Origin of the sequence: uncultured Butyricimonas sp., from assembly GCF_959596855.1 — a bacterium.
GTDB classification, from domain to species: Bacteria; Bacteroidota; Bacteroidia; order Bacteroidales; family Marinifilaceae; genus Butyricimonas; species Butyricimonas muris.
Genome location: NZ_CAUFYA010000005.1, coordinates 57,672 through 115,342 on the forward strand (window position 1 = coordinate 57,672; position 57,671 = coordinate 115,342).

The following is a 57,671-nucleotide window of genomic DNA, read 5'->3' on the forward strand; positions in this document are numbered from 1 at the left end:
TCTTGAAATAGTTCAAATAAGTAACCGACTTCTCCGACTCCACGTTCAACCAATCATTACATGAGAACAACGGCAAGAGCAATATCATGACAAATATCTTTTTCATATCCATACTCTTTAAAAATTAATGGTTAACCCAACGGTAAACTTTCTCGGCAACGGGTAAGCTTGTAAAGCATCCACACCCGAAGTAATATCCACGGTTTCCGGATCCAAACCGGAATAATTCGTCAACAAAAACAAATTCTCCATCGTCAGGAACAACCGCACACCCGAAAGACCGACCTTCTTGGCTATCCGCTCGTGCAAGTTATATCCCAAGGTGAGTTGTTTCAATCGAATGAAATGCACATTCTCAATCGCTTCATCATACGTACCAACGTATTGGTTATTCAGAGTCGAGTACAACTGCACGCGAGGAAAATCATGATGCTTGCCATCCGGTCCCGTCCAGACATTATAGTTACGCACGTCCCCAAGTAAAGGACTTCCATCCGTCATTGCCACGTCCGCATTCAAATATTTATACGAATTGATCGTGTGCCGTCCCAAAGAATAAGTGAACAACACGTTCAAATCAAATTGCTTCCACGTGATTTCATTGATAAACCCGCCATGTGCCAAAGGAAGAGGGCTATCCGCGTAATACATATCATCACTACTAATTTTGCCGTCGCCATTCAAATCAAGGATTTTCCGGGTTCCCGGGAAAAAGATAGCGTAAGCCCCTTCAGCCGTCAAAGGCTTGGGTATGCCGTTCGATTCCGTGAAATAACGCGGCACCTCGTCCATGCTATTGTAGAATCCGTCCGTTTTATACACGGATATCCGGTACAATGGTTTTCCCAGCACATTTCCCTGTAAATCGCGGTTATTGGCACTTTTAACAAAGCGATTCCAGTTCCGGGAAATATTGAATTTCATCCTCCATTTCACAGCCGTTTCCCGGAAGAAATCGGCAGTCAATTCCACTTCAAACCCTTGGTTCTCCACGCCTAAATCATTTCTCCACTGGAAATTATGGAAGGAAACATCGGTAGGAAGTTTCATTTGATTCAATTGTCCGGTAGTCTTGCGGTAGTAATAATCGGCAGTCAATTTAACCCGGTAATTGAACAAACTGACATCCAAACCCAAGTCGTACTGATCTGTCTCCTCCCAAGTCAACTTCCTGTTAATAACACCCCCGGAAGCATCCGGCTCAATCCCGAAACTCCCGTTAAAAGAATTCTCACTATCCTTCATCAACCCGTGAGCCAGATAACGCTGTCTGAATTTTTGTCCCGATTTCCCCCAGCTGACACGTACTTTACCGAAACTCAACCAGTACAAATTCTTCAAGAAAGGCTCGTCCGAAAAAGCCCACCCCACGGCTACCGACGGGAAAGTCGCCCAACGCACTTTTTCACCGAAAACAGAAGAACCGTCCCGGCGAATTGTCGCCTCAAGCATATATTTCTCCTTGTAATTGTACATGAAGCGACCGAAATAACTGTTCATCCGTTCTTCCTCGAAATCCGAAGAGTAAGTATACGCGGAACCATACATCGGCTCCTGTTTATCCTTAAGTGCAGGATCAACCAGATTCACTAAGCCGTTCTTGTCCCCCCATTGCCCTTGCACGTATTGCACGAAATCATTCGGCCCATTACGACCGGAACCGGCGTTTGAATAAGCTTGATCTTTCTGGAACGATAACCCCAGTAATATGCCAAAATTATGATTCTGTCTAAGCGTAAAACTATAATTTAACAAGTTTTCATTCAAAATCGACAAATTACGACCGATATTCCCGTCCGATACAGACCAATGATAATACTTATCCAAGGCACTCGGCTGGAACTGGTTCAAATTTTCCTGGCTATAGTCCACGCTACCCGAAATCTTCAAATTCAAATTACGAATAATTTCATAGCTCAACACCATCCCGTAACGAGCACCATACCCGTGATTTTTCTGGGAAACGGAATTCAATCTCTCCAGCATATATTCCTTAATATAAGAACTCCCGGGATACAAAGTCGTCGTTTGCATGGGATTCACGACAATTCCTTCCACCTTTTTGGCAGAAGACGTGTTCCCTCCCCGGCTCCGGTCCGTGTAAGACAGAGAAATCTGGTTATCCAAAGTAAGACGTTCCGTGGGATGAACCGAAACATTCGTCAACACGTTCACCCGCTGGTAATCGCTACCATTCATGATACCTTCTTCCTTGTAATAACCTGCTCCCAGCATATACCGCACCTTTTCCGTTCCCCCGCTTGCCTGAATATTCGCGTTGTACACGTTCGCCGTGCGATAAGTGTACCTCCACCAATCCGTGGAATTGTTATAAAACTCGTTCAAACTATCCTGCAAGAAAAGTGCGGTATTACAATTCCCGTTTGTCCCCCAAAACCAATCATACTCGGGTTGATTGGTTGAAGTTCCCTTAAAATTATAAATCTCCTCGTAAGAAGTGGGTATTTTCCAGTTTCCATCCTTGTCTTGATAGGGGGTAACCGTATTCCGTAACCCGTAAATATTAAACTTACGTTCCAAGTTTCCTCCCGTCTGCGTGGGAGTCTCCGGCAACCATGATGCAGAATAAGAAACATTTACCGAAAACTTAGCCTGTCCTGAACGTCCTTTTTTCGTGGTAATCAAAATTACCCCGTTACCGGCACGCGACCCGTAAATAGCGGCGGAAGCCGCATCTTTCAACACTTCGATTGACTCGATCATCGACGGGTCTAAGTTCGACAAGGTATTCGTTCCCGTGATCGGGGAAGTAAACGCCTGAATAGGCACCCCGTCTACCACGTAAAGTGGCGTCCCGTATTTCCGATCATCTCCCTCTGCACTACGCTCTCCCTCTTTATCGACAAAAAGAGAATTATACCCCCGAATCGCCACGATTGAACCACCTCCTCCCGGAGCCCCGGACATATTATTCACTTCTACACCTGCCATATGTCCCTGCAACAAACTCTCCAAACTATGCGTCGGCAACTCCTTTATATCGTCCGCCCTCACGGACGATATCGCACTAATCACCGTCCGTTTCTTCTGTTGCCCGTAAGCGATTACCTGTACTTCATCCAACCCGGCTACATCCTCTTTCAAGATCACCCGGATAGAATCCCGCGTACTTTCCGAGAATGCGATTTGCTGTGTTTTGAAGCCCACGAACGAGAACTCCAGCGTTCCCTCCGTGATCGGCAAATGCAACGCGAACTTACCGTTCTGGGCAGTTGCAGTACCGACAGTAGTACCCATGAGCTTTACCGTCACACCCGGCAGAGGCTGCTGCTTCTCGTCCAGCACCACACCCGAAACCAGTAACCCCTTTTGCCCGGAAGCCGTCGTCTGCACGAACGGGCGCACGACAACCACGTTTTCCTCGATCTCGAAACGATAATTTTTCCCGAAAACCAGGGGAAGCACATCCTTCAACGGTTTAGCCGTCACGTCCACGGTCACCTTTTGATTTACGTCGACCTCCCGGTTGCTAAAAAGAAAATCTTTACCGGTTTGTTTTCTCAATTCTTTGACGACATCCCCTAACGGCATATCTTTCACGTGAAGAGTGATCTTGCTATCCTGGGCGTTTGCCGGCATCGCCGTCATGCACAAGCCACAAAACAACAAAACCAAAAACGCTCTCGTCACCCGAAAAGACCGCAAGCAGAAACTCCGGGGAGCCTTCTGTTGCATGGTTTGATTTTTTTCCATAACTTTGTATTAATAGTTTAACATCACTAATCCCGAATCCTACTTCGGATTAGTTTCTTGAACAAGACGGTATCTGCGCTAACAGATGCCGTTTTTCCTTATAATGAAGCTGTCACCGTCACCGTGCGACCGGAAATCGTGAAGCAAACATCCGTCGTTTTCTCTATCATATCCAATGTCTGCCGGATAGAATTATCTCTCCAAACCGCTCCCGTGAACTCGTAAGACTTCAACTCCTCGCTCGCCCAGAACACCTGCAAGTCGTACCACCGTTCCAGTTGCAACAATATCTCTTCCAACGGCATTCTTTCAAAATAGAATCGTCCATTAATCCACGTGATATAATCCTCCGGATTTACCTCTCGCACACGGATATTTCCCCCCAACAAAGCCGCCTGTTGACGAGGTTGTAATACAACAGCCGTATCGGACATCATTCCCGCAACCTTCACGCTCCCTTCCACCAATGTCGTGAAAATTTGCCCGTTCTCCGGATAAGCATTGATATTAAATTCCGTTCCCAATACCTCTATCATAGCATCCCCGTGCACATCCACCCGGAACGGGCGTGTCGTATCCCGTTGCACCTCAAAATATCCCTCGCCTTTCAAGAATACCTTTCTTTCCCCCGAAGCAAATTCTATCGGAAAACGCAACTCGGAATCAGCATTCAATCGTACCCGACTGCCGTCATTTAACACCAGCGTGTATTCTCCTCCCCTCGGAACGATAATCGTGTGATAAGACAACTTGGGATTCTCAGCCTTCACCGTGTTGTACATCAACGTTCCCAACGTATCTACCGCTAAAGCGATCCCATCCTCCCGCCAGATCGTGTCCACGTGAGGTTTTGACAACTCCACCTTTGTCCCCCCGTCCAGCACCAAGTAAGCCCCGTGCAGACCGGTAGTGTCCGCGATAGTATTCTCCGCGACAAGTTTCGGCATCTGCCCATCCTCCCGGTACAACAAAAACAATATTCCCAATGCTAACGGAAGCATCAACACGGCGGCATACCTCGCGAAACGAAGTATTTTCCGCTTCCTCGTCTTCTGCCTCAAATCATCCTGTATCTTTTCCCATATCCGCTCGTGATTCGCCTCCAGTCGGGTTTCTCTCAAACGAAGCAATTCCTTTTTCACGTGGGCATATTCATCCTTTCCCAACTCCTTTCGCAGTTCATCCCACCTTACCGCTTCCCCTTTCGTAAGGAAACGGCGTAGTATATTTTCAATATGAACAGTATTCTCTTCTTTCATTTCTTCATCTTATATCCCATTAACAAGATGAGAAGAAAAAAGGGTGAAAGAAAAAGATATTTTTTTCAGAATAAAATCAAATTATATTTACCTCATCACGATGAACACCTCTATTTCAATAGAATAGTCAAAAGTACAATCAATACTTTTCCCGGAATATTCAAATCGGAACGTAATTTTTTATACCCGAAACGCACTTGTGTCTTTACCGTGTTGATCGAAACACTCAACTGGTCAGCTACCTCCTGATACTTCAACCCTTCCACGCAACTAAGAATAAATATTTCCCGACATTTCTCCGGCAATCGGTCAATCGCTTCCAACAACTGCCGCCGCAATTCTTCCAGTTCATCGTCGTCTTCCCAACAAAATTCATCCTCGTCGGAATGTAAAACCGCCTGCCGATATTTTTCCTCCACTCGCTCCCGCACTTTCTGGTTAATGCATATATTTCTTACCGTTCGTTGAAGATAACCGCAAATCGACTCCGAGTAAGACAACTTCTCCCGCATCGTCCAAAAACGCACGAAAGCCTCCTGCACCAAATCTTCCGCCACGTCTTGATCCCGGCAAAAACCCATGGCATAAGCATACAACATATCCACGTACGTTTTAAAAAAATACTCAAACGCACATTTATCACCTTGCTGCATTCGTGAAAAATAATCCCGTTCCTTCTCTACTGTACTCATTTACGCCAAGTTTGGAAGGCAAATGTAACAATAATAAGCAAATCACGAAACACATTTTCAAATATAAATACCAATCAACATGTCAAAGAACTTCTCCAATACCAAGATACTACCCGCCTTACCCTTTCTCCAACCATTTTTCATAAAGAGCCCACGTGTTTTCATAAACACCCCCGTTCAAGACATGAACACACCTTCAAGTAATCTATATCCCGTACCGAATCCGGCCTAATCAGTACACACGCCTACACCACACTCTGAACATTCCCGCATCAAAAACACTCCCAAGCGCCTTTGATGCGGGAGTGATTCGAAAGTGATGCGTGTTTGACACGGGAATTCCACGGGTTCTCTTCGGATTCTGCCCGAATCCTAATATACCACATAACTCCGCAACCACCTATCAATTAACCGAAAAGAAAAATCCCGGACATAAAGGTAATCTTTCCCCTAAAGTAGGCTCCTTCATTCGATGTTCTACCGTTATTGATTCGCCATAGATATACCCCGAAGCATCTCTACACTGTGTATACAACAAACGCACAACCGCATTACAACTCAAGTATTACCCATTTGCATCACGACATTAGGCGGAATAAACCAAATGTAAATCAATAGTTTACTTCACCACCCGGAAAATTCATAGCCAAGAATTTTCTATTTTCAATAATTTATCTATATTTGCATCCGCAAACGGGGAATTAGCTCAGTTGGCTAGAGCGTTTGAATGGCATTCAAAAGGTCGTCGGTTCGATTCCGATATTCTCCACAAAAAAGCAATTAACAGACTCATCATCAGTTAATTGCTTTTTTATTTATTTCTTGTTTCCGTCGTTTCACGAACAGCTAAAAAGTCTTTGCTTCTTACAAAACAATTCCCGCTATACTTTGACTAATCTCCCTTAACGCATGTCTCAATTTCTCTAACTCCTGTGTCGTAAATTTAGCAGGTTTACCATGTACTTTATTCCCGTTTATTCGTTGATATAACCATGAACTTGACTTCCCGAAATAAGTCCGGGACAAATCAGCCCATGAAATTGCCACCAACAGATCAGCCAGTTGTTTCTTCATACTCTGGGACTCTTTTGCCGTGTTCATTACCATTTCCATACTGTTGTTTTTTTTTATTCCCGACACCTCATAACTAAAGCTATGACAACGATTACCAGTGTTTGCAATCCTTTTTTCGTCTCGGTTTTCATGGTTGATTTATTCTTTAGGTATTTCCACTCCCTGCAACTCGTAAGCACGAAAGAAATAGTAAAACAATGCCTTGTGAATCTTTGTCAACCCTCGTTGATTAAAGATCCTATGTAGATTCGCATTATCGATGTTCACGCTTTTAGCAAGATCCGAATCCGTTAATCCAAACTTTGCTTGTTGCTCCTTTATCCATTCCACGGTAACACCCGGCATATTATCCGGGGTGTAAGGAACCGCTCCAATATACAATTTCATCCCATCAGGCAACACCCCATCGAAAACGCCCTTTACCCGTTCTCGCAATTCCTTAACCGATAAATATTTTGGAATATCATTCTCTTTTTGGGCAACTTTCACCATTACCGTGTTGTTTTCAAACCCCACGATACTTATAAAGATACGACCGTATCTCTTGTATTGCATATTAGACGTTTTCAACAATTCTTTTTGTTCTTCCGTCAACCATGGTAATAATTCAATTCCTTTCATGTCATTTTATTCTAGGGGTCGCCCAGTGGTTAATGATACAAATATAACTACATTTGTTCATTGAACAAATGTTTCATCAAATTATTAATACGGTTTCCACGTTTTATGGTTATTTGTCCAGCTTCCAGGCAATGCTCGTCGTCGAGCATAATTTCGAGCGTTACGTTGAGATTGAGTTACGGCATACTTGAAACCTCGTGTCGTTTTAGAGTTACCCATCAAGTTAGAAATCTCGTCCGTTATCGTGATTGCTGTTAAAGATGAATATTTATCTCTAACAATTTCTTTCAGTCGTTGAACTTGCGCCCACCAATACCCGGATAGCCATTGTTTAGATTGCCTTACGGTCTGCAAACTACCAGTTCTTTGATTTATTTCCAAACTGACGTCTGATCGTGAAACATCTTTCCCGACTCCCATATCAACAAAACGCCCGTACAAGTTAAACATCATAGCAAGCCAAAACTTATCATCACCGGAAGCGTGCAAAGAAAGTTTTCCTTTTTCTAAACTATCTCGCAGATGTTTTGCCTCCTTTCCCCACCCAAACGTGTCCATCCGCTGCAATAGTACCTTCATGGTTATTTCTGCCCATGCTTCAATCGTCGGGGATATATCAATTCCAGTCTGATTCATCGTACTCCAAGTTTACAGGGATGTCAATCGTGAACGTGAAGAAAATTCCTGCCGTTCCTCCGCTATATTCTCCCGGGACCTCGTCAAAAGAAACATGTTCCGTGTTCAAGTAAGTCAAGCATTCTTCAAATGGTAGACTTTCGAAATCTTCAAAACGGATGTTATCCGGATCCCACGGTTTCAACGGGTACATTACCGCACACAATTTATGCATAAACATTTTATTCTCATGGATATCACGACATTGATTATAATAAACCATTGCCGCAATAAACTCTCCAAAACATGCGTCGTACATCATCTGAATCCAAAAAATAGAACGAGGATTCAAAGCGTGTAAAACCAAAGAAAAAAAATACATTCTTGCCGAAAGATCAATCAAAGAGATTACAACTAAATTAAAAATTCCCGCTTCTTATATATTACTTAGGTTGTAAATTCCATTCTCCCGTTTTCGTGTCAAACACCCATTTCAAGCACTTCATATCCTTATTCCATTCCCGATATCGCCATCTCTCCACCTCCATAATCTCCCTCGCTCTCTCCATTCCAAAACGTTTTTCAAGACACTTCCACGCCTCCAATTCCGACATACCAGAATCATTCTCTCTCGATTGCTTTAAAGGCCTCCTTATCGCTGATCCGAAACCGACCGTCAGCATAACAACCCCGAATAATATCAATAAAAAAGCAATCATCTTAAAATCATTTTTGTATAATGCCGAACTTTATCTTATCTGCTTTAGATATAGTTGGAGCATCAACCATTCGCAATTTTATTTCTTCCACATCTTCCACACGTAATTTTCCTAAAACACAACTCGGACTTGCACAAAAATGTTTTTTTACTCCATTTAAATTAGACGGAATTAAATTATTACAATCAATTACCGAATCGTAATCCAAAAAACTATAAACCTCCTTTTTCAACTTTAAACAGCGATATTGTTTTTCCTGTTCCCGGTATACGTTCACATTCATAGTAGAATTTATTCTGACCGTTCCCACGAGTATTTCATCCTCGCAAACACCTACAATTACATGCCGTTTCCACTTGGGAGGCGTTGTCTTCCTATCAAATATCTTGAACACTACCCCTGGCTCGACAAACATCTTTGGAGCCCGAATATCACTAAATTCCGATAAAAGATCCCCTAATGTAGGCATTACAAAGAAGTCATTAACTGATAATCCGACATCACGTCTTCAATATAAGCAATTACTTCATCACTAGCTCCTTCCTCCTTTGCCATATCAAGAACTGAAATAACTCTCCCGTCCGCATTTTTATAAGCAAATTGATGCGATTTTTCTACCAATTCCTGAAAAGACAACTTACCGTTCTCCGCCACTGAAGCCTGCAAACACTCAATATCAGACTGAGACAATACATCCATATCAGCTTGCTCCGTCGCAAACACGATATTATTTTTCACGTTCAATGCCTCGTGAAAAGAAACAACATCACCTTCTCCTTTTACCCCATCGTATACCCTAGAAGGTACCGGACCATATGGCATGACGATATAATCATCCCCAAAAATTGGTCTCATATACTTCACTAGATGTTTTCTATCCGCAAAATACAAAATTTTAGCAAGTTTATGCTTGCCTACACTTCCCCCCAACTGTTGAATAACAAACAGCACCGCCGCTAAAGCTTTACGTTCATTAAATGGGAAATTTGTCATATTACAAAATGCATTATATTAATTTATTATACAAAGGTACGCGAAAAAAACTCGCAAAACAATAGCAAAACTTTTGCACGACAATAATTTAACATTCAAAACTAAACACCACTGACCAATCATTATACGCCCCTGCGATATTCCATTCCGGCTCTATCTCTATCGACGCACAATCCAAACATCTCAACAACACGTTTCCTCTACCCGCATTCCCGATCAACCTCTTCCTAATCTTCTTCGCCATAACCTGCAATTGTTCGTAACTCTCGAACTCATCTTCCGGCGAAATCGACACCTTCCCCAAATACTCCAACACGAACAAAAGCACCGTGTTATTATCACCCATGCTATCCTCGGTACACCTAACGGGTACACTGCCGCCAAGATCACACATAATACGATAACTGAATACCAAAAGCGATAAATAAAAAATGGGGCAGGTCACCATCACGGCCCTACCCCTATAAACTGAAATTTTCAAAAAATTGTCACGGAAATTGTAACAATATCTTTATATGTAACGTATGCTCTTACTTGTAAAGAGCCTCCGGTCTCTTTTCTTAAATCGTTTGCTCGATGAAATAAAAAAAGAACGCTAATAGCATACCGGAGGCTAACCCTTCTTATGCAACTAGCGTTCTTTATTTCATTCGAGCACTACAAATATAAGTATTAATTCTTTCGGTTGTAACAAATTGTTGTTATTTTTTTCTACTTTATCGTAAACCACTGTAATAAAATGACATCCTAAAATCAAGAATCAGAGTTCATCCATTATCTTCCAATCAAAGTCACCATAGCCTAACTCTACACAAAATTCCATATCATAATAAAAGCATCCGTTTCCAACAATGGAATCATGAAAATTAACAATCGTAACAGGAACAAATGATACAAACATCTTTTCTCGGAATTATTGTATCCCCGGGTATCGCGGTAATGACGCGAGATAGCACTATCTTGTCGCAAATCAAGCCGCACAGCATATAATTGAGAATATTCTTATCTTGTTTTCAAATTTAATTCTTATATTTGTGACTTCATAAGCCATGATTTTTTGGTTTAGTTAAACGCCGATCCTCGCACGGGAGAAACCCCACACACAATACTTTTCAGTTTCTCCCGTGCATTCTTATAATACATAACTCCTCGCGCATCTGCTTCCCAATCACCCGTATAGACATATCGACCTGTCTGAATCTAAAATTGGCACAGAATATGCTGCAATTATTTCCCGTAAAACCTAAAACAACAACAAAATGGAAGTTATTGCAGCACGTTCGATGAACGCTCTCTACATGTATCTGGACTTCGCTTTCCTGCTTTTCTTGGGTGCAATCCTTGTTTACACCAAAAGATACCTTGCCATTATCGTGGGGTTACTTGCCGGAGTGCTCTATTTTATAGTCGATTATGGCTATTTCTATCTTTATTTGGGTACCCGTTCGGTAGAAGGGGCTGATCCCTTTTGGTTTTTGCTCTGGTTAAGCATGAGTTACGGTTTCACGAACTTCGTGTGGATCTGGCTTTGGCTCGACCGGGATAAAAGGGCTCTCGAATGGTCGATACTCATCATCGCCTCATGGTTCACCTGCTCGCTTCTCAGCCAGAACTTCGGGGGCGGGTTCGCCCCGATATCCATATCGCGGGGAACCGGAGCGTATCACGGTATTATGGCATTAATCCTATTTGTCGGCTACGCCATACTCTGCATACATAACATAAAGACCAAAGACGAAAGCCAAAAAATCAACATCGTCTGGATACTCGCCATTGGCATTCTAGTGCAATTCGCATGGGAGTTCGTGCTTCTGGTAACGGGTATACGCAATCCCAGCTTCATGACCATTGTAGTAAATTCACTTCTGGAAACCAATCTCGGTTTACCCTACATGTACTTTATCCATCGGGCTGTAAACAAACGTTACCATGAAGATCTGACGAAAAGAACAAATACGCTTGCCGCGTAAAATACAATTTCGTAATTTAGCCAAAAATAAACGAACGAAGTTATGGCACAGGAGAGCACGGAGGAGAACCGGAAACTAACAAAGAAAATCAGGCCTTACAAGATCATATACCCCATCGTCATCGGCTTGGCGGTGGTATCCTACATGCTATACCGGGAATTCGACCCGAAAGCATTCGACATGATCACCTTCACGTGGAACACCGTGTTCTGGCTGTTCGTGGCTGTGCTCTGCATGGCAATCCGGGATTTCGGGTACGTGGTACGAATCAAAGTACTTTCGGGCGATAAACTCACGTGGATACAATCACTCCGCATCATCTTCCTGTGGGAATTTACCTCGGCGGTCACCCCCTCTGCCATCGGGGGAACCAGCCTCGCCATCCTCTTCGTGCACAAGGAAGGTATCGGCGTCGGGAAAAGCTCGGCAATGGTCATGGCAACCTCCTTTCTCGACGAACTGTACTTTATCATCATGTTCCCGATCATCCTTTTATGCGTGAACCACCAAGCCTTGTGGTATATGCCCGACACGACCAAGGCGGTCGCGGACAGCTTGATCGCTTTCGCGGCCATCGGTTACGGGGTGAAATTAGCCTACCTCCTCATATTGAGTTACGGGTTATTCAAAAATCCCCGGGGCCTCAAATGGTTGATCATGAAATTATTCAAATGGCGGATTCTTCGCAAATGGCGTCACGATGCCAACGAGGCGGGAACCGACATTATTCGTAATTCCCGTGAATTGCGGAAGATGCCCTTCTCCTTCTGGTTAAAAACCTTCGGGGCTACATTCTTCTCGTGGACTGCCCGTTACTGGGTTGTGAACGCCATTCTTGTAGCTTTTTGGTTCGGACGCTATGATTGGGCGCAACATTTTCTTATCTTTGCACGACAACTTGTCATGTGGATCATGATGTTGGTCAGCCCTACACCGGGAGGTAGTGGTTTCGCGGAATTTGTTTTCTCCAAGTATCTCGGGGAATTTCTACCGAGTGCGGGAGTTGCCATCGCGATGGCCATTCTCTGGAGACTCATCAGCTACTACCCTTACCTGTTTATAGGAGCGTTTATCGTACCCAAGTGGGTTGCCCGCAGTTTCGGGAAATCCGCCAAGCAAACGAAAAAATAAACAATTAAAGAGGAGAATGAACCATGGGACTATTTAAACAACCGGAATACAGACGCTTCAATCTGAAACCCCGTTACTGGGACCCCGAAGCGGAAGCCCGTAAAGAACGGGAGAAACGTATCCGTGCCGAACTGGAGCTCGCTGAAAACGGAACGGAATACGTCCCCGACGTGCGTGCCGGATTACAACGGGAATTTAATAAAAAGAGAGCTACACGTCCAAAGGCTGGATTAGGATACTCCACACGTTTGTTTCTCATATTAATTATCCTGCTCATGGTTGCTTTTTATCTGGTGACCTACAAGTTGGATGTAATCATGAAATTCTTCTAGGAGCGCAGGTATGGCAGATGTTATTCAATTATTACCCGATTCAGTGGCAAACCAGATTGCCGCGGGAGAAGTCGTGCAACGTCCGGCTTCCGTCGTGAAAGAATTGATGGAAAATTCCATTGACGCGGGAGCGACAAAGGTTCAGGTAATATTAAAGAACGCGGGAAAAGGATTCATTCAAATCATCGACGACGGGAAAGGAATGTCGCCGAGAGATTCCCGTATGGCATTCGAACGACACGCCACCTCCAAAATCTCTTGCGCCCAAGACTTATTTAACATACGCACCATGGGGTTCCGCGGAGAAGCCCTTGCCTCTATCGCTTCGGTGGCAGAAGTGGAATTACGTACCCGTCGGGAAGAAGACGAGCTGGGAACTTATCTTTTTGTCGCCGATTCCGAGTTAAAGAATCAGGAAAGCATCAGTTGTCCCCGCGGAACGAATATGCTCGTGAAAAACTTGTTTTACACGATCCCCGCCCGCCGGAAATTTCTGAAATCGGACAACACCGAATTGCGTAACATCACGACCGAATTTCTGCGGGTAGCCCTTGCCACACCCGAAGTGGCATTTACCTTGACAAACAACGGGAATGAAATATATAATCTTCCCGCATCCGGACTACGGCAACGTATCGTGAACGCCTTCGGCAAGGCGATCAATTCCAAACTACTCTCCGTGAATTGCGAAACCGGTATTGTCACCATCAACGGTTTTATCTGCGTGCCGCAGCATGCCCGTAAAACTTACGGGGAACAATATTTTTTCGTGAACGACCGCTTCATGAAGCACAACTTCTTCCACAAGGCACTCACGGAGGCCTACGCAGGACTGATCAGCGCAGACATGATCCCCTCGTATTTCTTGTATTTCACGGTAGACCCGTCTATTATAGACGTCAATATACACCCGACCAAAACCGAAATTAAATTTCAGGACGAGAGTGCTATTTTCCAGATTATCCTTGCCAGTGTCAAGGAAGCATTGGGAAAATTCAACGTGATCCCGACCATCGATTTTGACACGGCGGACAAAGTGGACTTCGTGCTACCCGACACCCCAATCGTGCCGAAAGTACCGAAAGTAAGCTATAACCCGAACTATAACCCGTTTAACTACTCCACCTCCATTTCAAAAGAGGATTCGGATTTCGAACAAAAAGCGAGAACGAGCGGAAGCAGCGGGGGCGGTAGCCAACGGGAGTACGAGCACCACCGCAAAGAACAGGTGCCCGCTAATTGGGACGCCCTCTTTGCCGGACTGGAGGATAAACAGGAAGAAATCCAAACCGAAATCCCGGAAATGGCGGAAAAACAGGAAGAGCACGAGGGCGTCATCTCATTCGTGCAAATGAAAGGTCGTTACATCGTGACCCCCGTTCATTCCGGCCTCATGTTTATCGATCAGAAACGGGCACACGAACGCATCCTGTTCGAGCGTTACAAGGAAACATTGTCCCACCAAGCCGCAGGAGGACAGAAAAGCCTGTTTCCCGAAACACTGGAATTATCGGCAGAAGATTTCATGCTCGTGAAAGACATTCTCGACGATCTCATGCTTTTAGGATTCGAGCTGGGAGAATTCGGGAAAAATTGTTATGCCATATATTCTACACCTCCCGACTTATCGACCTCACGAGGGAAAGAAGTTCTGATGAGCCTGATCGAGCATTACAAGAACACGGAAGGTTCCATCCGGGACAAGATGCGGGAACGAATCGCCCTCTCTTTGGCAAAAGCCGCCGCACTGGACTATAACACCCCGCTGGACAGACAAGAAATGAGTGATCTTTTTGACAACCTCTTCTCTTGCCGACACCCGAATTACACGGCCGACGGCAAAACTATCATCCACATCCTGAAAAACGAGGATGTGACCCAGTGGTTCAAATAAAAATCACTTGCTACTTTTCAGATAAGCGCGCAATACCTTCGCCGTTTCGGGATTCGATGGACGGGACATATCCGAATCGATAATCCGCCCGTCGGGACTGATCAGTATAAACCGCGGGATCCCCCGTATCATGTAAAAGTCCATAAAGGAACGATCGCTTCCCATGTACAATTGCACCTCGCCCTTCGGATTCTCCCGTACCCGTTTCTCCCACATGGCACGGTCTTTATCACAGGCAACGGCAATAAACACGATATTCTCGTTCTCGAACTCTTTTTCCAACTTCTCCCAATAAACATTTTCCGCCCGACAGGGTACTCCCCATGTCGCCCACACGTTGATAAAGAGATATTTCCCCCGGAAATCATCCAGTCTGAAAGCCTGCCCCGCCATATCCGTGAACACGAAATTCATAGCCGGCCTACCGGACACGATCTTCATACATCGCTCGTACCCGTCATAGAAACGCTTCCGCATCTTCACGTCTTTCACGTACGTGTCATACGTTCTCAAGATCGTTCCCATGTGTTCGTCCACTCCCGCACCCAACAAATAATTATAAGCGTAATGATCGATCAGAAATTCTATCAACGTACTGTTTGTCAGATTGTGAATCACGTAATCGAATTGTGCCGTCACCCGTTTGTAAGCGTCATACTCCTTCAACCGGGAGGTGCTGATTACCGAAACCAAAGAAGCCATACCCTCTTGGTATTCTTTCAATACCAACAATTTCTCGTCTTCCTTTATAAACCCTTTGACACTGTCAAGATAGGACGTATCGAGTTGATAATCCTTATTCCCCGTGCTCCACGCGTGATACAACGGATAATTTTCCAACACCGTGTAAGCCGAAAATTTTATCCGGTTACGCTCCATTTCCTTGAAAGCCTCGTCAAACTCCATCGTATCCAGATAATAAATCTGTTCTGCCACATGCTCCTTCAGTTGTTGCAAAAACTCTTCCCCATCCAACTCGTACTCGAAGGACTTATTCCTCGATTCCAGACTGTTCAAATAAATTGTTTTGGAAGCCCCGGTGCCCTCGAAACGCGTATTTCCTTTCGCGTGGTCACCGTACACATAAACGACCAATGATTTCCCATCCTCTATAAATAAAGGAATCCGGTCTTTCCCGTACCTCAAAGTGGCATACCCGTTTTCGCCCTCTTGCATGACCAATTTGGCATACCCCATCTCGTTCACGTCTATCACACGCTCGCTTCCGTTCATCACTAACTCCGGTTTCATCCCGGAAGTACCGACCAAATTCAACTCCATGACAGTTTTGCGGGTATTACAACACCACATCAAACAAATCATCACCAACAATATACCACCAATTTTACCCATCATCTAGCCTGCCTAGTTTACAATTTGCTAAATTAATAATAACTTCTTTTAACCTCGATTAATATTTAAACTTTAACTTTTTATTAACACTCAGCACCTTGTTATTTGTATTAAGTCTAAATAGTTTTACAGTTTATTAAAACAAGCAACAACATGAACAAAATGGACAAAAAACAAGCCTTGCATTACCATGCCATGGGACGACCGGGAAAGATAGAAGTCATTCCCACTAAGCCACATAGCACTCAATATGACCTTTCATTAGCCTATTCTCCGGGGGTAGCCGAACCCTGTCTGGAAATCCAGAAGAACCAGACCGACGCTTACAAATATACCGCCAAAAGTAATCTCGTGGCAGTCATTTCCAACGGAACCGCCGTACTCGGCTTGGGGGATATCGGAGCCCTCTCCGGTAAACCCGTTATGGAAGGAAAAGGCCTGCTATTTAAAATATTCGCCGACATCGATGTATTCGATATCGAGGTAGACACGAAAGACGTTGACAAATTCATCGAAACGGTCAAAATGATTGCCCCGACCTTCGGTGGAATCAACTTGGAAGACATCAAAGCTCCCGAGTGTTTCGAGATCGAACGCCGCCTGAAAGAGGAACTGGATATCCCCGTGATGCACGACGACCAACACGGCACGGCAATCATCTCGGCTGCCGGCCTACTCAACGCGCTTGAACTGAACGGCAAAAAGATAGACACCGTCCGCGTGGTTGTCAATGGCGCCGGAGCTGCGGCAATCTCGTGTGCCCGCCTGTACAAAGCTCTCGGGGTAAAGAAAGAGAACATGCTCATGTGCGACAGCAAAGGAGTCATCTACTCCGGCAGGGCGGGACTCAATGCAGAGAAAGAAGAATTCGCCGTGGAAACTTCCGCACGCACATTGCAAGAGGCTCTCGTCGGGGCTGACATGTTCCTTGGACTTTCCGTGGCAGATATTCTGTCAGAGGAAATGATCCAAAGCATGGCAAAAGACCCGATCGTCTTCGCCTTGGCAAACCCGAATCCGGAAATCAGCTACGAGAAAGCCATTCACAGCCGCCCCGATATCATTTTCGCCACCGGACGTTCGGACTACCCGAACCAGATCAACAACGTACTCGGCTTCCCGTATATCTTCCGGGGTGCACTCGACGTGCAAGCCCGGGGAATCAACGAGGAGATGAAATTAGCTGCCACTTACGCACTGGCAAAACTGACCAAAGAACCCGTGCCCGAGAACGTGAAAATGGCGTACAACGATCCTTCACTGGCATTCGACAGGAATTACATCATCCCGAAGCCTTTGGACGGCCGTCTTATCAGCCGGATTGCACCCGCCGTGGCAAAAGCCGCCATCGAATCGGGTGTTGCACGCAAGGAAATCACCGACTGGGAAACCTATCAGGATCAACTGGAAAAGAGAATGGGACAGGACGAACGTTTGATGCGGAGAATGACACGCAAGGCAAAAACAAATCCCAAACGCATTGTTTTCGCGGAAGGTGCCGACATCAAAACCCTCATGGCGGTACAGGAAATCCTCTCCGAACAGATAGCACACCCGATACTCATCGGCTCCCGCGAAGAGATCAAAGCCCTGCAAAAGCAATACAAACTGGAACTGCCGGAATTCACGATATTCGATCCCGCCCGGGAAACCGAAAGAATAACCCGTTACACCCAGCTTTACTACGAGAAAAGACAACGCAAAGGAGTGACTCTGGAACAAGCCAGAACAGGCATGAAAAACCCGAACTTCATCGGACTCATGATGGTGGAATCCGGTGATGCCGACGGCTTTATTTCCGGTGTTCATTCCGACTATCATGACGTGCTTCGCGCAGCAAAGGATATCATCGGGTTACGGGCTTGCTGCAAATATGCCGTGGGTATGCATATCGTCACGAACAAAAAAGGAACCTATTTTCTGGCTGATACCACGGTAAACAGTCACCCATCAGCCGACACGCTGGAATGTGTAACCGTCCTGACTTACGAGGCGGTGAAACAATTCAACGTGGAACCCGTGGTGGCACTCACCTCCTATTCTAACTTCGGCGAGTACAAACTGGGAAGCCCGGCACAGATACAAGAAGCCGTGGAAGTCCTGCAACGCAAATACCCGGAGATACTCGTGGACGGGGAGATGTCCGCTTCCGTTGCCTTCAACAAAGAGCTGCGACAAGCCCGCTACCCCTTCTCCCCGTTAGCAGACAAGGATGTAAACACCATTATTTTCCCGAACCTCAGTTCCGGTAGCATCGCCTTGGGCGTACTGCAAGAACTCGGCAACAACGAGATCATCGGTCCCGTGCTATTGGGCTTGAACAAACCCGTGCATATCTTACAAATGGGATGCAGCGTAAGGGACATCGTTTATATGACTACCCTCGCCGTCACCGATGCCCAAAAGGAAACACCGGTGGATATGTGCAGAATTTAATGATTTATGATTTTAGATTTACGATTTATGATTGAAGGAAATACTTGAATCATAAATCGTAAATCTAAAATCACAAATTACTTCACCGGAATCTTCTCTATCCTCCTCTGGTGGCGACCGCCTTCAAAACCGGTAGCAAGAAATGTATCTATTATCGCCTGTGCTTCCTCGTAAGCGATAAAGCGGGCGGGGATACTCACCACGTTAGCGTTATTATGCTGGCGTGCCAAAGCGGCAAGTTCCGTGTTCCAGCATAAAGCGCAACGGATTCCCTGATGCTTGTTCACGGTCATGGAAATACCGTTACCACTTCCGCACAACACGATTCCTTTCTCGTGTTCTCCCGCTTCCACGGCAAAAGCCAACGGGTGTGCCGTATCCGGGTAATCCATACTCTCGGTGGAGTGTGTCCCGTAATCTTTTACTTCATATCCTTTCTCCCGAAGATACTTCACTAATCTCTCTTTGTACTCGTAACCCGCGTGGTCACATGCTATCCCTATTTTCATCTTATTTAAAATTAACGCTACCCCGGTAGCCATATTATACATTCCCTACAAAGGTAAAAAATAGTCACAAATTAACAGGTTGCAAACCACAAGTTTTTTCTCGAACTTGTAACCTGCAACCTGTCAACCTGTAACTTAAAAAGGGTTCCTCAAGAACCCTTCTTAATATCATCAAAGAATCAATTTATATCCTTTTCCGTGAACATTGATAATCTCCACTGACGGATCTTTCTTCAAATGCTTACGCAATTTCGTGATATAAACATCCATACTTCTGGCATTAAAGTAATTGTCATCAGCCCAGATATTTTTCAAAGCATAGTTTCTCTCCAGCACTTTATTTACATTCAAGCACAATAAACGGAGCAACTCTGATTCTTTTGTAGTCAGCTTTTGTTCTTCTTCGCCGTCAAACAAAGTTTGTTTCTTGGAATTGAAGGTCAATTTACCAATTTTAAAGATTTCCTGCTCGTCTTCAGGTTTCAACCCGGTTGATCTTCTCAACACGGCCTCGATACGAAGCAACAACTCTTCCATACTGAAAGGTTTGCTCATATAATCGTCGGCACCCAGTTTGAATCCTTCCAACACGTCCTCTTTCATTGATTTAGCTGTCAAGAAAATAATTGGAATTTCGCTATTAATCTGCCTTACTTCTTTCGCTAATGTAAATCCATCTTTTTTAGGCATCATCACGTCGAAAATGCAAATATCAAACGGTTCGTTCAAGAACGTTTCATACGCAATTTCTCCATCCTCACATAAAATAGTTTCAAAACCTTTAGCTCTTAAATACTCTTTAAGAAGCATACCCAGATTGGTGTCATCCTCTGCCAATAAAATTTTAATTTTCTCATCCATAGCTATGTTGTTTTTAATAATTCGTGTTGATTTTCATTATTCTCTTTTCTAATTTGTCTGAAAAAATATACGAAATTAGAAAAATAAAGTTCTCTTTATCTTTTGCTTTTTTACAGTTAATGGTAAAATAATATCAAAACAGCTACCCTTTTCCGGGGAACTTTCCACATCAATCCTTCCACCGTGAGCCTCAACAATTTTCTTCACGTATGACAGTCCCAAGCCGAAACCTTTCACGTCATGCAAATTTCCTGTTGACACCCGGTAGAATCGTTCGAAGATTAGCTTCTGATCTTTCTTAGCAATTCCTATGCCATTATCGATCACACTTATTACAATTTCTTTATCTTTATTACGTGTATAGATGGTAATTTCCGGTGGTTTTACACAATATTTAATAGCGTTATCCACCAAATTGGAAATCACGTTTGTTACATGTACCTCATCCGCCAGCACCTCATCCTGCTCCGCCTCCAAATAAGCCGAAAACTTTCCGCCTTTATCTTCCACGCGCAAACTGAATTTAGGCAACAAATCCTCTATCAGTTGATTCATATTAATATTCTTCAACTTCAGCTTCATCCGGGTTTCCGTGAATAAAGCGGTCTGTAACACACGCTCGACTTGGAAGGTCAGACGCTTGCTCTCGTCGCGGATAATCGTCGCTATCCTATCGACCGAATCCGGAGTATTCGTCACCGCACCGTCTTTCAACATCTGGGATGCTAAAGAGATCGTGGCAATCGGCGTTTTGAACTCGTGTGTCATATTATTAATAAAATCATTCTTGATCACTGACAACTTTTTCTGCCGTACAATGACAATTAGGCAGAACACCCCACAAAAGACAATCACGATCGTGATAATCAATCCCGGCAATATCATCCAGAGCGAACCCGCCGTGTCGGAAGAAGCATCCGGGAATTTCAAGTACAACACGGCAGAATTTACCTCACCCGGGAATATCTTCCGGTTAAAAGTGACATCGGACGCCTGACTCAAAAAATTGGCGGAACTCAATATAAACTTACCATTCTCTTTTATACCGAACTCGAAACGGGAGCGCACACCCGCATCTTTCAACGTATTACCGATAAAACCGTACAGGTTGTCCAAATCCACCCGACCTTCAATCTGATGTTTATCCTCTTTCCCCTCGGGCACTAATTTGTAATCTTCTCCCGTGCGTTCCTTAAGCGCTTGCCGCAATTTCAAAATAGAAGTTTCCAGATTATCCTCTTTAAACTTACTTCCCACGAAATCGCTTATATCCTGCACGTCAGAATCGTCGTCCACCGAAACTAAAGTTGACCCCAACATCAACGCGACATCATTCTTTGACGCCACCAAACGCTTGGGATCGATATACATGGGTGCATTCAGCACGAGTCCCGACTTTTTTGCCTGCAACAAATTCTGATCCTGCACAAATCTCCCCGACTCTTCTTTCTGGCGGATATAATCGACGACTTCATCCATGGCACGGTTCACCGTGAAAAAGAATTGCTCTCTTTTCACATCGTAAGCCGTCTGGAAGTAACTCGCTTGGAGAATAACCAACCCCAGCAAAGAAATGCCAAACACAATCCCTAATATGATTATCTGTTGCTTTCTCATACATGCAAATTTAACAATTCGATTTTAACAATTAGCACGCTTAATAAAATTTAACTAAACTATAACTATTTGACATTCTATCAATTTTTATCAAATTCATAAAACAACGCCATTTTCAGCACTCGTACTTAACATTTAACATTTGTGAAACTTCTAAAAACACTCAACGGTTCAACAACTTACACTTAAAAAAGTGTTGCTTGCCAATCATCTTTCCTTCTATCTTTTCTTAAATGCTTATAAGCCAAATCCGTGACCTCTCTACCTCTGGGTGTCCGCTTCAAAAATCCTTCCTTGATCAAAAATGGCTCGTACACCTCTTCCAATGTACCCGGATCTTCACTCACCGCCGTGGCAATCGTGGTCAATCCCACGGGACCTCCCTTGAATTTATCGATAATCGTCAACAATATCTTATTATCCATATCGTCCAACCCGAACTTATCGATATTCAACGCTTCCAAAGCATACGTGGTAATCTCGTGATCCACCACCCCGTTCCCTTTCACCATCGCGAAGTCACGCACCCGACGTAACAAAGCGTTCGCTATACGAGGCGTACCCCGGCTACGGGTTGCGATTTCTTTGGATGCCTGACTCGTGATCTTTGTCCTCAATATGGCGGCAGAGCGCTCCACGATTCCGGTCAACACGTCCAGATCATAATACTCCAGATGACTGTTAATCCCGAAACGAGCCCTTAACGGGGCTGTCAGCAACCCGCTACGAGTTGTCGCCCCAATCAGGGTAAACGGACTCAATTGAATTTGCACCGAACGAGCCGCAGGCCCCTTATCAATCATGATATCGATCTTGAAATCCTCCATGGCCGAGTACAAATATTCCTCCACGATCGGACTCAACCGATGAATTTCATCAATAAACAACACGTCATTCGGTTCCAGATTGGTCAGCAACCCGGCCAAATCTCCCGGCTTATCCAACACCGGACCGGAAGTAATCTTTATCCCCACACCCAACTCGTTGGCAATAATTGCCGACAGAGTTGTTTTTCCCAACCCGGGAGGTCCATGCAACAGGACATGATCAAGCGATTCACCCCGCATCTTGGCAGCCTGCACGAAAATCTCCAAGTTCTCAACAATTTTCTTCTGTCCCCGAAAATCACCGAAACTCAGAGGCCGTAACGCTTTCTCCAGCTCCTTCTCACCATCAGGTACGCTCCCGTTTCTTATATCAAAACTTCCCATGAAACTAATCCATTTAAGATTTACGATTGTCTTTGCAAATTCAATTGGTAAATGTACAACAAAACAATTGAAAATGGAAAATTGAAAATGGAAAATGAAATTACCCGATCGGAAATCACAGAATCAGTAAATCTTAAATCTTAAATCATAAATAGCGTTAGCATGCGCACAGGCTACCGTTCTCTTTTTCTTGCAAAAAACTCCTTCACCAAATCCCCGCACTCTTCCGCCAGCACGCCTCCGCTGACTTTCGTCTTCGGGTGCAACACCGAAGGAGTGAGCCGGGCATATCCCCGGTGCGGATCGGCAGCCCCGTAAACCAATTCGCCTAATTGCGCCCACGCCAACGCCCCACCGCACATCACACAAGGCTCCATAGTCACGTAAAGCGTACAGTCATTCAAATATTTTCCGCCTAACATGGATGTTGCCGACGTTATTGCCAACATTTCGGCGTGCGCCGTCACGTCATTCAGCCGTTCGGTTTGATTATGTGCCCGTGCTATCACCCGATCCTTGCATACCACCACGGCACCCACGGGAATTTCCCCTTCTTCTTCCGCCAGTTTGGCCTCTTCCAAAGCTTTCCGCATAAACATCTCGTGCTTATCCATCATACCTATATATTATATCATTTTTTATTCCGAATTTTTACCCACACAATCCACGTGTAAACCATGAGCACGCCAAGCACCCCTATCGTCGCGACCAACGCGAATATCAACCACCAATTCGTTTCCTCCTGCTTTTGACTCATGGCCTCGATCTCTTGAAGCAACTTCCGATTCTTGTAATTCTGCAACACGTTCCTGTAACGCCCCTCCTCGTTCAACACTTGATACAGATCCATTATCGAATCATGCCGACGGAATGCCTCGTGCAATTCCGCCTTTCCTTCCAGATGTGCATAATACTCGCACAACTGCTCCAACACGTCCATCTGCGCCCGCAGACTTTCCGGCGTCTCCGCCTCTCTTCGACTTACTTGTTCAAGATGCTCCAAAGCCTCCGCCTGTTCCCCGTTATCCCATAAACAACGGGCATAATTCAAATGGTTTTTGAAACTCACTTTGGGTGTCCTTAAGCCTTTCTCCCGGGCATATTGATCATATAAATCTATCGCGGACTTAAAATAAACCAAGGCGGAATCACGCGTTTCCTCCTTCAAAAAAGAGTCGGCAATTCGCCCCAACAACGTATTACGCAGCCCCGGTCGTTTTTCCTCTCTCAATGCCTCTTTCAATATTACCCTAGCCTCCGCGTGCCTTCCCAATCCGGTATAAGCCTCAGCCACCTGTATCCCGTAACGCCCGAGACCGGCCGTATCCGGCAAATTTTTCAAAACCGCCCCGTACAAACGCAACGCCTCATCGTAACGTCCCAATCTCTTCAAGCTCGCCGCCATTTGTTCGAAAAAGGGACGCACATCTTTTTTATACCTCACTTTTCCCAACAACCGATAAGCCTCTTCATAACAAGCATATTGCTCTTCAAACTCCTCCAACACCCCGTAAAGCGTTGCCTTAAAACACCACATCTCAATCTCCTCCTTCGTGTCCCCCATCCCCCGGTACATAGTTATCGCTTTCTCGATAGCGCCAAATGCCCGTTCAATATCTATCGCCTTGTAAAACCGTGCTTTTAAAAAATAGAACTCCGCCTCTTCCTCCTGTACAAACACCACCTTTGAATTTGCCCTGCCGATAAAATGAATCGCCTCTTCCACGCAATCATCTCGCAACACAAGAGTCCCGTACAGTCGCACCAGTTCCAAAGTTGCTCTGTTCTTCACCTCCCGTGACCCGATCCGGTTTGCCTCCTGCAAATACTCCTTCGCTTTTTTAAGTTGTTCCGTCTTCATGGAATAATTCGTTCCCGCCACCAATAACACTTTTGCCCGCAGAAACTTAGGCAACTTCGCGGAAGACTCAACCAATGAATCAAACACAGGCGTCATCATGACAGAGTTCTTCAACTCGTCACACAACTCCTCCATTTTAGCTTTCTCGCTTCTCCGGCACCCTTGCAAGATCAAGAAAACAAACAGACCTATAAGCAACAAAATGCCATTTCGTCTCATACTGCATTATTTTCGTAACGGCTACAGACTACTGTCTTCGCGCATCAATACACACGACCGGTATTCATCAGGCTAACCTTTTTACCTGCAAATCCGTAACATCTTATACGGGTGGTAAAAATCTGCATTTTCCTTGACTGATGCAAATTTTCGTCCCTGTTTTTTCATTTTGATATAATTTTATACGTATCTTTATCTGTCAATTAAGTAATCTATTCATTAAAATAACAATTGCTATGCAGACAATTGATAATTACAACTTTAAAAACAAGCGGGCACTTATCCGCGTGGACTTCAACGTGCCGTTAAATGACAAATTCGAGATCACCGACGATACCCGCATGCGGGCAGCCGTTCCCACGATCAAAAAAGTGTTGGCAGGCGGTGGTTCCGTCATCTTGATGTCCCACCTCGGACGCCCGAAAAACGGACCCGAAGACAAATTTTCACTAAAACATATCTTGAAACATCTGGAAGAATTACTGGGTGTTCCCGTGAAATTCGCGGATGACTGCATCGGCGAAAGCGCGAAAGAGCAGGCTGCCGCGCTAAAACCCGGCGAAGTACTCTTGTTGGAAAACCTCCGTTTCTACAAAGAAGAGGAGAAAGGCGACGAAGGCTTTGCTCAAAAACTGGCTTCCCTTGGCGACGTGTGGATCAACGATGCATTCGGAACCGCCCACCGCGCTCATGCTTCTACTGCCGTTATCGCCAAGTTCTTCCCGAATGACAAACTATTCGGTTACGTGATGAAGGGAGAATTGGAAAGCGTTGACAGAGTGATGCACAACCCCGTTCGCCCGTTCACCGCTATCATGGGTGGTTCAAAAGTATCTTCCAAGATCGACATCATCATGAACTTAATGGATAAGGTCGACAACCTCATCCTCGGTGGCGGAATGACCTACACGTTCAAGAAAGCCTTGGGCGGTCATATCGGAACCTCTATCTGCGAAGATGACAAACTCGACTTGGCTCTTGAAATCATGAAAATTGCCAAAGAAAAAGGTGTAAACCTCGTGTTAGCTACCGACACTGTCGCCGGCGATGCTTTCAGCAACGACGCCAACACACAATTGGTATCTTCCATGGAAATACCCGACGGCTGGGAAGGTTTGGACATCGGTCCGGAAACCATCGCCACGTTCTCGAAAATCATCGAGAAATCCAAAACCATCCTTTGGAACGGTCCCGTGGGAGTTTTCGAAATGCCTAAATTCGCCGTGGGAACGAAAGCAATCGCTGACGCCATCGTGAAAGCTACCGCCAAAGGCGCCTTCACACTCATCGGAGGCGGTGACTCCGTGGCTGCCATCAACCAATTCGGGCTTGCAGACAAAGTGAGTTACGTATCCACCGGAGGCGGTGCATTGCTCGAATACATCGAAGGAAAAGAATTACCGGGTATTACCGCAATCCGCGGGAAATAATCCCAAGTAAAATACTCAAAGAAATAAAACAGGGGCTGTCAATTCATTTTTGAACAGCCCCTGCTTTTCACTCTAACAAAGAATACGACTACCCGATTAAAAATAATCTAATATCACCTATTATTTCAACTCCTTCAGCAACAATTCCCCCAGCACCGGATCAGAGGGGCGGCGGGAAGAAGCATCCCAAACCCTTCCGTCAGGATCCAAGATAACGAAGCGGGGAATACCATTGACAGCCATACGTTGCATGAAAGGATGCTTACGGGAGCGGGTGCACAATAATTGTACCCCGGTCATGCCTTTTTGTTTCATGAAAGCCCGCCATGTATCTGCATTGGAATCCAAAGAAATAGACACCCAAGCCAAGGGAAGAGAAGCTAAACGCTGCTCCAAACGTTTGACATAGGCGATTTCCGCCACGCAGGGATTACAACCGGTAGACCAAAGATCAATAAAGACGTACCTGCCTTTGAAGTCGGACAGATAGACGGTATCCCCCTTTTCGTTGGGGAATCCATAGTCACTCAAATCCACACCTTCCATGGCGGGATAAGTACTTTCGGCCAACCGCTCGGCGTAAGCCTTCAATCGCTCCTTCCCGCCTTTAGACTTCACAATTTCGGTTGCTTTTTTCAGCCGTTCCCCAAAGTCTTTGACGTTTCCCCGCAGCACTTCTCTCCAAAGTGCTCCCAGCAAATAAGCTTCCCGCAACTCCTCGTTTTTTATAGCGGCAGCCATATCGTTCAAATAGCTCTCGCGGGAACCTATTTTGATCTTTCCGGTTTGCACTTGGGCAAACAACCATTCTTGAAAAACGGGAAACCAATCCCCGGCAAACACCAATTCGGGTAGCCAATCGATATTCAAAAGAGGATCGCTGTAATCGGTATCAACCTCCGGGGCGGCAAAAGCCTTCCCGAAAGCCTTCGAGAGATCAATCATCATATACATATCTCGCAACAACTGGTATTGGGCAACCCCTTGCACGACTTTTTGTTCTTCCGGCAAAAGTCCGGAGGCTTCGACTTGTTCCACGCGCCCTTGATAAGCACGAACCAATGCTTCCGCGTACCCCCGGGAGTACTCCTTCAAACCGGAGGTTTTCGGTTGATACTCGTCGGTAAACAAGCGTGACAACAAATTATTGATTCCGGCGTGTGTACCTCCGAACTTATCCTCACGAGAGAAATCCACCTCGAGCTTTGCACCCGGTGTCAAGAAAACGGTATTGGAAACAGTTTGCCTGCCCAAGGAAAGAGAAACAATCATCGGCTCCTTGACGGTCAGGGATTCACGATAATCCCCCTGCACCTTAGCTTCCAGTAATCGTTGGGACATCCCCATTTGCCGTTGGATAACCAACATCACCGGATTTTCCCCTTCCACTCGTCCCGAAACGACAGCCAAGGTATCTTGTGCCCGCGTAACACCCCAGCAGGTGAAGGACAACAATAACATCATCAATATTTTTCTCATACCTATCATATATAAATCAATTATCGATTCGACCAGAACGATATTTAGCGAATGTTTCCTTTACAGCCTTTTTCAAAGGTTCATTATCCATCGCCTCAACCATTTCATTCTCCATGCCTATATAGCGGTCTACCTGTTTCCGGCTCCCTTCCTTAACAATAAAATCCAAGAAAGGAGCCTGCCACAGGAAAGCACGAGGCAAATCCCGCAAACTCTTTTCCATGATATCGAGCAAAACATCGATATCCTGATTATTACGGGCTTCCACGTAGCGAAGAGATAAACCAATCTCCTCCTTTTTCTCGAAATCAACGGAAGCAATCTGTCTTTTTATCAAGGCAACCGACTCTGAAACCGGAACGTTAGCTTTAAGAGCCGCCAATCTTTGAAAATAACTATCATATATTCTCTTATCCACGATCTCTTTCCCCACCTGTTTGTCAAATTCAGTCTTGTGGGCTATCAAATAAGCAAATCTCTCATCCTCAAAGGTGATCTCATCTTGGTCGTAAAGATACCAGTATTGGGACAAACACCTCTCCGCGTCAGAGAGTTGTTTAAACTCTTCTTCGGTGATATGTTTCAGTTCGGCATTTCTTTTCGCGTCCTTCAAGGCTACACGATAAGAGGGAAGTTGTTCCTTGCTCAAATACCCTTGCCGATAGAGTTCGTCCAAATAAAATTGGGAAGTTTCCTCTTTCGCACCCCGCTTCACGCATTCCAGAAAATCCGTCCCTTTTCGCGCACCCACGATACGATGTTGCAAAGTGCCGTCGGGACGGAGAATCAAAAAGGTGGGGTAAGCGGTGATACGAAATTTTCCCCGTAACCGAGGCCCTTCCCCCTTCTCCATATCATACTTGACATTAATAAACTGATCATTGAAAAATTCGCCCATCTCGGGCAAGACGAACACCGTGTTCAACATATGTTTACAGGGCCCACACCAACTGGTATAACAATCCATGAAAACCAATTTGTTTTCCGCCTTCGCTTTATCCAAAGCCTCCTGAAAAGTTAGGTTTTGAAACTGTACTCCTTTCTCTTGCGCGTTCAGTTGAATGAAACACAAAACGATACCACACAATATAACTATCCTCTTCATGATATTTTCTTGTTAAGTTATTTTCCTATTTATCCAATTCCCTCTCCAGCAACGCTTTCAACGCCGGTTCGGAAGGACGGGGAGCGTCTATCATAATCACATTGCCTTCCCGGTCGAAGACCATAAAACGGGGAATGCCTTTAATCTTGTAATCCTTCACAATCTGGCTCCACCCGTCGGCAAAAAGTTGTACGCCTTCCAGACCTTCCTTGTCGAGAGCTTCCAGCCATTTTTGGTGGTCTTTCTTCTCGTCCACGGAAACCCCGATGAAAACGACATCTTTCCCGTGCATCTCTTTTTCCAATTTTATCAAAGCGGGAATCTCTTTCCGGCAAGGTCCGCACCACGTCGCCCAAACATCAACCACCACGATTTTTCCCTTGAAATCAGACAAGGAAACCATTTTACCATTCCGGTCGGGATAAGTGAAATTTGCCGCCTTGTCGCCCTTGTTCCCCACGTAAAGTTTTGCACTGAGTTCATCCATACGCCGGTGATGACTCTCGGTGGTCAGATAACGAGCAAAGTAAGTGACAATCTCATCGTATTTCTCGTACGTCTTTGCCCGCCCGGCATGCCGCAACACAATTTCTGCCTTCAACAAATCACAAGGCACCCACCTCAATTGATCGGCAATCGTACTCTTTCGATTTTCCAGCTGTAACGCAAGGGTTGTATATTTTTCTAGATAATCGGTCCCATAAGGTTGTTTCAGCAAATCCGCATTTTTCAATTTATCTTTCGTTACCAAAGTTTTATAATAAACCGGATACTCATCCAAAGTCGGCCGACACCCTTTCCTCACCACCCGATCAATCTTGATTGCGGTCAAGGCGCGCAAGGCAAAATATTCAACATCATAATCCACAGTCTGCTTTAACAATTCTGCAAACGAACGATTCCGACAATGAATCTTTGACTTAAAAGCCTCGGCCTGAGGCAAAAATTCCATATAATACGGGAATAATTCCTTATAAGTAAAGAAAATATAATCCATGTGATCCACCCTACGACGGACAGGCTCAAACAAGCCTTCCCATTCGGCAAGCAACAGGTTTTCAGGAGAATTACGAGAGGTAATAACGAGAGAATCCTCCAGAATATTGACCTCCGCATTCATCCCTGCCTCCAAGTAAACACGAATACGCTCACTCGTTTTCTCCCCTCCCACGGTATAAAAACCGGGAGTGGCAACCTCCACGGCAAAACCATACCAACCGTTCGCACCGACACGAGTTTTGCTAATCAAAGTCTCGCCCCCGTCTACCGCTTCATACAAACCGACTTCCTGCATTTTGTCGCGACTGACCAATCCCTTCACTTCCGCGAAAACACTCTGCTCCCGTGATTGAATACGCCGTTTCCCCTTCTCTCCCGCCCAAAGTCCCGGACAGAGAAAAGCACAACACGACAAAAGTGCCAATAATACACCAATCCTTCTCATGATAATCAAACTTTTATGAGTCCGTAAAGTCTATAAAGTCCGTAAAGTCACAGATGTCCTTCGGACTATATTTATCGGCAGCTTCACCGCCGTAAGCAAAGTGTCCCGCAGGAATCCATCGACCTTACGGACCTTATAGACTTTATGGACCTTATAGACTCATTTTTTCAATTCCATTTCCAACATCTTTTTCAAAGCCGGGTTCGAGGGACGAGGGGCATCGAACGACGCCACGTTTCCTTTACGGTCAATCACGATAAAACGAGGAATCCCGTTAATACGGTAATCCTTGGTTATCTTACTCCAACCGTTGGCAAACACCTGAATACCACCTAATTTCTCGCTTTCAATAAAATCGAGCCATTTCTGTTTATTTTTGGCTTCATCCACCGATACGCCCAAGAAAACGACATCGGTTCCTTTCATCTCCTCCTCGAGTTTTTTCAAATGAGGAATCTCTTGCTTACAAGGCCCGCACCACGTCGCCCATACATCGATCAACACAACCTTCCCCTTAAAATCGGACAAGGACACATTCTTGCCCCGCACATCCGGATAGGTGAAATCAGCAGCTATCCCCCCGGAACGGGTTTGGTATAGTTTAGTTCCGACAGCCTCGGCACGGGTCTTTAAAGAAGGTGATAGCCAATATTTCCCGAATTTATTCATCCCATCGAGATACTCCTCGTAAGTACGATATTGTGAGAAAAAACGGTCAACAACAAACTCCCCTTTCAACCGATCATTAGGCAAAGCCTCCAAACAGGCTTGCTCGTAAGCCGCCTTGTCGGAAGGAGCGACATTTTTTTGATTCGCGGCAAAAATCGCGTACAACCGCAACATAGTAGTCCCGTTCGGAAAGGCCAGCACGCTCTCGTCAGCAAACTTCTCGGGATTCACAATCTGGTTATAATATGCCGGGTAATCGGATACTTTCGGATGTTTCGTGCGAGGCGTGTAGAGAAACACTATACCGTAATAATCCGCCGAATAATCTATCCACTCTTTAAGGAGCGCATCGAAAACTTTATTACCGCTCTTCACGTTTGCTTTGAATGCCGGCAACCCATCGACAAATTTCTCGTACTCGGGGAAAAAATCTTCATAGGTAGAAATAATCTTCTGAAAGAACACACTTTTCAACCAAATATTATAAGCATATTCTTGCCACTTATACAATTGCACGTTCTCTTTTGTATTCTTACCCGTCAAAGTAGCTTTATTCTCCCGCAACTCGATGTTAATCTCTTCTCCTCCTTTCACGTAAACAGGGAAATTCATCTTCTCGTCTTCTCCCAACACGTAGAAACCGGGCTTTTTCGGTTTCACCAGAAAACCGAAACTGCCATCGGGTTCCACTTTAGCCACGGCGCACACCACGGGTGCACCATCAACGGTTTCGTATAATTTGACTTGCGGCAACCACCGATCCGCGACCTTTCCTTTAATTGCCGTAAACTCTTGGGCAACAAGCATCCGGGTGCAACAAAGCACCAACATCAAAACGAATATCTTTTTCATCTTTTTAAAACATTTATTTCTCTAAAAACAGACAACTATTTTTAATCAATCTCCGACCGAATTCGTTGAATATCAAATCCGGCATTCTTCAGCACGTGTTGTACAAGAATATAGCGTGCTTGCACCAAAGGATACTTCTCGTATTTTGCCTTGAACTCCTCCTCGCTATAATCCAACATGGCATCCAAGTAAGCGGCAAAATCCTCTACGGCAGTCGGAACAAAATAGGCCAATTTATCATCGACTTTACCTTTTGTCAAACCCAACAAACCAAAATTCTCGGGACAATACAACTCCAGATTTGCTTTGTACTCATCGTAATTACCCAATTTCCCCTCCACGAAAGTAAGCATCATTTCAGCGGAACGAAGTTTAGTTTCCCATTGTTGCCGCTCCTTCTCAGTTAAATTCTCATTTTTCAACTGCTCCAGCGCCTCCTCCTTTTGTTGTTCATACTGCAATTTCATGTTTGCATACACTTGCAGATTATTCACACTGGTAAGCCAAGAAACATAGGAAGGTACAAACGTTTCGTAATTCACCCCCCAACACTCTTTCGCTACCGCGGGAGATGCTGAAGTGTTGTTTTCAAAAGCATTAATAACAATATCTTGATAAGTAGACAAATTTTCTTGTAAAGCCACATAACACACCTCATGCAAAAAAGTCCGTTGGATAAGAGAATCCGCATTCTTTTGCTCAAAACTATTCAAGGCAAAACCAAGTACCCCGAATCCCCGGTACACGTACAAAGGCTTCTTCGATCTCTCCATATCTTGCACGATCAGGACAGCAGGCACGTGCACATCCGCTCCCTCAATCCATGCAAACAATTTCTCATCCATCAATTCCAACAAAGGAAGCATAGCCTTCTTGCTCTCGGGAGTCGACACATCCGCGGGAGTGTAAGTGATTTTCGTTTGAATATTATTTGATTCCGTCATGTCATAACTTAACCGAAGCACCTCGTAATAGAGTTTCGGGTTTCCGTTCTCGTCTTTCCAACCCCGGTCTTCAGAACCAATCGTATCCTTGTAAAACACAGCCTTATTATACTTTTCATACAAGTGATAAATCGCCTCATCCACCTCGTCCATATTCTCCGTCGGGGTAATCACGTACCAATCTTTCACCTCCGTGGGGGGCAACGCATCCTCCTCTGAACACGCCAAAAACATCCCCAGCAACAAAATACAAATAAACCTTTTCATAATGTTTCCTCCTCTTTTTCTTCTTCAAGTACAAAATTTGCAGACACCCCTCTCCGCTCCGGATTTTCCATGTTCCCGTCGCAAAAAGTGATTACACTCTGCGGTATCGGAATCATCCACGATCCCATGCTATTCTCGCTATATGCTTCAAGAGTTGTTTCTCCAACCTTTTCAGCCACGGCCACCCCCTTGTCGTTGGTTGTAATTTGATAACAAACATGTTCTATCGGCTTTTTATCCGGGTAAACCGAGTTCACCGCGTAACGGCGAAGGTCAAACCAACGATGTCCCTCGAAACACAACTCCTTGCGCCGTTCCAAACGCACGAAATCTACCAATTCCTTTCCCCCGCCGGGAATCGTCGGCATCACTTTGTAACGAGACCGGAGCAACTCCTTCAGCGTGTTGGCTGCATCACCCTGTCCCAAACAAGCCTGTGCCTCCGCCTTATTCAAAAGCACCTCGCCATAACGCAACCACCCCGCGGAAGCTGCAGGACTTCCCGTGTTCGTGCACACCACGGTATCCATACTCACCGGATCATATTCGGCAAAAGTCATACTCGCCTTATACTTCCTCGGTACCAAATTTTTCTTGTAACGGGTGCGACTGAAAAAACGATTCAATCGATAATCATTCTCGTCAAACAAAGATTCAAACGTGGCAGAACAAGCCCACGACCAAGCATTCTGCTTCACCTCCTGTGTCTGGATCATGATAGTTTCTCCCGTTTCCAGCAAATGGTCAATATCGATCTTGTTAACCGTTTCTATTTCAGCATCCTCACCATGAATCCAATACATCACGTACGGTCCGTGGGAAAATATCGTTTCCACGGATTCTATCGTGGCAAAAGATTCGGCAACAGGCAACGAACCAAGTTCCCTTACCCCAAAACCTTCTATCTTATCCGCCGCCTCGATACAATCCTCATACCGTTCCATGTACAAATAAACCCGGCTCAACAAAGCGTAACAAGCCTCGGCACTTGCGATGCGTTTCGACTTACTTGGCGCACTCATCCGTTCAAAGAATTTAATAGCGGTCTTCAAATCGGAAACGATCGTTTCATAAACTTCACCTACCGTGTGGCGGGAATAATACATATCAATCACCTCCTCCGACAACTTCAATGGCACACCCCATTTGGCATTCGGGTTAGCCTTCTCGTAAGGCGCACCGTATATATTGGTCAACATGAAATAATACCAAGCCCTCAAAAAATAGGTTTCTCCTCCCACTTGATTCAATACCTCCTCTTCCCCTATTTTATTTTTCTCCCTCTGTCTGGGAATCTCCGATATAATAGAATTTAAGACAGCAATACGCTTGTAAAAATCCTCCCACACGGGATCGATATACGATGTACCCAGTATATTCATATTCGGGTCATCCGCCCAACGATAGAATCCGGACATAGTCTGCCAAGGTCTGTTATGAGTGTCTTTCTCTTTAGGATCGGGCGCTTCTTTTAGATCATCATCCATCAAATGAATATACGTCATGAAATCTTTCATGTTCGTGTTGTTCCACGCCTGAGCGACATACTCTCCACCCGGTCTTACAGTCACAGCGGGATCCTGATACCCGCTTCCCAACAACAATTCCTGCAAATCCGCTGCCGTTTCTATATAAGAAAGACTCTGCGAGTACTCGTTCAAGAAATCCTTACATCCCCCGCTTAGCCAGCAAAGGAGCACCGTAAACCACAAAATACTGTATCTTTTCATCATACATCCATTTTAAAAAACAACATTCAAACTAAACGAATACTTCGGTCGAATCGAAATATTTACCACGCTGGAAGTCCCCGATTGTTCCGGTGTCTGCCCTTTCAACTCCTTGCTCGCCCAAGTGTGCAAATTAGAGCCGGACAAAGACAAATACCCGGAAGACATCCCCAGCTTTTTCAACAACTCCTTGGGTAACAAATACCGCAAAGTAAGAGATTGCAAACGCACGTAATTACCACTCGCCACTCTAATATCCGAGTCATCATACATCGAATATATGGTAGCATTCCCGCTCGGTTCCCAATGATTTCTATACTCGTTTTTATACCACCACCCTTTATCTTGTCCACCGTCAATAGACAATGCCGGTATATCCGTTATCTTCTCGTCACCCGGATTTCTCCAGCGATTCACGAACTCCCGACGCAAATTCTGCATCGGTTTCGGTGACACGGCGCTATATTCCCCGGAAGCGATACGCAACAATCGAATCTTGTTCCCGAAACTATACGTGAAATTAACAGACAACGTGAAACTCCGGTAACCGAAATAGTTACTAACCCCACCTTGAATCACGGGCACCCGGCTTCCGGACTCATCCAAAACCGCCAACCACACGTCCTTCTTACTCAAATTCTTGTACTTTTCATGCAATTCATCAGCCCGGTCCGCTTCCAAGCCTTTGAACGTAGGCTTTCCCTCGCCGTCCAAGCCCGCATATTTATAAGAAAAGAACGTATTCAAAGGTGTTCCCGCCAACTGAACGGAACCACTCAAAAATTGTGACAACGACAATTCATCTTGCAAAGTTTTATCATTTTTACGCAATTGGTCGTTCAACAACTTATTCAACGTCTGCCCGATCTGGGGATCAAACCTCCACACGAACCCTCTCTTTCCGTTAGACGATACCGACTGGTTTATCGGGACAAAATTCAACGTCAACTCGATACCCTTATTCTCAACATTACCGGAATTAACCACGTAAGAATTTACCCCGTTCACGTTACACACGGTTTTCGACAGGAACGCGTCAATCGTTTTCTTGTAAAACCATGAAACAGAACCTTGAATCTTGTCTTTCAACAAACTGAAATCCAAGCCGGCGTTAAAAGAGTGTGTCTTTTCCCATTTCAAATCGGGATTCGGGAACTTGCTAATCGTCGAAGTATATCCACCCTTAGAGTTACTATATCCACCCTTATTGATAATCAAACGCGTAGGCTGATCGTTCGACATATTTCCTTGGATACCGTATGACACACGCAATGCCAAATTATTGATCCAATTCACGTTCCGAACAATATCCTCCGTCATGTTCCAGCGTCCGGAAAACGACCACACGGGAAGCAACTTCTCGTTACTACGGCTACCGAAAGCATTAGACCAATCCGCACGGGTATTCACGTTAAAAATATACCGGTCTTTGTAACTATACGTCAACGTGAGATAAGCCGACATCGTGTTTGTCAACGATTTAGTATATTTCGGGTGATTGGAAACACTCCACTCGTAGAATTTCGGGTATTTCTCATAATCACCATCGGCAAATCCGGCAAAACTCATCCCGCGGTCTTTATAATACCCCCGTTCCGTGTTCGCCTCTTTCCGATAAGTTGAGGACGACAACTCGTAACCGACAGAAGCATTCGTGAAATGGTCGTTATCCTTATCCCAATACCGGCTATAATCCGTTTGCAAACGAAGCATATAAGAACTATTACGCGTAGCATTGGTTTTCAGCTCTCCCCCGAAAGGGCACAAACTCTCGGACAACTTATTGCTCTTGTTCTTCAATTGAAGAATATAATTGGAATTTTCCCCGTACCAAGTTTCATCATCAGAAGTACCCATAGAATAAGAGGCAGTACCAACCAATTTCCACGCCTCCGACACCCGGTATTGCAACTGTGCGTTCACGCTAGCACTCTTTTGGGCTATCTTGTATTCAGACTCCTCCATCTCCCGAATGATATTAAACGGCTGATTATTCTTTTGGTACGTGTACAATGCACCCGTTTCCCAACGCAAAGGGATAGCACGGGTCATATTATAAGCATAATTCATAATTCCCAATTCACTCGGATTATACAACTTATCCTGCACGTTACCGGATATCCCGAATTGCATCTGGAATTTATTATGCTGCACCGTTACCCGCACACTTGCCGTGTAGCGTTCGTTCTTTTCCCCGCGAATCTCCCCTTGGTCGTTCGCGTACCCAAATGAAGCGTAATATTTCGCGCTGGTACTTCCCCCGCTGATACTCAACGAATGCTTGTGCGAAAAAGCATCCCGGCACAAGATATCAAACCAATCCGTGTTCAACGTTTCATAATAAGCCGAACGTTTTTGAAACTCTTCAAAACTGATCGCACCGTATTTATAATGATCCAAGTAAGCCTGCTCGTAACCGATCCAATCCGTGAAACTGTTATACGTTCCGGTATAACGCACCCCCCGCTCCATCAACTCGCGGGAAACATCCACTCTCTCCTTGGAATTCATCAAGTTCAACCCCTTGTCCGTGTACCTTGGGCGAGTCGAAAAACTTCCCGTCAACGAATAAGATAACTTGGGAGGTCCCACCTTTCCTTTTTTCGTCGTAATAACGATCACCCCGTTAGCAGCCCGCACGCCATACAATGCCGTTGCCGCGGCATCCTTCAACACGTCGATCTGCTCCACGTCGTCCGGGTTCAACCCGGCAATAGCATTACCCAACAAATTCACGAAATCGAGGTCGTTCAACTGTTGCGGATCAATGTTCACCGGATCCTGTTGAATAATCCCGTCTACCACCCACAACGGCTCCTGATTCCCGAGGACAGAAGAAGTTCCGCGTATTCTCAACTTCGGGGTAGCCCCCACCTGACCGCTATTCTGCATAAAAGTCATTCCGGGGATACGCCCCTCCAGCATCTGGTCAAGACGGTTTATACCCGGCACATCAATATCATCCATTTTAAGCGAAGTCACCGCCGCCGTCAAATGCCGCCTGTCAATCTGTTGGTAACCGGTAATAACGACATCTTCCAACTCGTTCACCTTCTCTCTCAACACCACCCGCAAACTATCCGTCTTCTCGTTAAAACTCACCTTCTGGCTCTCGAACCCCACGAAAGAAAACTCCAACGTACCCTTCGTCACCGGAAGCACCAACTCGAATCGCCCCCGGTGATCCGTGGAAGTCCCCATCGTCACGGAAGCCCCCGAGGACAACTTCACCGTAACCCCCGGCAACACTTCTTTCGTACTCTCGTCAACAACCGTACCGAAAATCCGCTTACCCTTCTTCTCGTCCTTTTTCTCGTCTTCCTGCAGAATCACGATCAGATCCCCGCGAAACTTATACGTCAACCCCGTGCCTTCCAACACCTTCTTCAACACGTTCTCCACCGTTTCGTTCTCGACACGCAAAGACAATTGCCCCAACTGATCCGTCTGCTCCGTGTTGAACACGAAATAAAGATTCGTCTGGCGTTGAATCTCATCGAACAATGTCCGTACTGCCACATCCTTCAAATTCAAGCTGACTCGTTCCTGTTGAGCAAATGAATTTGCCGAAACAGAGAAAGTAAAAGCGCACATTAAAATCCAAAAAAATTTCATCACTCTTTCAATTTTTTTTCTCGTACCACAGGGTAATCGAAAACATAATCGTTTTTTTTCATACATTTGTCGTAATATAAATTAAACACTCAATAAACCCTCACGGTTCCAAGGCGAGGTTTATTGTTTAAATGAGAATGAAACGGAGGGTTTGCCGACCTTCCGTTTTATCTTGAAACACAAACTGTTTTCCCGTTTATAGTAAACACGACACCCGTCGCGTCCGTAATCGCGTGCAAAATCTCATCTATCTGCTCGTAACGCTTCATATGCCCCGAGAAATGCAACCGTTTCGCACTCTCCGATTGGAAAAACACTTCCACGTCATACCATGCCGAAAGTGTTTCCATAATACTTTCCAAAGACTCCCGCTCGAAAACAAACATCCCTTTCCTCCACAACGTGTACAAATCCGTATCCACTTCCCGCACGTCTACCTTTCCCGAGCCCCGGTCATAGAAAGCCATCTCACTAGGCTTCAACACGTATTCCCGCTCGGAACCCCGCACGGTCACCCCCACCTTTCCCTCGACCAACACCGTGCGCACCCCGTCCTCGGAACTCGTGTTCACGTTAAATTCCGTCCCGTACACCCTTGCCGTCATCTCGTCCGTGACAACAAAAAACGGTCGTTCCGCGTCCTTCGCCACCTCGAAATAAGCCTCGCCTTCCAGATACACCCGCCGTTCTTCCCCCTCGAAAGCCACCGGATATTTCAATTTTGTCGCGGAATTTAAATACACCCGTGTCCCGTCAGCCAACTGCAATTTAAACTCCCCACCCTTGGGCACTCGCAATATATTCGTGTCAACCCGAGTATTCCCCACGGAATCCGAGTACACCAACTCCCCGGCTGCCTGCTTCACGACTAATTTTTCTCCCACTTGAATCATTTTCTCCTGCTTCCCCTTCAGAACCACTTTCTTCCCGTCGGCAAGTTCCAGAATCACGTCTGTCTTCCGCAATACAGGCAAAGACTTTCGCGCCACCAACGGCTGTTTCTCCTTCCGCCCGGAAGAAATTCCCCACCAAATCCCCCCGACAATCAAGGGTATCATAATAACCGCCGCGTACCTCACCCACGTGCCTATCCTCCGTCGACGACCTAATCCCCGGCCCTCGCGAAAACGCTCCCACGCCCGCTCCGTATCCACTCGTCGAAACACCCCATACTCCTCGGCAAACCGAGTGTCATTATGCAATCTCTCGAAAAGAACCCGGTGTTCCTCCCTTTCTTCCAACCAACTATCCAGCCGTATTTTCTCCCCCGGGGACAACGTCCCGGAAAAATACTTCCGAAGCAAACAACTTATTTCATTTTTATTGGCACTGCTCATGGCGTAATTTCTTATTTACACCAAATACGACCGAAGGAACAAAAAGAGGGTATCCGAATTAAATTATTTTTACCGCGTTCAATAAAAAATATAAATCGCCCAATCTTTTCTTCAAATAATGCATTGCGTTTTTCTTGTACGATTTCACGGTAAGTACCGACAATTCCAGCAATCGCGCAATCTCCTCGTTTTTCTTCCCCTCCAGATGCAACTCGAAAACCGCACGGCTCCTTTCCGGCAATCCCTGCACTGCCAAATGCAATTCCCGGTACATCTCCTCCTCCACCAAATCCATCTCCTCCCATTCCTTCCCTTCCCGCAAAGCGACAGCCACGTACTGCTCTACCACCTTCTGGTGTTTCAAATAATCCAGACAACGATTCGACACGGCATTATACAAAAACGCCTTCAACCCGACAAACGAATTGAACTCCTTATCGCCCTCCCACATACTCACGAATACTTCCTGAACAACATCTTCCGCCACATCCTGCCGTTGCACCCGCCTCATGGCATACACTACAAGGTAATTATAAAACCGCCGGAACAACTCATGATAAGCTCTTTCCTGCTTCCCGTTTACCTGTCGTACAAAAACATCATCAACGTCAGCCATGACACTCCGGATAAATAAAACATCACTTCAACGTCACAAATATATAACTTTTTTCTATTTTCTAAACTTCACCTTTACATTCCAGACATATAAAACAATAATCATCATTCTTCTCCATGGATATAACACGAAGCACCCCACGAACGAACAAAATAAATACGGAAAAAAAGTAGGAATACAATTTTATTTATATACCTTTGCATCGCTTAGGTGATCTGATCCCTTATTACAGGGTAAGATTGAATAGGGAATCCGGTGAAAGTCCGGAACTGTACCCTCAGCTGTAAGTTCTTAAAACAGGTATTTGCATCCTAATGGTCACTTTTTCACCAGAAAAGGGAAGGCCGCGAATATCGGAACAAGTCAGAAGACCTGCCGGGCAAGATATAAATCCGTTGCTTCAGGGACTAGGAGTAAGGGAGATGTGCGAAGTTTTTCATAAAAGATTAAAAATGTTTTTAATGTCCTAGTGACAAAGCATTATGAACAAAGGAGCATTACAACGCGAACATTCACATGTTGGCGCAACAAACTCTTTTTCAGCAAGAAAAAGGAGACATTTCTCTATTATGGCAACTAGAGTCAGCGAATGTCGCCCTATTAACGGCAAACATACGCCGGATTCTGCCGCCATATTTCTTCTCGCACGTTTTCCACCCTCCAATCTTCCTTGCAACAGGTTAAAGGTATCCTTATACCTCTTTTAATTACTACATTTTTTCTTTATTAAAACACAACAACTCAAAAAAAGATAAGAATCATGATGACAAAAGAACAGTACATTGAAAGCCTCGGCAAACTAAACCTTAAAGTCTACTTCATGGGAGAATTAATCAAAGACCCGGTAAATCACCCGATGATACGCCCGTCTATGAACTCGGTAGCCATGACTTACGAACTGGCAGAAAAAGAAGAATACAAAACATTGATGACGGCCAAATCCAACCTGACCGGCAAAACGATCAATCGCTTCTGTCACTTGCACCAGAGCGCTGAAGACCTGATCAACAAAGTCAAAATGCAACGATTGGTGGGACAGAAAACCGGAGCCTGCTTCCAACGCTGCGTCGGCATGGACGCTTTCAACGCTATCTACTCGACAACCTACGAGATAGACCAAGCTCACGGGACAGAATACCACAAACGATTTATTGAATATTTAAAATTCGTGCAGGATAACGACCTCACGGTAGACGGAGCCATGACCGATCCCAAAGGTGACCGCGGCTTATCCCCCTCGCAACAGGAAGATCCTGATATGTATCTACACATCAAAGAAGTACGCCGAGACGGAATTATCGTGCGTGGGGCAAAAGCCCACCAGACAGGGGCTGTCAATTCACACGAGCACTTGATCATGCCTACCGTCGCTCTAAAAGAAGCCGACAAAGAATACGCGGTATCTTTTGCCGTACCTTCCGACGCGGAAGGCGTATTCATGATCTACGGACGCCAATCCTGCGACACCCGTAAACTGGAAGAAGGTGCGGACATCGATCTCGGCAATGCCCGATTCGGGGGACACGAGGCACTCGTGGTCTTCGATGACGTATTCGTACCCAACGACCGGATCTTCATGTGTCGCGAACACGAATTCGCCGGAATGATGGTAGAACGCTTCGCCGGTTATCACAGGCAATCTTACGGAGGATGTAAAGTAGGCGTGGGTGACGTTCTAATCGGAGCCTCCGCCCTTGCTGCCGACTACAACGGAGTTCCCAAGGCAAGCCACATCAAAGACAAACTCATCGAGATGATTCACCTCAACGAAACACTCTACTCTTGCGGTATTGCTTGCTCCGCCGAGGGGCAACCGACTCTCGCGGGCAACTACGAGATCAACTTGCTACTCGCCAACGTGTGCAAGCAAAACGTCACCCGGTTCCCGTACGAAATTGCCCGTCTGGCGGAAGACATCGCCGGGGGATTAATGGTTACCATGCCCTCGGAAAAAGACTTGAAAGACCCGTTCATCGGGAAATACGTGAAGAAATACCTGCAAGGAACAACCGGAACAGACACCGAAAACCGGATGCGCATCTTACGCCTGATCGAGAATATCACCCTCGGAACCGCGGCCGTAGGCTATCGTACGGAATCCATGCACGGGGCAGGTTCACCACAAGCTCAACGTATCATGATTGCCAGACAGGGAAACCTTGACAGTAAAAAAGAACTTGCCAAGCAAATTGCCCGGATTGATGAAAACAAAAACCGTAAACGATAAAGAAACCACTACTCTGTGGAAGCACCTGGAGGAGATCATTGAACGACACATTCGCCCTCTCCTCCGGGACCACGGGGGTGATATCGCTATTCGGGAAATCGACGGCAAGGACGTACGGGTTGCCCTGCTCGGGGCTTGCAAAACCTGTCCGGCGGCACAGATCACCATAGAACAAACCGTGCAACGTGTTCTCGCCGAACACTTGGGCGACGCTATCGGTAACGTAATCCTCGTCAACGAAACCAATCCCGATATACTCGATTTCGCCCGGCAGATTCTCAACCGGAACAAACCATTATAAAAAACTTACATGGACTGGAAACAACTTTACACGCGCAAAATAACCACGGCCGAAGAAGCAATCAAGGCAATCCGGGACAACGACCGGGTTGTATTCTCCCATGCGGCAGGAGTTCCGCGGGAAATCGCCAAAGCACTCGTGACACACAAGGACGATTACCGCAACGTGGAAATATATCACATGCTATGCCTTGGTGACGGAGCCTACACCGCCCCGGACACCGAAACACATTTTCGACACAATACCAATTTCGTCGGCGCCAACACACGTCAGGCGATTGAAGAGGATCGTGCCGACTTTATCCCTTGTTTTTTCCACGAATTACCCCATCTTTTCCGCAACGGGACTTTACCCGTCGACGTGGCGGTCGTGCATCTCAGCACCCCGAACGAGGAAGGATATTGCAGCTTCGGGGTTTCATCCGACTACACGAAATCCGCGGCCGACGCCGCCCGCGTCGTGATAGCGGAAATCAACGACCGAATGCCGCACATCGGGGGCGACAACTACATACACGTATCCAAACTCGATTATATCGTGGAAACTTCAAATCCTTTGTTTGAAATTCCATTACCCAAAATCGGAGAAACGGAACAAGCTATCGGACGGAATTGTGCCGAACTGATTGAAGACGGAGCCACGCTACAATTAGGGATCGGTGCTATCCCCGATGCCGTGTTGCAATGCCTGTACGATAAAAAAGACTTGGGAATCCACACGGAAATGTTTTCCGACGGGGTAATCGACCTCGTGCAAAAAGGAGTTATCAACGGACGGAGAAAAACACTTCATCCCGAAAAACTCGTTGCCACCTTCCTCATGGGAAGCCAACGTTTGTACGATTTCGTCGACAATAACCCTAACGTCGCCCTATTCCCCGTGGATTACGTCAACGATCCTTACGTCATTCGCCAAAACCGCAACCTCGTATCTATCAACTCTTGCATTGAAGTGGACCTTTCCGGGCAAGTATGTTCCGAAACAATCGGTACGAAACAATTCAGCGGCACAGGCGGGCAGGTTGACTACATCCGGGGGGCAGCACTCTCCGAAGGCGGTAAATCGATACTCGCCATGCCTTCCACCGCCGCCCGGGGCAAAGTATCGCGTATCGTACCCTATCTGGCTCCGGGGGCGGCAGTTACCACCACCCGCAACGAAGTCGATTACATCGTCACGGAGTACGGTATCGCCCATCTGAAAGGCAAAACCTTAAGACAAAGAGCCGAAAGCCTCATCCGTATCGCCCATCCCGATTTCAGAGAGACTCTCGCGGAAGAATATTTCCGCCGTTTTCCAAAAGCTAAAAAAACAATATTATAGATATGCAACTTTTCAAATTAAAAACCCGACTCGGCAAATTCGACCGTTTTGCCGATTTCGCCCGGGAGTTCAACCTCTCGAAAGAAGACTTGGTAATTACCAATGAATTTCTCTACAATCCGTACATGCGGGAGCTCAACCTGCCTTGCCAGTTCATCATGCAGGAACGCTATGGACAGGGGGAACCCTCCGATGAAATGATCACCCGTATCCTCGCCGACATCAAGTTGGAAGAATACACCCGCATCATTGCCGTGGGAGGAGGTACTGTTATTGACATATCCAAACTATTTGCCTTGCGCGACATCACGAACGCGACAAAAGCATTCGAGCGCAAGCTCCCCATTGAAAAAGCCCGTCAATTAATCATCCTCCCCACGACTTGCGGAACCGGTAGCGAGGTCACGAATATCTCCATCGCCGAAATCAAATCCCGCCACACCAAAATGGGACTTGCCGACGACGCACTGCTAGCCGACGACGCCGTCTTGATTCCGGAACTATTACGGGGACTTCCTTACAAATTCTACGTGTACAGCTCCATCGACGCCCTCATTCACGCCGTCGAGTCATACGTGTCACCAAAATCCAACCCGTACACTCGCGCCTACTGCAAGGCAGCCATTGAAACCATCATAGACGTGTTCAAGAACATCGCCGCGCAGGGACCCGACTATCGGTTTGAACGCTTGGAAGAAATGCTCATTGCCAGCAATCAGGCGGGCATCGCTTTCGGGAACACGGGAGTCGGTGCGGTACACGCCCTTTCCTACCCGCTCGGCGGAAATTACCACGTTCCCCACGGGGAAGCCAACTACCAGTTCTTCACGGAGGTATTCAAACTCTATTACCAAAAGAACCCACACGGCATCATCCGGGAAGTAAACACCCTATTGGCGGCACTCCTCGCCACCGACACGGAACACGTGTACGAGGAACTCGACCACCTGTTGGGCAAACTACTCTCTAAAAATCCGTTACATACCTATGGCATGAAACCCGAAGACATCGACGGATTTACCGATAACGTGCTACAAACACAGCAACGCTTATTAGCAAACAACTACACGGAAGTAACCAAAGAAGAAATCAGAAACATATACAATACATTATATTAGTCATGGAAATAAAAGAAATGATTCAAAAAGCTCGCGAGGCACAATTCATCTATGCCGAACGTTTTGACCAAGAAGGCGTTGATCAGGTAATAAAAGCAGCCGCACGTGTTATTTTTGATCACGCGGAACAATTGGCCCAACTCACGATAGAAGAAACCCAAATGGGAGTCTATGAAGACAAAGTTGCCAAGAACAGGAACAAATCCAAAGGAGTTTGGTACAACCTGAAAGGTAAAAAATCCATGGGTATCTTGAGCATCGACGAAAAGACCAATCTTATCGAGATCGCCAAACCCATCGGGGTCGTTGCCGGAATCACCCCGATGACTAATCCCGTGGTAACCCCCATGTCAAAAATTATCTTCGCGTTGAAAACCAAAAACGCGATTATCATCGCCCCTCACCCGAAAGCCAAAAAATGCTCCAGTGCCGCGGTAAAACTAATCATCGAGGCCATCACCCCGTTCGACGTGCCGGAAGGACTCGTGCAAGTGATCGAGGAACCCACCATCGAGAAAACCCGCGAACTCATGGAGGCCTGCGACGTGGTCGTTGCCACGGGAGGGATGCCCATGGTGAAATCAGCCTACTCCTCCGGCAAACCGTCCTTCGGCGTCGGTGCAGGCAACGTGCAAGTCATACTCGACCGTTACATCGACTTCGACATGGCAGCAGAAAAAGTCATCACGGGTCGCTCGTTCGACAACGGAATCATCTGCTCCGGTGAACAAAGTTTCATTTACCACAAGGACGACCGCACACAAGTACTTGACGCGTTCCGCCGTCACGGGGCTTATTTTATTGCCGCGGAAGACCGGGATAAAGTAATCAACGCCCTATTCGAAGACGACCATATCTGCCGTGATATCGTGGGACAATCCGTGCAGAGGATTGCCGACAAAGCGGGTATTTTCGTACCGGGCAACACCCGCGTACTCGTTGTCGAGGCACACGGCATCGGTCGGGAAGACCCTATCTGTAAAGAAAAAATGTGTCCCGTCATGGCTGCCTTCTCCTACGACAACTTTGACGAGGCCATCAAAATAGCCAAAACCAACCTCTTCATGGAAGGCAACGGACACACAGCGGGAATCCATTCCAACAACCAAGCCAACATCATTAAGGCTGGAACAGAACTCTCCGTGTCGCGACTAATCGTCAATGCCTCTTGTGCCACCACCGCCGGAGGCTCCATACAGAACGGGCTGCCCGTCACCAATACACTCGGTTGCGGAAGCTGGGGAAATAACTCCATATCCGAGAACTTCACGTACAAACACCTGTTAAACATCACGCGCATCGCCCCGTTATCCGCGAGGATACACGTGCCGTCTGATGCCGAGATATGGGAAATGTAAAAAAATATCGTAAATTTGCAGGCATTATAAATGCCAGCCCCTTCATCGTTCGGTTTCATAAATGCTTGGTCGCTGCATTTATAACCTGCAAATTTCAATATATAAAAAACTCAACGGAAAAATGGAACTCAGCATCAACATAAAAGAAATATTCACCGCCTTCATGGTACTCTTTGCCATCATCGATATCACGGGCGCCACCCCCATCATCATCGGTCTTAACAGTACCGGAAAAAAAGTCAACGCCGCCCAAGCGGCAGGAATATCTCTGGCTATATTTATCGCTTTCTTTTTTGCCGGCAACGGGTTATTGAGACTATTCAACATCGACATACCTTCTTTCGCGCTGGCGGGAGCGTTAGTACTTTTCGTGCTTGCCATAGAAATGACCTTCAACATCGAAATATTTCAAAACGACGGTCCCGAAGGAGCAACCACATTCATCCCCGTCGTGTTCCCGCTTATCGCCGGGGCAGGAGCCTTGGCAACAACCTTAACCCTCAAAGCCGAATGTAGCCCCTTGAGCATCATCATCGCCATCATCCTCAACATGCTCGTCGTCTACGTCGTCCTGCGCAACGTCTACCTCGTGGAGCGCGTCTTGGGCAAAAGCGGAGTCTACATCCTGCGAAAATTCTTCGGCATCATCCTGCTTGCCATGTCCGTGAAAATTTTCACCTCCAACCTCAACATTTTATTGGATTCCCTGCGTTAACCTACAACGCGGTTCCCTTCGACGGGACAAAAAATCTACCCGGGTCAACACCTTCCAAAGTCAGCAGATGAACTTTTTTGGCAATACCTCCCGCGTATCCCGTCAAACTGCCATTACAACCGACAACACGATGACACGGTATAATAATACTGACCGGATTATGCCCCACGGCACCTCCCACCGCCTGAGCCGACATATTCGGTAACCCCTTTCGCCGGGCAACCTCTTCCGCGATATCCTTGTAAGTTATCACTTTACCGTAAGGAATTTCCCTTAATATTTCCCACACGGCAAGACGAAAAGGCGTGCTATCCAAACGCAAGTCGGGAGTGAAACCGGGCTTCTTGCCGCCGAAATAACAATCCAGCCACTCTTTTGTCCGCACGAAAACAGGCAAAGCCTTCTCTTCATGCTCCGCCGACAACGTATCGGCAAAGTATTTCTGACCGTCAAACCATAGTCCTGTCAGACTATCGCCATCACTGGCAATCGTTATTCCACCCGCGGGCGAAAGATATTTACAAGTGTATTGCATAGCGTTATAGATTAAAAAAACATCTGATACTTACAAAAGTAAAGATTAATTCTTAACAAACAAATTTCTAATTTTTTTTCCAATACTTATCACCCTTTGTAACTTTTCACTACCTTTAAACGTCCCATTAAAAAATAATAATCATGAAAAAAATTACATTCATCCTCTTCATGTTCTGCTTCGCCATCACCGGAGCCATCGCGCAAGAACAAATCACGATTTCCCGTTTCCAAGGAGAAAAAATCACCGGGATTGAAGTCCACGGGGCATTCAAAGTTACCGCCAGACAAGGCGAATCCACCGGGGCATCGGTCACCATTCCCGCCCGACTGGAAAAGCAACTAAACTTCACGCTAAAACAGGACGGGATACTACTCATTACCTTTGAAGGTAAAATCAAAGGAAAAAACAACGATAAATTCACCGCCGAAGTCAACCTGTCCGCGTTAGAAAATGTCGAATTGACCGGAGCCTCCTCCCTCACCTTGACCGGAGAAATCACCGCGAACAACTTCAAGGCGAAAATTGTCGGCGCTTCCGCCATGAAGTCAACCGACCCCATCCGCGTAAATCAAGAAGCAGAAATACACTTGGCAGGAGCGTCAAAAATATCCGGTGAACTCACCGCCCCCGTGATAGCTTTCAGAATATCGGGAGCCAGCAACCTCACCCTCGCGGGCAAAAGCACGGAAGGCAACATTGAAGTAAACGGAGCCTCTCGCGCGAACCTTGACAACTTCCGGATCGACAATGCCACCATCGAAGCCTCAGGCTCCTCCCACGTCAACATCAACGTCGTGAAAGAACTCAGCGCCAAAGCCTCCGGGGTATCCTCGATCACGTACTCCGGCAACCCGAAAATCATAAAACTCGACGCCACGGGAGTATCCAAAATAAAGAAAGACAATTAAGTCGTTACTCCGGGTGACACACGCACACCGAATCGGAAACATCCTTCCCGTCGGCACCCGCCGCGAACACGTAAACGACAAGCTCGTCCGCCTCGACATCTCTCGGGAAATCCACGCTCGTGCCGATAGCCTCTCCCCGTGCACCCAACTCCACCACATGGCAACGCTTGTTCCGTACACCAGCCACCACGCCATAAATTTTATCATCCAAGAAACAATCGATCAACTCGAGTTGCTCCCCCGGGGAGGTGAAATGCACCTTCCGGTTCTCCGCGTCCACCTCGGCACTAACCGATGGCGGTACCAACTGCCCCGCAGCCACCCGCAATTTCCGGTAATCGATCTCGCCACGGAACTCCCGTCCGGCTTTCTTGCGCACACTGATCGGTTTCTCCGGGTCAACCCTCTCCACTTCCACGGCATTCGTCACGTTCGCGCTCACGAACCCGTTAAATCCCTTCGGGTAGCCGTTTCCCCCGGGAAATCCTAACCGAATGGCGACCATCAACCATCGTTTTCTTTCTGTCGTCGTGGCGAAGGCTATCGACTGCCGTTTCTGCACCTCCCCGTTCGGCTTACGCTTCAACCCCGCACTCTTGCAATAGTTCTTCCCGTTCTTCCGCACGTAGCCAATCACGTTCCCGTATTTCCCCCGTATTTTTCCTACCGGATTCACAAATTCTGCCATACTCTTTCTGTTTTAAAATTTCTCTCTGCAAATATAACCATTTTATTCTAAAACCATGCTATTATTAGGCAATTACACATATTAATCCGGCTTTAATTCCGGAACAATTCCGTATGAATTCCGTTATGAACGCTATACGAACCCTATATGAACGCTATACGAACCCTATTTATAATAGCGTTCATAAAGGAAAACTATTGCATAACTAAAATATTTTAAGTACTATTGTACCGGAATTGATACGGAATTAATACTTAAATCATATAGGCTATGGATAGAAACTCATCTTTACTCGCGGCTTTACTAGCTAACGGACCTCTAAAAATGGACGGCGTCACGTATTACCTGTACGGGGGAACCATACGGAAATGCAAATCCAAACGAGGCCCCAAGAAATCCAGAACAGAGGGAGAAGAGAAATCTTCCAGCCAATTCACCGAGGTTCGGAAGATGTGGCGAATATACCGCCGTGCTACCGGGGGGTTGCCAATATGGCGCACGTGGGCAAGGGCAACGGGGATATCCAAAAGCGACTCGGCATTCCACTCCGTGAACGGCGGATGCCTCCGCCCGGGCAAAGGCGTGTGGGCGTTCCCGACATTCCGTTTCTCCATGGGAACCTTGGAAGCCCCGGTGATTACCGATGTAGCACGAGATGGCTGGAGCGTTACTCTCCGCTGGGAAAATGACGCCGACCGACCGAAAGCAAGCGCCTCGGATCAAGTGTACCTCGGGTATTTCTACAACACGCAACCCCGTTCCCCGCAAATGATTACCTGCCATAACGCGCACCGCGGTGACGGGGAGGTAACCATGGAAATCCCCGCGGCAGGGCAACCGGACGGAACGCCACTGCATCTATATTTGTTCTTCGGCAACGAGAACCCGGATCGCTTTTCACCGAGCGAATACGCGGGCATCTAGCTGTTTTTGTCCCGGTAATTTACAGACAGGTAATCGAGAAGAATTTGGACTTGGTTGCGACGCGAGTATTGTTTTATCTTGTCCCAATCTCGCGGAAGCACCTCCTTATTCTTCCATATCTGATAACATTTCATGATCATATTTTTAATCCCCTCTTTATCGGCGTCGTCAACGATAAACCCGGCTTTTGTTTCGGCAAGTAGCGGAGCAACCACATCGTTAGGGTCGTACAAAGCTAAAATAGGTTTATTCGTGGCAAGATAATCAAACAATTTACCGGAATACACTCCTTTCCGCCCGGATTTGTACATCATCAGAAGCGTATCAACCTCCATGATGGATATCCTAATCGCTTCTTCGTGGGGAACATCCTTACATTGAATCACGTTCGACGATATTCTGTCAGGCACAGCGAGTTTCTTGAAATTACCGACTATTTTAACCCGACTATCTTCGGGAAGTTTTCCCTCCTCTATCAATTCGGAAAAGGCGTTAAAAAAATTGTCCGGAGTAGCCATCCAATAAAACCGACCGATATACCCCATCGTGAATTGGGGCTGAAAATTCACTTCATAACTCTCCTCGTAATCATACCCGTTTCTCACTTCCAAGAATCGTTCGTGCGAACACATCGTCTTGAAATCATCAATAAGGGGCTTCGACACGGACAGTACCAAATCCGCCTTTTCGAGTATGTCACGCTCGTAAAACGCAAGTGGTTTCACGGACATTCTATTATGGTAAGGAAGTTTTGACATTTCGTCACGCATATCGGCGACCCAAAAGAATTTATATCCCTTCTTTAACAATCTCAGCACGAGCGCATGAGGAGTCAAAGGCCCGTAAGAACTCAATACCACGTCGAAATAATTCTTTCGAAATAATTCCTCTACCTTTTTACAAGCTTTGGCACGCCAGATGCATGGTCCACCCGGAAATATTCTCGCTTCTAACGCTCGAATCACACGCCTTAGTACCCATCTTTTATTCTTTCGCTCCAAATTATAAAAATAGTTCGGAGTCATTATCGGGTCTTTGATATAGTGTACTTCACAACCGTTCCACGTGATAATCTCATCTCGCTCACCTTCTGCCACGACCGTTACCGAATGCCCCGCTTCATGAAAATACTTAGCGAACGAGTTTACACGAAAAGCACCAATACTATGGTAAGGATAAAAATTTCGAGTGATAATTAGAATATTCATAGTCAATTTCATTTTCATGGATTCGTTCGCGGAGATGACACCAACGGTTTCAACAGCCTCACGTAATTAATCCCCGCGATATATGAAAGAGGCAGATAGACAACAACCGATATCAAAAATCCCGAGAGAAGAACCGGGAAATCACGGGTAACTCCCGTTAAATTTACCGCACAACTCCCCAAAAAACACGAGAAGACAGACACGAACAGAATTTTGAACATAGATTTCCATGGCATCAATCCCGAAAGCCCGGTGTTCAGGAGCCGTGCCGTACTTACCATTAAAACCACAAGACAAAAGACCGTGGTTGCCGTTGCAATGACAGCGATCGCGGATAACGACGGGAAAAAGGTAACACAAAGGCAATCAAGCCCTAGCAATAGTACCGCCGTGACCAAGTGGGCGTTGGCAAATATCTTGCCTTTGCCTAAAGCGAACATTATCGGTCCGTACTGCACGATACGTACCAAATTTACTATCGTGACAATCCGGAATAAACCGGCAGCTTCACGATAAGCGGTCCCGTATAACACCCCCATTATTTCCGGGGCAAAAATGCAACAATAGACGGTAAACGGGTATATTACCGACGCGGACTTGAGCACCACGTTTTTCCAAAGTACCAGATATTGCCCGCTACCGGCACCGTCCTTTGCCATCCGGGAAAATTCCGGTAATAAAATACCGGAAACGGCACCAATCATTATCCCCGCTACCGGAAGTTCCTTGTAACCGTTCGCGAACATAGCGAATTCTTCCACCCCAAAGTAACGGCTCACGAAAAATTGGCTCGCGGAACCAATGACGAATCCATACAAGCTCGAAGAAAACACCGGCATCGAGAATCGCAATATATCCGCGGTTGTCAAATCCGTTCTTCCCCGTGTTACATTTTTAAAGGGCAATGACAAGAGTCGCGTACCAACGAGAAAGGAGCCAAAAGAAGCGAGCACCAACCCGATAACTGCCCCGGGAACCCCGGTATTGAAAACAATCACGGGTATCACGGAACAAAGTACGCTGAAAGCGCGACTCAACAGCACGTACACCAGCACAACACGTGCCCTCCCGTACACGGTCAATACGCGCTCGACGCCCAATACCTGCATCAATAGCAAGGGAGTTATGGCAAAATATTTCAAATTATCGGTTAGCAACGGGTTGCCAAGTAATTCGGCTATCCATGATGCCCCCGTAAACAAGGTGACTGAAAAGACGGAAGAAAGTCCCCAGAATAACACGCCGAGTTTGCGAATCACCGCCTGCCCTTCTTCTACCGGGACACGTGCAAGAAAGTAAGAATACGCGCCGGGAAGCCCGAAGGAAAAAATCATCAACAAAGTCGAGTAAATATAAATCACCTGACGATACGTGCCATACTCGACAGCAGTCATGTATCGGCTAAGGACAGCCGATATGACCAATGTCATGCATAATGACAAGGCATTAGCCAGCACCAACCATAACGCTTGCGCCGTTTTACTGTTATCCGCCACGAAACCCCTACACATCATGTTTCAATTCACGAGCATGTATACAGTTATAAACTACAGTATCTAAATGTTTTACAATATCCCTTCACATACAATCAATATAAAGTTGCATGGTTGAAGAACAAACATACAAACGTAGTAAATTTTCCGATATACGCAAAAAATATGAAGTTGCATGGTTGAATAATAAATATATAACCATAACAAATTATCCGAGATATACAAAAACATGGCGCATGTACCGATATTTTCAGTGCCAAAACCCAGAATATCGAGAAGCGGAGCGTGATTCCGGAGAAATAAATCTTTTCCCCATTCATTAGCAATATTAAAAAATACATATTACTTTCGCGGCGTTATGGTTCTCGTGTAAGATATTCTACAATCTTACGTGAGATTAATAGGGAATCAGGTGCAAATCCTGAACAGATCCACTGCTGTAAGTTTCGTAACAACTTCTCCGGCACTCACGATCCACTGTCCATTTTAAGGATGGGAAGGACGCCGGGAAGGAAACAAGTCAGAAGACCTGCCATGCACAACATTGTTTAACGTTCAAGGGGAAGGAAGAACGTGAACGCCGATAGCTTAACAATTGTCGACCGTGTACGTCAAGCCTTTTTCTGACTAAAAGGGAATTTATGTTCATGAAAAAGTGGTTTTATTTTCTGACAATCGTATGGATTAGCATGACATTAGCGTCGTGCGACAAACCGGGGATGCCTTATCCCGACGGGGTGTTGGGCGACGGGGATATCGAGGCTCTCGTGCTGAACGAGGGGTTGATTAACACGAACGCCGGGGCGATATCGGTGATATACAAAGACAGTACCGTGGTAGTAGATGCCTTTCAAGACGTGAACCACCGCCCGATGGGTGACGTGGCACAATCCATCACGCTGATTAACGGAAAGTATTTCGTGGCGATGAATAACTCGAAGAAAATCGAGGTGGTCAATCCCGTGACGTTCAAATCCGAGGGAACGATACTCTACACGCAGGCGGGTTACCCGCGACAGATAGTGCCTATCTCGGAAACGGAAGCCGTCGTGTCCGACTTGAACCGACAACTGGTGCGTATTCGCACGGTAGCCCCTTACGGGAAGCCGCTGGAATATATTTCAATCCCGAGATGGGTGGAATATCTGGTCGTGGCGGAAAATAAAGTGTTCGGCATGACGCAGGGAGGTTTGTACGTGTTCGATGCCAACAATATCAATAAAGAGTACGCCCGGGTAATCAAGGATATATACAACGAGGAGTACACGAAGACGTGCCGGATGCTGATAGACAAAGACGGCATAATCTGGGGATTGATGTACCAGAAAAGGAGCGGTGTCGTGACAGGCGTCACGCTGAAAGGCGTAGACCCGAAACGGGAAAAAGTAGTTAAATCGTACACCCTCCCCATCGGCGACCCGAATTCACAGACCCCGGGCGAGATTATCGGCTATATCAATTACAACCGCACGGATATCGACCCGACGGGAACGTGGATATACTTCAACGTGAAAACCCGTGCGACAGAAGAAAACGCCAAAGGCGAAAAAGAACAGCAGAGCGTGTACCGGATGAACGTGACGACGGGTGAATTTGAACATTATTACGACCTGCCGGGCGTGGGTATGATGTACGGGTTCGCGGTTAGCCCCGAAGGCGACGTTTACCTGTGCGATTGTTTGGATTACACGGCACAAAGAGGTTATATCCGTCATTACCTGAAAGACGGGAGAAGGGTAAGCCACAAAGTGGGTGTTTATCCCGGACAAGTGTATTTCCCCGGGTATCAACAATAAAACAGTGATTATGCTCAAAAAAATAACGATAGGATTATATGCCTGTTTCACGCTGGGCGGCGGGATGCAGGCAGAGGCACAGCGGCGGGATTCGGTGGCGATGCACGGGACTCTCGACACGGTGCAAGTGGTGAGTCAACGTATCCAACACGCCAACGAGGCAAATGCCGGGGCAAAGGTTAGCCGCATAGACCCGGAAATCATGCAAGCGAATAAAACCCGTTCGTTGGCAGAGTTACTGACGGACTACACTGCTATTTATATCAAGAGCCTCGGGATGGGAGCCTTGTCGACCGCCTCCTTCCGTGGAGCCAGTCCCTCGCAAACACGGGTGAACTGGAACGGCATCAATATCACGCCACCGATGTCGGGAACGTTCGATTTCTCGCAAATCCCGGTTTTCTTCACGGATAATATCAACCTGTATTACGGGAGCAGCCACGTGAAGAACGGGACGGGAGCCATCGGGGGAAGTGTCAACCTATTCACCGACCCGGATTGGCGAAAGGGAGTAAGCGGGAAAGTGCTGGGCGAGTACGGTTCCTACGGCACGTACACCACGGGGGCACAAGTAACCACGGGCGGAGAGAAATCAAGTTTCAAAACCCGCCTGTATTACCAGCACTCGGATAACAACTATACTTATTTGAACAAGATTCTGACCAACGTCCCCTTCCGCGAGAAACGGCAGGATGCCGACTACACGCAATGGGCAGCAATGCAAGAAGGTTATTTCCGGTTGTCGCGCTACACCCGGTTGACGGCAGTAGCATGGTATCAAGAGGGCGAACGAATGTTGCCCCCCGCGCTTGGGGTGGTGAACCAATCACACGAGAAACAGCGGGAAACGAATTTCCGGGCATACACGGGACTGGATTTCACCCGAGGCATACACGCCCTGCACGTGAAAGCGGCATGGCTGTACTACCGGCAGAAGTACGACAAATGGTACGCCGGGGGGATGTTCGACCCCGAGGGTACTAAAAATCAATCGCAGACGTGGCAAGGCATTGCAGACTACACGTGTACCCCTCGGGAAAATCTCGTGCTGGGGACAAGCCTGACTTACTCGCACGATTTGATACGAGTGAGCAGTTACATTGACATCGACTCGTCGAAATACACGTTGGGCGACGTGGATTATGATATCCCGGTGGTGGAACCGCCATTCCGCCATCACCGTAACGTGCTGTCGTGGCAGGCATCGGCGTTATGGACCCCGGTGGAATGGATGATGCTGAACGGGCAATATATGTTCGAGCAAAACGATAGCCGGGGAGTATCCACGTGGTCGGCGGGCGTGGTATTCAACCTTTGGGAAAAAGAGTTGCAGGTAAAGGGGAATATGGCTTACAACTATCGGTTCCCAAGCATGAACGACCTCTATTGGCGACCGGGAGGCAACCCGGAGGTGAAGCCGGAAGACGGGTACTCGTATGACGCTTCCGTGGCTTACCGGAAACACTTGTACCGGGGGTTATCGCTGGACGCAGAGGTATCGGGCTACTTGATGTATATCGACAACTGGATACTATGGTTGCCCAAGGACGGGAATCAATGGGTGTGGACGCCGCAGAATCACCGCAACGTGCGCTCGGAAGGCGTGGAACTGTACGGGAAGCTGACATACGAGACGGGGGATTTAAAGGTGAACGCATCCGGCAATTACAGTTGGTCGCAATCCCGTACCCGCAAGAAACAGCACGAGGACGACGGCTCTTACATGAAACAGATTCCTTACGTGCCACGCTTCAAATGGAACGTGCGGGTTGCCGCCGATTACCGGGGAGCCTTTTTCTCGTGGCAAGTAACTTACATCGGGCGACGCTTTATCACGACTGACCAAGCATACGCTACCGACCCCTATTCGGTACACAATATATTGGCGGGTTACCGTCACGAGTTCCGTAACGGGATGAGCCTCACCCCGCAGATACGAGTGGACAATTTACTGGACACTTATTACGAATCCACGCAGTATTACCCGATGCCGTTGCGAAACTGCCTCGTGTCGCTGATGTGGGAATTTTAGAGGAAGAATAAACAAGTTAATAATATTACATGATGAAAATTAGAATTATGAAGAAGTTTTATTTAGCACTTTTGTTTTTGGGAATATTTGTAGGATTCTTGAGTTCTTGTAGTGATGATGATGAATGTACACCTCTACCAGCACCCCCGATCATTAATATCACGAGTGGTAACTTATCTATGCATATTGGAGATTCAATCATACTGAAGGCATCTGTAGCCAGTCCTACAGAAACCACTTTCAGTTGGATATTAGACACCACAGAAGTTTCCACGGATTCCATTTACGTGTTCAAATCCGAATATAGCGGACTTTTTGACGTGAAACTCACAGCTACAAATTCCGATGGAACTGTTGCTACAACAACCTCTATCACCGTGCAACCGGGAGAATACAAAAACGGAACATTTGTTTTAAGCGAAAATAACTCTTTACTGACATTTATCAGTCCGGAAGGAAAAGTGACCACAGAT

General features: G+C 46.3%; 49 protein-coding genes, 1 tRNA gene and 2 riboswitches (2 of these 52 cut by a window edge). Of the genes, 18 read left to right on the forward strand and 32 right to left on the reverse strand.

Features of this window, described 5'->3' with window-relative positions; all coding sequences use genetic code 11:
- The 4 genes from Q5866_RS03630 to Q5866_RS03645 form a co-directional block, all read right to left on the reverse strand.
- On the reverse strand, positions 1–106 hold the 5' end (the start) of the coding sequence (locus Q5866_RS03630) for a RagB/SusD family nutrient uptake outer membrane protein (protein WP_186974559.1). The gene continues 1,520 nt to the left of window position 1, outside the view; the window shows 106 of its 1,626 coding nt (coding positions 1–106); it begins with the start codon at positions 104–106; the stop codon falls past the left edge of the window.
- Between the two features lie 11 nt (positions 107–117).
- Positions 118–3,714 (reverse strand): SusC/RagA family TonB-linked outer membrane protein, encoded by a 3,597-nt coding sequence (locus Q5866_RS03635; RefSeq protein ID WP_303178863.1) that lies wholly within the window; start codon positions 3,712–3,714, stop codon positions 118–120.
- 98 nt (positions 3,715–3,812) lie between these two features.
- Complete coding sequence (locus Q5866_RS03640) at positions 3,813–4,973, reverse strand: FecR family protein (protein WP_303178864.1); 1,161 nt, start codon at positions 4,971–4,973, stop codon at positions 3,813–3,815.
- Between the two features lie 110 nt (positions 4,974–5,083).
- Positions 5,084–5,665 carry an RNA polymerase sigma-70 factor gene (locus tag Q5866_RS03645; protein WP_303178866.1) on the reverse strand — a complete coding sequence of 194 codons (582 nt, stop codon included), beginning with the start codon at positions 5,663–5,665 and terminating at the stop codon, positions 5,084–5,086.
- A gap of 695 nt (positions 5,666–6,360) precedes the next feature.
- Between Q5866_RS03645 and Q5866_RS03650 the strand changes: the two genes are divergently transcribed.
- Positions 6,361–6,434 (forward strand) — tRNA-Ala (locus Q5866_RS03650).
- Between the two features lie 95 nt (positions 6,435–6,529).
- Here the strand turns inward: Q5866_RS03650 and Q5866_RS03655 are convergent.
- The 8 genes from Q5866_RS03655 to Q5866_RS03690 form a co-directional block, all read right to left on the reverse strand.
- Positions 6,530–6,778 carry a DUF5053 domain-containing protein gene (locus tag Q5866_RS03655; protein ID WP_303178868.1) on the reverse strand — a complete coding sequence of 83 codons (249 nt, stop codon included), beginning with the start codon at positions 6,776–6,778 and terminating at the stop codon, positions 6,530–6,532.
- A 99-nt stretch (positions 6,779–6,877) separates the two neighbouring features.
- On the reverse strand, positions 6,878–7,360 hold the full coding sequence (locus Q5866_RS03660; protein ID WP_303178870.1) for a hypothetical protein: 483 nt from the start codon (positions 7,358–7,360) through the stop codon (positions 6,878–6,880).
- 84 nt (positions 7,361–7,444) lie between these two features.
- Entirely contained in the window at positions 7,445–7,996 is a 552-nt protein-coding gene (locus Q5866_RS03665; protein ID WP_303178871.1) for a hypothetical protein, read from the reverse strand.
- The gene (locus Q5866_RS03670) at positions 7,977–8,297 is read right to left on the reverse strand and encodes a hypothetical protein (RefSeq protein WP_303178873.1); all 321 of its coding nucleotides are present in this window, start codon (positions 8,295–8,297) and stop codon (positions 7,977–7,979) included. Before Q5866_RS03670 ends, Q5866_RS03665 begins: the two co-directional genes overlap by 20 nt.
- Before the next feature lie 121 nt (positions 8,298–8,418).
- On the reverse strand, positions 8,419–8,694 hold the full coding sequence (locus Q5866_RS03675) for a hypothetical protein (protein ID WP_303178874.1): 276 nt from the start codon (positions 8,692–8,694) through the stop codon (positions 8,419–8,421).
- Positions 8,695–8,701: 7 nt separating this feature from the next.
- Positions 8,702–9,163 carry a hypothetical protein gene (locus tag Q5866_RS03680; protein ID WP_303178876.1) on the reverse strand — a complete coding sequence of 154 codons (462 nt, stop codon included), beginning with the start codon at positions 9,161–9,163 and terminating at the stop codon, positions 8,702–8,704.
- The gene (locus Q5866_RS03685; protein ID WP_303178877.1) at positions 9,163–9,687 is read right to left on the reverse strand and encodes a Panacea domain-containing protein; all 525 of its coding nucleotides are present in this window, start codon (positions 9,685–9,687) and stop codon (positions 9,163–9,165) included. Before Q5866_RS03685 ends, Q5866_RS03680 begins: the two co-directional genes overlap by 1 nt.
- 88 nt (positions 9,688–9,775) lie before the next feature.
- Entirely contained in the window at positions 9,776–10,081 is a 306-nt protein-coding gene (locus tag Q5866_RS03690; RefSeq protein ID WP_303178879.1) for a hypothetical protein, read from the reverse strand.
- 865 nt (positions 10,082–10,946) lie between these two features.
- Here Q5866_RS03690 and Q5866_RS03695 point away from each other — a divergent pair.
- From Q5866_RS03695 to mutL, 4 genes are read left to right on the forward strand one after another with little or no spacing between them, the layout of a single operon-like run.
- The gene (locus tag Q5866_RS03695; protein WP_303178880.1) at positions 10,947–11,657 is read left to right on the forward strand and encodes a hypothetical protein; all 711 of its coding nucleotides are present in this window, start codon (positions 10,947–10,949) and stop codon (positions 11,655–11,657) included.
- Between the two features lie 42 nt (positions 11,658–11,699).
- Complete coding sequence (locus Q5866_RS03700; protein WP_292267913.1) at positions 11,700–12,788, forward strand: lysylphosphatidylglycerol synthase transmembrane domain-containing protein; 1,089 nt, start codon at positions 11,700–11,702, stop codon at positions 12,786–12,788.
- 23 nt (positions 12,789–12,811) lie between these two features.
- Positions 12,812–13,120, forward strand: coding sequence for a hypothetical protein (locus Q5866_RS03705; protein WP_303178883.1), 309 nt, complete (start codon positions 12,812–12,814; stop codon positions 13,118–13,120).
- 10 nt (positions 13,121–13,130) lie between these two features.
- On the forward strand, positions 13,131–15,014 hold the full coding sequence (mutL, locus tag Q5866_RS03710) for a DNA mismatch repair endonuclease MutL (protein WP_099290920.1): 1,884 nt from the start codon (positions 13,131–13,133) through the stop codon (positions 15,012–15,014).
- 3 nt (positions 15,015–15,017) lie between these two features.
- On the opposite strand, the gene Q5866_RS03715 is transcribed toward mutL, so the two are convergent.
- Positions 15,018–16,370 carry a redoxin family protein gene (locus Q5866_RS03715; protein WP_099290921.1) on the reverse strand — a complete coding sequence of 451 codons (1,353 nt, stop codon included), beginning with the start codon at positions 16,368–16,370 and terminating at the stop codon, positions 15,018–15,020.
- 150 nt (positions 16,371–16,520) lie between these two features.
- Between Q5866_RS03715 and Q5866_RS03720 the strand changes: the two genes are divergently transcribed.
- Positions 16,521–18,803 carry an NADP-dependent malic enzyme gene (locus tag Q5866_RS03720; RefSeq protein ID WP_099290922.1) on the forward strand — a complete coding sequence of 761 codons (2,283 nt, stop codon included), beginning with the start codon at positions 16,521–16,523 and terminating at the stop codon, positions 18,801–18,803.
- A 77-nt stretch (positions 18,804–18,880) separates the two neighbouring features.
- Here the strand turns inward: Q5866_RS03720 and rpiB are convergent, their stop codons facing one another.
- The 6 genes from rpiB to Q5866_RS03750 all read right to left on the reverse strand — a co-directional run bounded on the left by rpiB (position 18,881) and on the right by Q5866_RS03750 (position 25,081).
- The gene (gene rpiB, locus Q5866_RS03725; protein ID WP_303178888.1) at positions 18,881–19,312 is read right to left on the reverse strand and encodes a ribose 5-phosphate isomerase B; all 432 of its coding nucleotides are present in this window, start codon (positions 19,310–19,312) and stop codon (positions 18,881–18,883) included.
- A gap of 171 nt (positions 19,313–19,483) precedes the next feature.
- A complete protein-coding gene (locus Q5866_RS03730; protein WP_099290923.1) occupies positions 19,484–20,173 on the reverse strand; it encodes a response regulator transcription factor in 690 nt (229 codons plus the stop codon).
- Positions 20,174–20,248: 75 nt separating this feature from the next.
- Positions 20,249–21,790, reverse strand: a complete 1,542-nt coding sequence (locus Q5866_RS03735; RefSeq protein ID WP_303178891.1) for a sensor histidine kinase KdpD — start codon at positions 21,788–21,790, stop codon at positions 20,249–20,251.
- 185 nt (positions 21,791–21,975) lie between these two features.
- Positions 21,976–23,001, reverse strand: a complete 1,026-nt coding sequence (ruvB, locus tag Q5866_RS03740) for a Holliday junction branch migration DNA helicase RuvB (RefSeq protein WP_099290925.1) — start codon at positions 22,999–23,001, stop codon at positions 21,976–21,978.
- A 173-nt stretch (positions 23,002–23,174) separates the two neighbouring features.
- Positions 23,175–23,615 carry a nucleoside deaminase gene (locus Q5866_RS03745; RefSeq protein ID WP_099291815.1) on the reverse strand — a complete coding sequence of 147 codons (441 nt, stop codon included), beginning with the start codon at positions 23,613–23,615 and terminating at the stop codon, positions 23,175–23,177.
- Between the two features lie 17 nt (positions 23,616–23,632).
- On the reverse strand, positions 23,633–25,081 hold the full coding sequence (locus Q5866_RS03750) for a tetratricopeptide repeat protein (RefSeq protein WP_303178894.1): 1,449 nt from the start codon (positions 25,079–25,081) through the stop codon (positions 23,633–23,635).
- Between the two features lie 236 nt (positions 25,082–25,317).
- Here Q5866_RS03750 and pgk point away from each other — a divergent pair, with 236 nt between their 5' ends.
- The gene (gene pgk / locus Q5866_RS03755; RefSeq protein WP_303178896.1) at positions 25,318–26,511 is read left to right on the forward strand and encodes a phosphoglycerate kinase; all 1,194 of its coding nucleotides are present in this window, start codon (positions 25,318–25,320) and stop codon (positions 26,509–26,511) included.
- 120 nt (positions 26,512–26,631) lie between these two features.
- Here pgk and Q5866_RS03760 read toward each other — a convergent pair whose 3' ends face one another.
- The 9 genes from Q5866_RS03760 to Q5866_RS03800 form a co-directional block, all read right to left on the reverse strand.
- Positions 26,632–27,990: a TlpA disulfide reductase family protein gene (locus tag Q5866_RS03760; protein ID WP_303178898.1), complete on the reverse strand. Its 1,359-nt coding sequence runs from the start codon at positions 27,988–27,990 to the stop codon at positions 26,632–26,634.
- Between the two features lie 16 nt (positions 27,991–28,006).
- Positions 28,007–29,095 carry a thioredoxin family protein gene (locus Q5866_RS03765; protein WP_303178900.1) on the reverse strand — a complete coding sequence of 363 codons (1,089 nt, stop codon included), beginning with the start codon at positions 29,093–29,095 and terminating at the stop codon, positions 28,007–28,009.
- A gap of 25 nt (positions 29,096–29,120) precedes the next feature.
- Positions 29,121–30,539 (reverse strand): TlpA disulfide reductase family protein, encoded by a 1,419-nt coding sequence (locus Q5866_RS03770; RefSeq protein ID WP_303178902.1) that lies wholly within the window; start codon positions 30,537–30,539, stop codon positions 29,121–29,123.
- A 159-nt stretch (positions 30,540–30,698) separates the two neighbouring features.
- Positions 30,699–32,060 (reverse strand): TlpA disulfide reductase family protein, encoded by a 1,362-nt coding sequence (locus Q5866_RS03775; protein WP_303178904.1) that lies wholly within the window; start codon positions 32,058–32,060, stop codon positions 30,699–30,701.
- 41 nt (positions 32,061–32,101) lie between these two features.
- Positions 32,102–33,271 (reverse strand): hypothetical protein, encoded by a 1,170-nt coding sequence (locus Q5866_RS03780; protein WP_303178906.1) that lies wholly within the window; start codon positions 33,269–33,271, stop codon positions 32,102–32,104.
- Complete coding sequence (locus tag Q5866_RS03785) at positions 33,268–35,004, reverse strand: RagB/SusD family nutrient uptake outer membrane protein (RefSeq protein WP_303178908.1); 1,737 nt, start codon at positions 35,002–35,004, stop codon at positions 33,268–33,270. Before Q5866_RS03785 ends, Q5866_RS03780 begins: the two co-directional genes overlap by 4 nt.
- A gap of 9 nt (positions 35,005–35,013) precedes the next feature.
- Positions 35,014–38,616 (reverse strand): SusC/RagA family TonB-linked outer membrane protein, encoded by a 3,603-nt coding sequence (locus Q5866_RS03790; RefSeq protein ID WP_303178910.1) that lies wholly within the window; start codon positions 38,614–38,616, stop codon positions 35,014–35,016.
- 167 nt (positions 38,617–38,783) lie between these two features.
- Positions 38,784–39,953: a FecR family protein gene (locus Q5866_RS03795; RefSeq protein WP_303178912.1), complete on the reverse strand. Its 1,170-nt coding sequence runs from the start codon at positions 39,951–39,953 to the stop codon at positions 38,784–38,786.
- Positions 39,954–40,011: 58 nt separating this feature from the next.
- Positions 40,012–40,569, reverse strand: coding sequence for an RNA polymerase sigma-70 factor (locus Q5866_RS03800; protein WP_303178913.1), 558 nt, complete (start codon positions 40,567–40,569; stop codon positions 40,012–40,014).
- A 191-nt stretch (positions 40,570–40,760) separates the two neighbouring features.
- Positions 40,761–40,964: riboswitch (cobalamin riboswitch) on the forward strand.
- A gap of 365 nt (positions 40,965–41,329) precedes the next feature.
- On the opposite strand from Q5866_RS03800, the gene Q5866_RS03805 reads away from it, so the two are divergent.
- From Q5866_RS03805 to Q5866_RS03830, 6 genes are all read left to right on the forward strand, one after another.
- Positions 41,330–42,796 (forward strand): 4-hydroxyphenylacetate 3-hydroxylase family protein, encoded by a 1,467-nt coding sequence (locus Q5866_RS03805; RefSeq protein ID WP_292267893.1) that lies wholly within the window; start codon positions 41,330–41,332, stop codon positions 42,794–42,796.
- Positions 42,771–43,097, forward strand: a complete 327-nt coding sequence (locus Q5866_RS03810) for a NifU family protein (protein ID WP_303178916.1) — start codon at positions 42,771–42,773, stop codon at positions 43,095–43,097. Before Q5866_RS03805 ends, Q5866_RS03810 begins: the two co-directional genes overlap by 26 nt.
- 9 nt (positions 43,098–43,106) lie before the next feature.
- Positions 43,107–44,420, forward strand: a complete 1,314-nt coding sequence (locus Q5866_RS03815; RefSeq protein ID WP_303178918.1) for an acetyl-CoA hydrolase/transferase family protein — start codon at positions 43,107–43,109, stop codon at positions 44,418–44,420.
- Between the two features lie 2 nt (positions 44,421–44,422).
- Complete coding sequence (locus Q5866_RS03820) at positions 44,423–45,538, forward strand: 4-hydroxybutyrate dehydrogenase (RefSeq protein ID WP_303178920.1); 1,116 nt, start codon at positions 44,423–44,425, stop codon at positions 45,536–45,538.
- A gap of 2 nt (positions 45,539–45,540) precedes the next feature.
- Positions 45,541–46,896 carry an aldehyde dehydrogenase family protein gene (locus tag Q5866_RS03825; RefSeq protein ID WP_303178922.1) on the forward strand — a complete coding sequence of 452 codons (1,356 nt, stop codon included), beginning with the start codon at positions 45,541–45,543 and terminating at the stop codon, positions 46,894–46,896.
- 121 nt (positions 46,897–47,017) lie between these two features.
- A complete protein-coding gene (locus tag Q5866_RS03830; RefSeq protein WP_303178924.1) occupies positions 47,018–47,611 on the forward strand; it encodes a MarC family protein in 594 nt (197 codons plus the stop codon).
- Between the two features lies 1 nt (position 47,612).
- On the opposite strand, the gene Q5866_RS03835 is transcribed toward Q5866_RS03830, so the two are convergent.
- Positions 47,613–48,146 (reverse strand): methylated-DNA--[protein]-cysteine S-methyltransferase, encoded by a 534-nt coding sequence (locus tag Q5866_RS03835; RefSeq protein ID WP_303178926.1) that lies wholly within the window; start codon positions 48,144–48,146, stop codon positions 47,613–47,615.
- A gap of 143 nt (positions 48,147–48,289) precedes the next feature.
- Between Q5866_RS03835 and Q5866_RS03840 the strand changes: the two genes are divergently transcribed.
- Positions 48,290–49,057 carry a head GIN domain-containing protein gene (locus Q5866_RS03840; protein WP_303178928.1) on the forward strand — a complete coding sequence of 256 codons (768 nt, stop codon included), beginning with the start codon at positions 48,290–48,292 and terminating at the stop codon, positions 49,055–49,057.
- 4 nt (positions 49,058–49,061) lie between these two features.
- Here the strand turns inward: Q5866_RS03840 and Q5866_RS03845 are convergent, their stop codons facing one another.
- Complete coding sequence (locus Q5866_RS03845; protein WP_303178929.1) at positions 49,062–49,745, reverse strand: hypothetical protein; 684 nt, start codon at positions 49,743–49,745, stop codon at positions 49,062–49,064.
- Positions 49,746–50,015: 270 nt separating this feature from the next.
- Here Q5866_RS03845 and Q5866_RS03850 point away from each other — a divergent pair, with 270 nt between their 5' ends.
- A complete protein-coding gene (locus tag Q5866_RS03850) occupies positions 50,016–50,669 on the forward strand; it encodes a hypothetical protein (RefSeq protein ID WP_227215748.1) in 654 nt (217 codons plus the stop codon).
- Here the strand turns inward: Q5866_RS03850 and Q5866_RS03855 are convergent.
- Complete coding sequence (locus Q5866_RS03855; protein WP_303178934.1) at positions 50,666–51,877, reverse strand: glycosyltransferase; 1,212 nt, start codon at positions 51,875–51,877, stop codon at positions 50,666–50,668. The genes Q5866_RS03850 and Q5866_RS03855 overlap by 4 nt on opposite strands.
- Positions 51,878–51,891: 14 nt before the next feature.
- A complete protein-coding gene (locus Q5866_RS03860; protein ID WP_303178936.1) occupies positions 51,892–53,391 on the reverse strand; it encodes an oligosaccharide flippase family protein in 1,500 nt (499 codons plus the stop codon).
- A 321-nt stretch (positions 53,392–53,712) separates the two neighbouring features.
- A riboswitch (cobalamin riboswitch) is annotated at positions 53,713–53,922 on the forward strand.
- 95 nt (positions 53,923–54,017) lie between these two features.
- Between Q5866_RS03860 and Q5866_RS03865 the strand changes: the two genes are divergently transcribed.
- The 3 genes in view from Q5866_RS03865 to Q5866_RS03875 are tightly spaced (at most 47 nt apart) and all read left to right on the forward strand, a layout consistent with a single transcriptional unit that may run on beyond the window.
- Positions 54,018–55,166 (forward strand): DUF5074 domain-containing protein, encoded by a 1,149-nt coding sequence (locus Q5866_RS03865; RefSeq protein ID WP_303178938.1) that lies wholly within the window; start codon positions 54,018–54,020, stop codon positions 55,164–55,166.
- Positions 55,167–55,176: 10 nt separating this feature from the next.
- On the forward strand, positions 55,177–57,198 hold the full coding sequence (locus tag Q5866_RS03870) for a TonB-dependent siderophore receptor (RefSeq protein ID WP_303178939.1): 2,022 nt from the start codon (positions 55,177–55,179) through the stop codon (positions 57,196–57,198).
- A 47-nt stretch (positions 57,199–57,245) separates the two neighbouring features.
- A protein-coding gene (locus tag Q5866_RS03875) for a DUF5074 domain-containing protein (RefSeq protein WP_303178940.1) crosses the window boundary here: on the forward strand, positions 57,246–57,671 show its 5' end (the start). Its footprint extends 900 nt past the window's final position; 426 of the gene's 1,326 nt are visible here — the first part of the coding sequence; the start codon lies at positions 57,246–57,248; its stop codon lies beyond the right edge, outside the window.

Bases quoted from the DNA above. Each gene is read 5' to 3' on its own strand.
- Q5866_RS03745 (WP_099291815.1), bottom strand. From the start codon at position 23,615: ATGGATAAGCACGAGATGTTTATGCGGAAAGCTTTGGAAGAGGCCAAA.
- Q5866_RS03765 (WP_303178900.1), bottom strand. From the start codon at position 29,095: ATGAAGAGGATAGTTATATTGTGTGGTATCGTTTTGTGTTTCATTCAA.
- Q5866_RS03635 (WP_303178863.1), bottom strand. From the start codon at position 3,714: ATGGAAAAAAATCAAACCATGCAACAGAAGGCTCCCCGGAGTTTCTGC.
- Q5866_RS03830 (WP_303178924.1), top strand. From the start codon at position 47,018: ATGGAACTCAGCATCAACATAAAAGAAATATTCACCGCCTTCATGGTA.
- Q5866_RS03660 (WP_303178870.1), bottom strand. From the start codon at position 7,360: ATGAAAGGAATTGAATTATTACCATGGTTGACGGAAGAACAAAAAGAA.
- Q5866_RS03800 (WP_303178913.1), bottom strand. From the start codon at position 40,569: ATGGCTGACGTTGATGATGTTTTTGTACGACAGGTAAACGGGAAGCAG.
- Q5866_RS03855 (WP_303178934.1), bottom strand. From the start codon at position 51,877: ATGAATATTCTAATTATCACTCGAAATTTTTATCCTTACCATAGTATT.
- Q5866_RS03860 (WP_303178936.1), bottom strand. From the start codon at position 53,391: ATGATGTGTAGGGGTTTCGTGGCGGATAACAGTAAAACGGCGCAAGCG.
- Q5866_RS03720 (WP_099290922.1), top strand. From the start codon at position 16,521: ATGAACAAAATGGACAAAAAACAAGCCTTGCATTACCATGCCATGGGA.
- Q5866_RS03750 (WP_303178894.1), bottom strand. From the start codon at position 25,081: ATGAGACGAAATGGCATTTTGTTGCTTATAGGTCTGTTTGTTTTCTTG.
- ruvB (WP_099290925.1), bottom strand. From the start codon at position 23,001: ATGGGAAGTTTTGATATAAGAAACGGGAGCGTACCTGATGGTGAGAAG.
- Q5866_RS03775 (WP_303178904.1), bottom strand. From the start codon at position 32,060: ATGAAAAAGATATTCGTTTTGATGTTGGTGCTTTGTTGCACCCGGATG.
- Q5866_RS03675 (WP_303178874.1), bottom strand. From the start codon at position 8,694: ATGATTGCTTTTTTATTGATATTATTCGGGGTTGTTATGCTGACGGTC.
- Q5866_RS03780 (WP_303178906.1), bottom strand. From the start codon at position 33,271: ATGAAAAGGTTTATTTGTATTTTGTTGCTGGGGATGTTTTTGGCGTGT.
- Q5866_RS03840 (WP_303178928.1), top strand. From the start codon at position 48,290: ATGAAAAAAATTACATTCATCCTCTTCATGTTCTGCTTCGCCATCACC.
- Q5866_RS03805 (WP_292267893.1), top strand. From the start codon at position 41,330: ATGATGACAAAAGAACAGTACATTGAAAGCCTCGGCAAACTAAACCTT.
- Q5866_RS03645 (WP_303178866.1), bottom strand. From the start codon at position 5,665: ATGAGTACAGTAGAGAAGGAACGGGATTATTTTTCACGAATGCAGCAA.
- Q5866_RS03715 (WP_099290921.1), bottom strand. From the start codon at position 16,370: ATGATGGGTAAAATTGGTGGTATATTGTTGGTGATGATTTGTTTGATG.
- Q5866_RS03815 (WP_303178918.1), top strand. From the start codon at position 43,107: ATGGACTGGAAACAACTTTACACGCGCAAAATAACCACGGCCGAAGAA.
- Q5866_RS03825 (WP_303178922.1), top strand. From the start codon at position 45,541: ATGGAAATAAAAGAAATGATTCAAAAAGCTCGCGAGGCACAATTCATC.
- Q5866_RS03735 (WP_303178891.1), bottom strand. From the start codon at position 21,790: ATGAGAAAGCAACAGATAATCATATTAGGGATTGTGTTTGGCATTTCT.
- Q5866_RS03865 (WP_303178938.1), top strand. From the start codon at position 54,018: ATGAAAAAGTGGTTTTATTTTCTGACAATCGTATGGATTAGCATGACA.
- Q5866_RS03770 (WP_303178902.1), bottom strand. From the start codon at position 30,539: ATGAGAAGGATTGGTGTATTATTGGCACTTTTGTCGTGTTGTGCTTTT.
- Q5866_RS03640 (WP_303178864.1), bottom strand. From the start codon at position 4,973: ATGAAAGAAGAGAATACTGTTCATATTGAAAATATACTACGCCGTTTC.
- Q5866_RS03835 (WP_303178926.1), bottom strand. From the start codon at position 48,146: ATGCAATACACTTGTAAATATCTTTCGCCCGCGGGTGGAATAACGATT.
- Q5866_RS03760 (WP_303178898.1), bottom strand. From the start codon at position 27,990: ATGAGAAAAATATTGATGATGTTATTGTTGTCCTTCACCTGCTGGGGT.
- Q5866_RS03790 (WP_303178910.1), bottom strand. From the start codon at position 38,616: ATGAAATTTTTTTGGATTTTAATGTGCGCTTTTACTTTCTCTGTTTCG.
- rpiB (WP_303178888.1), bottom strand. From the start codon at position 19,312: ATGAAAATAGGGATAGCATGTGACCACGCGGGTTACGAGTACAAAGAG.
- Q5866_RS03820 (WP_303178920.1), top strand. From the start codon at position 44,423: ATGCAACTTTTCAAATTAAAAACCCGACTCGGCAAATTCGACCGTTTT.
- Q5866_RS03845 (WP_303178929.1), bottom strand. From the start codon at position 49,745: ATGGCAGAATTTGTGAATCCGGTAGGAAAAATACGGGGGAAATACGGG.
- Q5866_RS03785 (WP_303178908.1), bottom strand. From the start codon at position 35,004: ATGATGAAAAGATACAGTATTTTGTGGTTTACGGTGCTCCTTTGCTGG.
- Q5866_RS03700 (WP_292267913.1), top strand. From the start codon at position 11,700: ATGGCACAGGAGAGCACGGAGGAGAACCGGAAACTAACAAAGAAAATC.
- Q5866_RS03665 (WP_303178871.1), bottom strand. From the start codon at position 7,996: ATGAATCAGACTGGAATTGATATATCCCCGACGATTGAAGCATGGGCA.
- Q5866_RS03685 (WP_303178877.1), bottom strand. From the start codon at position 9,687: ATGACAAATTTCCCATTTAATGAACGTAAAGCTTTAGCGGCGGTGCTG.
- Q5866_RS03730 (WP_099290923.1), bottom strand. From the start codon at position 20,173: ATGGATGAGAAAATTAAAATTTTATTGGCAGAGGATGACACCAATCTG.
- Q5866_RS03850 (WP_227215748.1), top strand. From the start codon at position 50,016: ATGGATAGAAACTCATCTTTACTCGCGGCTTTACTAGCTAACGGACCT.
- Q5866_RS03680 (WP_303178876.1), bottom strand. From the start codon at position 9,163: ATGCCTACATTAGGGGATCTTTTATCGGAATTTAGTGATATTCGGGCT.
- Q5866_RS03795 (WP_303178912.1), bottom strand. From the start codon at position 39,953: ATGAGCAGTGCCAATAAAAATGAAATAAGTTGTTTGCTTCGGAAGTAT.
- Q5866_RS03670 (WP_303178873.1), bottom strand. From the start codon at position 8,297: ATGATGTACGACGCATGTTTTGGAGAGTTTATTGCGGCAATGGTTTAT.
- Q5866_RS03695 (WP_303178880.1), top strand. From the start codon at position 10,947: ATGGAAGTTATTGCAGCACGTTCGATGAACGCTCTCTACATGTATCTG.
- Q5866_RS03810 (WP_303178916.1), top strand. From the start codon at position 42,771: ATGAAAACAAAAACCGTAAACGATAAAGAAACCACTACTCTGTGGAAG.
- Q5866_RS03870 (WP_303178939.1), top strand. From the start codon at position 55,177: ATGCTCAAAAAAATAACGATAGGATTATATGCCTGTTTCACGCTGGGC.
- pgk (WP_303178896.1), top strand. From the start codon at position 25,318: ATGCAGACAATTGATAATTACAACTTTAAAAACAAGCGGGCACTTATC.
- Q5866_RS03655 (WP_303178868.1), bottom strand. From the start codon at position 6,778: ATGGAAATGGTAATGAACACGGCAAAAGAGTCCCAGAGTATGAAGAAA.
- Q5866_RS03690 (WP_303178879.1), bottom strand. From the start codon at position 10,081: ATGTGTGATCTTGGCGGCAGTGTACCCGTTAGGTGTACCGAGGATAGC.
- Q5866_RS03705 (WP_303178883.1), top strand. From the start codon at position 12,812: ATGGGACTATTTAAACAACCGGAATACAGACGCTTCAATCTGAAACCC.
- mutL (WP_099290920.1), top strand. From the start codon at position 13,131: ATGGCAGATGTTATTCAATTATTACCCGATTCAGTGGCAAACCAGATT.